General features: G+C 67.9%; 42 protein-coding genes (2 of these 42 running past the window's edge). 29 read left to right on the top strand and 13 right to left on the bottom strand.

What is annotated here, in order from left to right:
* Nucleotides 1–212 carry the final stretch of an MFS transporter gene (locus ABIE00_RS17005; RefSeq protein ID WP_354261894.1) on the top strand. It extends 1,198 nt beyond the left edge of the window, so only the last 212 of its 1,410 coding nucleotides appear in the window; its start codon lies off the left edge, out of view; it ends in the stop codon at nucleotides 210–212.
* A 92-nt stretch (nucleotides 213–304) separates the two neighbouring features.
* Here the strand turns inward: ABIE00_RS17005 and ABIE00_RS17000 are convergent, their stop codons facing one another.
* From ABIE00_RS17000 to ABIE00_RS16985, 4 genes are all read right to left on the bottom strand, one after another.
* Nucleotides 305–2,116, bottom strand: coding sequence for an acetyl/propionyl/methylcrotonyl-CoA carboxylase subunit alpha (locus tag ABIE00_RS17000; protein WP_354261893.1), 1,812 nt, complete (start codon nucleotides 2,114–2,116; stop codon nucleotides 305–307).
* 102 nt (nucleotides 2,117–2,218) lie between these two features.
* Nucleotides 2,219–2,878: a Maf family protein gene (locus ABIE00_RS16995; protein ID WP_354261892.1), complete on the bottom strand. Its 660-nt coding sequence runs from the start codon at nucleotides 2,876–2,878 to the stop codon at nucleotides 2,219–2,221.
* A gap of 111 nt (nucleotides 2,879–2,989) precedes the next feature.
* Nucleotides 2,990–5,545: an MMPL family transporter gene (locus ABIE00_RS16990; protein ID WP_354261891.1), complete on the bottom strand. Its 2,556-nt coding sequence runs from the start codon at nucleotides 5,543–5,545 to the stop codon at nucleotides 2,990–2,992.
* A 1-nt stretch (nucleotide 5,546) separates the two neighbouring features.
* A complete protein-coding gene (locus ABIE00_RS16985; protein ID WP_354263401.1) occupies nucleotides 5,547–6,275 on the bottom strand; it encodes a TetR/AcrR family transcriptional regulator in 729 nt (242 codons plus the stop codon).
* 246 nt (nucleotides 6,276–6,521) lie between these two features.
* Here ABIE00_RS16985 and ABIE00_RS16980 point away from each other — a divergent pair, with 246 nt between their 5' ends.
* Nucleotides 6,522–7,091 carry a hypothetical protein gene (locus ABIE00_RS16980; protein ID WP_354261890.1) on the top strand — a complete coding sequence of 190 codons (570 nt, stop codon included), beginning with the start codon at nucleotides 6,522–6,524 and terminating at the stop codon, nucleotides 7,089–7,091.
* Nucleotides 7,092–7,142: 51 nt separating this feature from the next.
* Here ABIE00_RS16980 and ABIE00_RS16975 read toward each other — a convergent pair whose 3' ends face one another.
* The 5 genes from ABIE00_RS16975 to ABIE00_RS16955 form a co-directional block, all read right to left on the bottom strand.
* Nucleotides 7,143–7,847 carry an alpha/beta fold hydrolase gene (locus ABIE00_RS16975; protein WP_354261889.1) on the bottom strand — a complete coding sequence of 235 codons (705 nt, stop codon included), beginning with the start codon at nucleotides 7,845–7,847 and terminating at the stop codon, nucleotides 7,143–7,145.
* A gap of 119 nt (nucleotides 7,848–7,966) precedes the next feature.
* Entirely contained in the window at nucleotides 7,967–9,367 is a 1,401-nt protein-coding gene (locus ABIE00_RS16970) for a dicarboxylate/amino acid:cation symporter (protein ID WP_354261888.1), read from the bottom strand.
* Nucleotides 9,368–9,616: 249 nt separating this feature from the next.
* Nucleotides 9,617–11,302, bottom strand: coding sequence for a DUF885 domain-containing protein (locus tag ABIE00_RS16965; protein ID WP_354261886.1), 1,686 nt, complete (start codon nucleotides 11,300–11,302; stop codon nucleotides 9,617–9,619).
* 49 nt (nucleotides 11,303–11,351) lie between these two features.
* Complete coding sequence (locus ABIE00_RS16960; protein WP_331573978.1) at nucleotides 11,352–11,579, bottom strand: acyl-CoA carboxylase subunit epsilon; 228 nt, start codon at nucleotides 11,577–11,579, stop codon at nucleotides 11,352–11,354.
* A complete protein-coding gene (locus ABIE00_RS16955) occupies nucleotides 11,576–13,159 on the bottom strand; it encodes an acyl-CoA carboxylase subunit beta (protein ID WP_331573976.1) in 1,584 nt (527 codons plus the stop codon). Before ABIE00_RS16955 ends, ABIE00_RS16960 begins: the two co-directional genes overlap by 4 nt.
* A gap of 231 nt (nucleotides 13,160–13,390) precedes the next feature.
* On the opposite strand from ABIE00_RS16955, the gene ABIE00_RS16950 reads away from it, so the two are divergent.
* From ABIE00_RS16950 to ABIE00_RS16870, 17 genes are all read left to right on the top strand, one after another.
* On the top strand, nucleotides 13,391–14,278 hold the full coding sequence (locus ABIE00_RS16950; RefSeq protein ID WP_354261885.1) for an SDR family oxidoreductase: 888 nt from the start codon (nucleotides 13,391–13,393) through the stop codon (nucleotides 14,276–14,278).
* A 60-nt stretch (nucleotides 14,279–14,338) separates the two neighbouring features.
* The gene (locus ABIE00_RS16945) at nucleotides 14,339–15,355 is read left to right on the top strand and encodes a biotin--[acetyl-CoA-carboxylase] ligase (RefSeq protein WP_354261884.1); all 1,017 of its coding nucleotides are present in this window, start codon (nucleotides 14,339–14,341) and stop codon (nucleotides 15,353–15,355) included.
* The gene (locus ABIE00_RS16940; protein WP_354261883.1) at nucleotides 15,348–15,947 is read left to right on the top strand and encodes a PH domain-containing protein; all 600 of its coding nucleotides are present in this window, start codon (nucleotides 15,348–15,350) and stop codon (nucleotides 15,945–15,947) included. The genes ABIE00_RS16945 and ABIE00_RS16940 overlap by 8 nt, the downstream gene beginning before the upstream one ends.
* Nucleotides 15,937–17,127 carry an adenylate/guanylate cyclase domain-containing protein gene (locus ABIE00_RS16935; protein ID WP_354261882.1) on the top strand — a complete coding sequence of 397 codons (1,191 nt, stop codon included), beginning with the start codon at nucleotides 15,937–15,939 and terminating at the stop codon, nucleotides 17,125–17,127. The genes ABIE00_RS16940 and ABIE00_RS16935 overlap by 11 nt, the downstream gene beginning before the upstream one ends.
* A 280-nt stretch (nucleotides 17,128–17,407) precedes the next feature.
* Complete coding sequence (locus ABIE00_RS16930; RefSeq protein WP_354261881.1) at nucleotides 17,408–23,512, top strand: Ig-like domain-containing protein; 6,105 nt, start codon at nucleotides 17,408–17,410, stop codon at nucleotides 23,510–23,512.
* A gap of 79 nt (nucleotides 23,513–23,591) precedes the next feature.
* Nucleotides 23,592–24,563 carry an AAA family ATPase gene (locus tag ABIE00_RS16925; protein WP_354261880.1) on the top strand — a complete coding sequence of 324 codons (972 nt, stop codon included), beginning with the start codon at nucleotides 23,592–23,594 and terminating at the stop codon, nucleotides 24,561–24,563.
* 82 nt (nucleotides 24,564–24,645) lie between these two features.
* Nucleotides 24,646–25,899, top strand: a complete 1,254-nt coding sequence (locus tag ABIE00_RS16920) for a DUF58 domain-containing protein (RefSeq protein ID WP_502914292.1) — start codon at nucleotides 24,646–24,648, stop codon at nucleotides 25,897–25,899.
* A complete protein-coding gene (locus tag ABIE00_RS16915) occupies nucleotides 25,896–28,337 on the top strand; it encodes a transglutaminase TgpA family protein (RefSeq protein WP_354261879.1) in 2,442 nt (813 codons plus the stop codon). Before ABIE00_RS16920 ends, ABIE00_RS16915 begins: the two co-directional genes overlap by 4 nt.
* An 11-nt stretch (nucleotides 28,338–28,348) precedes the next feature.
* A complete protein-coding gene (locus ABIE00_RS16910; RefSeq protein WP_502914291.1) occupies nucleotides 28,349–29,719 on the top strand; it encodes an RDD family protein in 1,371 nt (456 codons plus the stop codon).
* A complete protein-coding gene (locus tag ABIE00_RS16905; protein ID WP_354261878.1) occupies nucleotides 29,716–30,594 on the top strand; it encodes a PP2C family protein-serine/threonine phosphatase in 879 nt (292 codons plus the stop codon). The genes ABIE00_RS16910 and ABIE00_RS16905 overlap by 4 nt, the downstream gene beginning before the upstream one ends.
* Nucleotides 30,581–32,284 carry a hypothetical protein gene (locus tag ABIE00_RS16900; protein ID WP_354261877.1) on the top strand — a complete coding sequence of 568 codons (1,704 nt, stop codon included), beginning with the start codon at nucleotides 30,581–30,583 and terminating at the stop codon, nucleotides 32,282–32,284. The genes ABIE00_RS16905 and ABIE00_RS16900 overlap by 14 nt, the downstream gene beginning before the upstream one ends.
* Entirely contained in the window at nucleotides 32,281–33,948 is a 1,668-nt protein-coding gene (locus ABIE00_RS16895) for a serine/threonine-protein kinase (protein WP_354261876.1), read from the top strand. The genes ABIE00_RS16900 and ABIE00_RS16895 overlap by 4 nt, the downstream gene beginning before the upstream one ends.
* 79 nt (nucleotides 33,949–34,027) lie before the next feature.
* On the top strand, nucleotides 34,028–34,732 hold the full coding sequence (locus ABIE00_RS16890; protein ID WP_354261875.1) for a hypothetical protein: 705 nt from the start codon (nucleotides 34,028–34,030) through the stop codon (nucleotides 34,730–34,732).
* Nucleotides 34,729–39,201: a type VII secretion EssC family protein gene (locus ABIE00_RS16885; protein WP_354261874.1), complete on the top strand. Its 4,473-nt coding sequence runs from the start codon at nucleotides 34,729–34,731 to the stop codon at nucleotides 39,199–39,201. The genes ABIE00_RS16890 and ABIE00_RS16885 overlap by 4 nt, the downstream gene beginning before the upstream one ends.
* Nucleotides 39,202–39,289: 88 nt before the next feature.
* Nucleotides 39,290–39,931: a hypothetical protein gene (locus tag ABIE00_RS16880; protein WP_354261873.1), complete on the top strand. Its 642-nt coding sequence runs from the start codon at nucleotides 39,290–39,292 to the stop codon at nucleotides 39,929–39,931.
* Nucleotides 39,932–39,998: 67 nt separating this feature from the next.
* On the top strand, nucleotides 39,999–42,353 hold the full coding sequence (gene ligA, locus ABIE00_RS16875; protein WP_354261871.1) for an NAD-dependent DNA ligase LigA: 2,355 nt from the start codon (nucleotides 39,999–40,001) through the stop codon (nucleotides 42,351–42,353).
* Nucleotides 42,350–43,189 carry an inositol monophosphatase family protein gene (locus ABIE00_RS16870; RefSeq protein ID WP_354261870.1) on the top strand — a complete coding sequence of 280 codons (840 nt, stop codon included), beginning with the start codon at nucleotides 42,350–42,352 and terminating at the stop codon, nucleotides 43,187–43,189. Before ligA ends, ABIE00_RS16870 begins: the two co-directional genes overlap by 4 nt.
* A 60-nt stretch (nucleotides 43,190–43,249) precedes the next feature.
* Here the strand turns inward: ABIE00_RS16870 and ABIE00_RS16865 are convergent, their stop codons facing one another.
* Complete coding sequence (locus ABIE00_RS16865) at nucleotides 43,250–43,762, bottom strand: cupin domain-containing protein (protein WP_354261869.1); 513 nt, start codon at nucleotides 43,760–43,762, stop codon at nucleotides 43,250–43,252.
* Nucleotides 43,763–43,960: 198 nt separating this feature from the next.
* Between ABIE00_RS16865 and ABIE00_RS16860 the strand changes: the two genes are divergently transcribed.
* Both ABIE00_RS16860 and ABIE00_RS16855 read left to right on the top strand, forming a co-directional pair.
* A complete protein-coding gene (locus ABIE00_RS16860; protein WP_354261868.1) occupies nucleotides 43,961–44,473 on the top strand; it encodes a GNAT family N-acetyltransferase in 513 nt (170 codons plus the stop codon).
* A 42-nt stretch (nucleotides 44,474–44,515) separates the two neighbouring features.
* Nucleotides 44,516–44,899 carry a RidA family protein gene (locus ABIE00_RS16855; RefSeq protein ID WP_354261867.1) on the top strand — a complete coding sequence of 128 codons (384 nt, stop codon included), beginning with the start codon at nucleotides 44,516–44,518 and terminating at the stop codon, nucleotides 44,897–44,899.
* Between the two features lie 111 nt (nucleotides 44,900–45,010).
* On the opposite strand, the gene ABIE00_RS16850 is transcribed toward ABIE00_RS16855, so the two are convergent.
* Together ABIE00_RS16850 and ABIE00_RS16845 are read right to left on the bottom strand one after the other, a co-directional pair.
* Entirely contained in the window at nucleotides 45,011–45,673 is a 663-nt protein-coding gene (locus tag ABIE00_RS16850; RefSeq protein WP_354261866.1) for a response regulator, read from the bottom strand.
* Nucleotides 45,674–45,735: 62 nt separating this feature from the next.
* Complete coding sequence (locus ABIE00_RS16845) at nucleotides 45,736–47,478, bottom strand: sensor histidine kinase (RefSeq protein ID WP_354261865.1); 1,743 nt, start codon at nucleotides 47,476–47,478, stop codon at nucleotides 45,736–45,738.
* 199 nt (nucleotides 47,479–47,677) lie between these two features.
* Between ABIE00_RS16845 and ABIE00_RS16840 the strand changes: the two genes are divergently transcribed.
* From ABIE00_RS16840 to gatB, 4 genes are all read left to right on the top strand, one after another.
* Entirely contained in the window at nucleotides 47,678–49,171 is a 1,494-nt protein-coding gene (locus tag ABIE00_RS16840) for a CitMHS family transporter (protein ID WP_354261864.1), read from the top strand.
* A 165-nt stretch (nucleotides 49,172–49,336) separates the two neighbouring features.
* Nucleotides 49,337–49,633, top strand: a complete 297-nt coding sequence (gene gatC / locus ABIE00_RS16835) for an Asp-tRNA(Asn)/Glu-tRNA(Gln) amidotransferase subunit GatC (RefSeq protein ID WP_354261863.1) — start codon at nucleotides 49,337–49,339, stop codon at nucleotides 49,631–49,633.
* 3 nt (nucleotides 49,634–49,636) lie between these two features.
* Entirely contained in the window at nucleotides 49,637–51,211 is a 1,575-nt protein-coding gene (gatA, locus tag ABIE00_RS16830; RefSeq protein ID WP_354261862.1) for an Asp-tRNA(Asn)/Glu-tRNA(Gln) amidotransferase subunit GatA, read from the top strand.
* Nucleotides 51,211–52,716 carry an Asp-tRNA(Asn)/Glu-tRNA(Gln) amidotransferase subunit GatB gene (gene gatB, locus ABIE00_RS16825; protein ID WP_502914225.1) on the top strand — a complete coding sequence of 502 codons (1,506 nt, stop codon included), beginning with the start codon at nucleotides 51,211–51,213 and terminating at the stop codon, nucleotides 52,714–52,716. Before gatA ends, gatB begins: the two co-directional genes overlap by 1 nt.
* A gap of 84 nt (nucleotides 52,717–52,800) precedes the next feature.
* Here the strand turns inward: gatB and ABIE00_RS16820 are convergent, their stop codons facing one another.
* Nucleotides 52,801–53,709, bottom strand: coding sequence for a LysR family transcriptional regulator (locus ABIE00_RS16820; RefSeq protein WP_354263396.1), 909 nt, complete (start codon nucleotides 53,707–53,709; stop codon nucleotides 52,801–52,803).
* Nucleotides 53,710–53,842: 133 nt separating this feature from the next.
* Here ABIE00_RS16820 and tdh point away from each other — a divergent pair, with 133 nt between their 5' ends.
* The 4 genes from tdh to hutI form a co-directional block, all read left to right on the top strand.
* A complete protein-coding gene (gene tdh, locus ABIE00_RS16815; protein ID WP_354261861.1) occupies nucleotides 53,843–54,889 on the top strand; it encodes an L-threonine 3-dehydrogenase in 1,047 nt (348 codons plus the stop codon).
* Nucleotides 54,890–54,977: 88 nt separating this feature from the next.
* A complete protein-coding gene (locus ABIE00_RS16810) occupies nucleotides 54,978–56,183 on the top strand; it encodes a glycine C-acetyltransferase (RefSeq protein ID WP_354261860.1) in 1,206 nt (401 codons plus the stop codon).
* A 70-nt stretch (nucleotides 56,184–56,253) separates the two neighbouring features.
* Nucleotides 56,254–57,372: an NAD(P)/FAD-dependent oxidoreductase gene (locus ABIE00_RS16805; RefSeq protein WP_354261859.1), complete on the top strand. Its 1,119-nt coding sequence runs from the start codon at nucleotides 56,254–56,256 to the stop codon at nucleotides 57,370–57,372.
* Between the two features lie 11 nt (nucleotides 57,373–57,383).
* A protein-coding gene (hutI, locus tag ABIE00_RS16800; protein ID WP_354261858.1) for an imidazolonepropionase crosses the window boundary here: on the top strand, nucleotides 57,384–57,671 show its beginning. It continues 924 nt past the right edge of the window; 288 of the gene's 1,212 nt are visible here — the first part of the coding sequence; it begins with the start codon at nucleotides 57,384–57,386; the stop codon falls past the right edge of the window.

Genomic DNA, 57,671 nt, shown 5'->3' with positions numbered 1-57,671 from the left:
TCCGGTACACAGGATCCGCCGTGAGCTACAACGTCTCCAGCATCCTCGGCGCAGCGCTGGCGCCCTTCATCGCCGTGTGGCTGTGGGAAACGGCGAAGGGAAGCCCGGTGCTCGTGGGCGTGTACCTCAGCGGCGCGGCTGTACTGACGCTGGTGGCCCTCTTCCTGAGTAAGGAAACCAAGGACCTGGACTACGAGAACAACGTGGCCTGATTCCTGGCCGGCAAAAATGCCCGGTGTGGATTTTCCGCACCGGGCATTTCTTATGCTGTTTTTCAGTGTCGGCCGCTCAGTATTAAGTCGACTTAGTCTTCGATCGTTGCGATGACGGCGCCCGCAGCCACCGTCTGGCCCGCCGCGGCGGACAGTCCGGTGACAGTGCCGGCACGGTGTGCGGTAAGCGGCTGCTCCATCTTCATCGCCTCAAGCACGACGACGAGATCACCTTCGGCGACGACGTCGCCGTCGGCCACTGCCACCTTGACAATCGTTCCCTGCATGGGGGACGTCAGGGCGTTGCCGCCTGCGGCTGCGGTGGCGCCGGCGGTGCGGCTGCGCTTCTTGGACTTGGCCGGCTTCGCGCCGGCGGCTGCCGGCCCGCTGAAGCCGAGGCTGGCGGGCAGTGCCACCTCCAGGCGCTTGCCGCCCACTTCCACCACCACGGTGCGGCGCTCAGCGGCGTCCTCACCCTCTGGTGCGGCGCCGTTGGGCGTCCAGGCGGCAAGGTCGTTGACGAACTCGGTTTCAATCCAGCGCGTGTGGACGCTGAACGGACCCTCGGCCGGCGCGAACGCCGGGTTGCTGACCACGGCAAGGTCGAAGGGGATGACGGTGGGGATGCCTTCCACCACCATTTCCTCGAGGGCGCGGCGGGCGCGTTGCAGGGCCTGCGGACGGTTCGCGCCGGTGACAATCAGCTTGGACAGCATCGAGTCGAAGTTGCCGCTGATGACGTCGCCCTCTTCGATGCCGGAGTCAATGCGGATGCCGGGGCCGGTGGGGTTCTTCAGGGTGCTCACGGTGCCCGGTGCCGGCATGAAGTTGCGGCCCGGATCCTCACCGGTGATGCGGAACTCGAAGGAGTGGCCGCGGACCTCGGGGTCGCCGTAGCCCAGCTCTTCGCCCCGGGCCAGGCGGAACTGCTCACGGACCAGGTCGATGCCGGTGACTTCCTCGGAGACGCAGTGCTCCACCTGCAGGCGGGTGTTGACCTCGAGGAAGGAGATGGTGCCGTCCTGGCCCACGAGGAACTCGCACGTTCCGGCACCGAGGTAGCCGGCTTCCTTCAGGATGGCCTTGGACGATTCGTAGAGGCGCTCGTTCTGCTCCGCCGTCAGGAACGGGGCCGGGGCTTCCTCCACGAGCTTCTGGTTGCGGCGCTGGAGTGAGCAGTCGCGCGTGGAAACCACAACCACGTTGCCGTGGGCGTCGGCGAGGCACTGGGTTTCGACGTGGCGCGGTGCGTCGAGGAACCGCTCGATGAAGCACTCGCCGCGGCCGAAGGCGGCGGTGGCCTCGCGGACGGCGGAATCGAAGAGCTCGGGGATTTCCTCGCGGGTGCGGGCCACCTTGATGCCGCGGCCGCCGCCGCCGAAGGCGGCCTTGATGGCCACCGGCAGGCCGAACTTGTCCGCGAATTCGAGGATTTCCTCGGCAGATTCAACGGGGTCGGCGGTGCCGGGCACCTGCGGGGCGCCCACCTTCTCGGCGATGTGGCGGGCCTGGACTTTGTCACCGAGGGCGGAGATGGATTCCGGCGAGGGACCGATCCAGGTGATGCCGGCGTCGATGACTTTGGCCGCGAACTGGGCATTCTCGGACAGGAAGCCGTAGCCGGGGTGGATGGCGTCGGCGCCGGACTGGCGGGCCACTTCGATCAGCTTGTCCATCACGAGGTAGGACTCGGCCGCAGTGTTGCCGCCCAGGGCGTACGCTTCGTCGGCGAGCCGGACGTGGAGGGCGTTCCGGTCAGGATCGGCGTAGACGGCGACGGAGGCGATGCCCTCGTCCCGGGCTGCGCGGATGACGCGGACGGCGATTTCACCGCGGTTCGCGATCAGAACCTTGGTGATTTTTGACTGCACTGGACCTGCGGACTGCTCCGGCTTTACTGACAAGGCGTCTCCTTCTTTCCTTCAGGGAGCCTAGCCTGAATTTGAGGATTCCGCTGATATTACTGGCGGAATCCGCGTGTAAGAGGCCCGGCCTTTGTAGGGAAGCTACAACTCACCGGGATTTGCCGAGTCGGGCAGGTCCTGCCAGAACTCGGTGATGCTCACGTTCGCCTGGGCCAGCAGAGAGCGCAGGGTGGATACCGACAATCCGACGACGGCGTGCGGGTCGCCGTCGACTTTCCGGATGAAAGCGCCGCCCAGGCCGTCGATCGTGAAGGAGCCGGCGCAGTGGAGCGGTTCGCCGGTGGCGATGTAGGCGTCGATCTCTGCGAGCTGCATCTCCATGAAATGCACCTCCGCGGAGGCGACGCTGCCCAGTGTGGCCCCGGAGCCGCCGTCTTCGTCGGTGTCCCGGCAGTCCACCAGCCAGTGGCCGGTGTGCAGGATCCCGCTGCTGCCGCTCATCCGCAGCATCCGCTGGCGGGCCACGTCTACGGTGTACGGCTTGCCGTGCGACTCGCCGTCGAACTCAAAAACCGAATCGCAGCCGAGCACCAGGGCCCCTTCGGCTTCCGGAAGCGAGGCGACGGCCTCCGCCTTGGCGCGGGCCAGGAGCAGGGCGGTGTCGTGCGGATCGGTGACGCCGTAGCGTTCCTGCACGGCCTCCTCGTCGACGTCGGACACGAGGACCTCGTGTTCGATGCCGGCCTCAGTCAGGAGCTTGGTGCGGGCGGGGGACTGCGAGGCAAGAATGAGGCGGGTCACGGATCCAGCCTAATTCATCCCAGCGAAGCAACGCGGGGTCACTTACGGCCCAATCGGAGGGCATTTATGGGCGCTAAGTGACCTCGCGTTGCTTTGGCCGGCGGGAACCTCCTACCGGGCGCCCGCCTCCGCGGGCTCGGCATCCGGTTCGGCGTCGGGCTCGGCTGCGGTTGCCGGGGCAGACTTGCTGAGCTTCGCCCCTTCGACGTCGACATCCGGCAGGATGCGGTCCAGCCAGCGCGGCAGCCACCAGGCCTTCCTGCCGAGGAGGTACATGACCGCCGGGACGATCGTCATGCGCACCACGAAGGCGTCAACCAGCACTCCGAACGCCATCGCAAAGCCGAGCGGCCGGACCATATTCAGGTGCGAGAAGATGAAGCCCGCGAAGACGCTGACCATGATGATCGCGGCGGCTGTGACCACCGCGGAAGCGTGGCTGAAGCCGGAGCGGACGGCATGCTTCGCGGACTCGCCGTGCATGAAGGATTCACGCATGCCCGAGGCGATGAACACCTGGTAGTCCATGGCCAGGCCGAATAGCACGCCGATCAGGATGATCGGCAGGAAGCTCAGCACGGCGCCGGGGTTTTCGACGCCGAACACCGCGCCCAGCCAGCCCCACTGGTAGACCGCCACCACCGCGCCGAAGGCGGCCGCCAGCGACAGCAGGAAGCCGCCGGTCGCCAGCAGCGGCACCACGATGGAGCGGAACACCAGCAGCAGCAGGACCAGCGACAGCCCAACCACGATGGCCAGGTACGACGGCAGCGCCTCGCCCAGCTTCGAGGACACGTCGATGTTGCCTGCCGTCTGGCCGGTGAGTCCGATGCTGACCCCGGTGGAGTCCGCGATTTTGGCGCGCTCGGCGCGGATGCCGGACACCACGTTGACGGTGCTCGCGCTTGCCGGCCCCTCCTTCGGGATGACCTGGAACACCGCGGTCCCGCGGTCCTGGCTCAGTGCCACCGGAATGGCGGCGGTGACGTTCTCCGTCTCCCGCAGGATGTCCGCGACGTCCAGCTGCTTGGCCGTTGCTTCGGTCTCGCTGAGGCCATCCGGGAAGTCGCCCACCACGATGATCGGTCCGGTCATGCCTTCGCCGAAGCTGCGCCTGGTGGCGTCATAGGCCTTGAAAGCCTGGGAATCGACAGGTTCGGAGCCGCCGTCGGGCAGGGCGAGCCGCAGCTGGGCGGCGGGCAGGGCCATGCTGCCCAGCACCAGGACCCCGGCCAGCATGGCCAGCACCGGGTGCCGGGTGACGAGGCCGCCCCAGCCGTGGCTATTGCGGTGCTCGTCCTTGGCGCGGTCCTCGGCCGCACTGTTGGGGTCGGCGTTGTGCCTCTGCGCCTTGGCCCATGCCCGCCCGGAGATCAGCCTCGTACCCACCAGGGAGAGGATGGCCGGGGTCAGTGTCAGGGCGACGAGGACGGCGACAGCAACGGTCCCCGCCGCGGAAACGCCCATGACTCCCAGGAAGGGCAGCCCCGGAACCACCAGCGCCGCGAGGGCGATGATGACCGTCAGGCCGGCAAAGAGCACGGCATTGCCGGAGGTCCCGGTGGCACGGGCCACGGACTCCTCGGCGTCCATGCCTGCCAGCAGCTGCCCGCGGTGGCGGTTTACGATGAACAGCGAGTAGTCAATCCCGACGGCGAGGCCCAACATGAGGGCGAGCATCGGCGAAATGGAACTCATATCGATGAGGCTGCTCAGCGCCATGGTGCCGCCGACGCCCACCGCCACGCCGATCACGGCCATCAGCAGCGGCAGCCCGGCGGCGGCGAGGGTGCCGAGCATGATGATCAGGACCAGTGCCGCCACGGCGATGCCGATGATCTCGGCCACGCCGAAGATCTCGGAGACGTCCTCGCTGATCTCCTTGCTGGGCAGTGCGGTAACCCCGGCCGTGGAGACCTCCTGCACGATGTCCTGGACTTCCTGGCGCACCTTGGGGTCCAGCCCGTTGATGGAGGTCCTGAACTGGACCTGGGCAATTGCAGCCTTGCCGTCCTCCGAGACGAAACGCAAACCCTGCGACGCTTCGACCTGGCGCTTGGCCAGTGCCAGCCTCGCGTCACCTGCCTCCAGTGCCTTGGTTCCGGCGTCGAGCTTTGACTGACCGGCGGCCAGCTGGGCTTTCTGCTGGCCCAGCTGGGCCTCGATGGCTGACGCCGGGAGCCCGGCCGCGGTCATCTGCGCCTCGGCCGCGGCCAGCTGTTCCTTGCCGGCGGCCAGTTCGGCGGCGGCCTTGTCCAGCTGGGCCTTGCCCGCGGCTGCCTTGGCTTCGCCGCCGGCCAGATCCTTGGCCGCCTGGTCCAGCTGGGCCTGTGTGGCGAACGGGTCGACGGTTCCCCGGACGTCCGGAAGGGACTCAAGCTTGGTCAGGGCAGCGGACACCGCGTCCCTGCCGGCCTGGCTGAACCGGGCGCCTTTTGCCTGGAAGACCACCCCGGCCGACCCGCCGGATGACGCGGGCAGCTCCTTCTGGAGCCTGTCCGCCATCCGCTGGGTTTCTGTGCCGGGAATCTGGAAGTTGTTGGACAGCGTGCCGTGAAAGGCTGCCGCCGCGCCGCCGACTGCCAGCAGGACCGCCAGCCAGAGGGAAATGACGAGCCAGCGGTGACGGTAGGAAAACTTGCCAAGGCGGTACAGGAGAAGTGCCATGTCAGGACCGTTCTGCGTTGCGGGTGGAGGATTTGGCGGAAGACTTCTTCGGATCCGCCGGCGGCCATGCGAAGCCGGAACCGAGCAGGCCCATCGAATCGATGAGCAGCTGGCGGAGGATGGCCAGCGACTTGGGGGAGAGGTCGGGTCCGCAGCGGCGGAACCAGACGTCCATGGCCGCCTTGCCGCAGGAGACGACCGAGCCGGCGAGGGCCCGGACGTAGAGCTCGTCCTGGTCCGTACCGGGTCCCTGTTCAGTGCCCGCGTCCTGCTCAGTGCCGGGGTCCTGTTCAGTTCCGGGGATCCGCGCGGAACGCTCGCGGGCAGCGGCAACGATCTGCTCGGTGCAGTGGTCCCACGCCTCGAGTTCGGAGCGCGCCATCAGCGGGTTGCCCTGGGTCAGTCCGAACAGTTCGGCCAGGGGGGCCACTGTCATGGGATCTGCCAGAGCAACCAGGGCGGCGCGGGCGGACTCGAGGATGGGTTCGTCAGCGGGACGCCGGCGGAACTGTTCGAGGGCGCTGTCCAGGAAGCCGTGGGTCACCGACGCGATGGCGGCTTCCGTGCTGCTGAAGTAGTTGAAGAAGGTCCGGCGGGAGATGTCGGCCGCCTCGGCAATGTCCTCGACCGTGAAGTTTCCGGGGCCGTGCTGCCGCAGCAGCGCGAGTGTTGAGCCGGTTATTGCCTGTCTGGTGGCGGCCTTATTCAGCTCGCGCCGGGAGACGGGCACCTCGGCGTCACCAGGGACAGGCGCGGGTAGAGGGGTCGGGGAGGAAGTGGAAGTGGGCACTCAGTTACACTACGTGCAACTTTGCACTCTGCGCAACTGGTGGAAGTGGCTCGCGGCTTGGGCGGCAAAATTCACAGCGTCTTCACAGCCGGACAAAAGCAGTTCTTGAGGAGGAGGGTGCATCCTGTTGTCGTAGCCGGCACGGCGGCAAAGATGCCTCAAGGCCGGCGGATCGAGGAGCGGACCATGGAGCGTTCAAAGAAAGTGGCTCTCGGACTGGGCGCGACTGCCTTGGCACTGGGCACCGGATTCGGTGTCACCGGAATGGCAGCCACAACAACAGGGACTCCCGCGCCTACCCCCACATCAAGCAGCCCATCCAGCGGTCCCACCGACGCGCCCCGTTTCGATAGCGGCCGGCACGGGCACGGTCATGGATATGGACGCGGTCACGGGGTCCTCAAGGGGGACGTCGCGGCGCTCGCGGCCAAGCTGGGCGTGGATCAGGCCAAGCTGGAAGACGCCCTGCGGACATTCCGCCAGGCAAACCATCCGAACGGCCCCCGCACCAACGGGGCCAGACCGGACAAGGCAGCCAGGGAGGCGGCGCTGGCAGCCTCGCTGGCCAAGTCACTGGGCATTGATGAAGCCAAGGTCAAGGCCGCGCTCGAGGAACTCCGTACCCAGGCGCAGGCCGACCGTGCGGCAGCACTGAAGGGCCGGCTTGATCGGGCGGTGAAGGACGGCACGCTCACCCAGGCCGAAGCTGATGCCGTTACGAAGGCCGTGGAAAAAGGTGTGATCGGCGGCCGGTAGCATCGCCAGGCTGGACGAACTACCCGCCGGATCCAGCGTGCGGGCGGCCTGTCAGCTTGTCCGGTCGACGGCGGCGAGGATTGCCGCTCCGAGTTCCGCAGGCTTGGTGAATTGGGGCCAGTGCCCGGTGGGCAGGTCCACCAGTTCCACATCGCGGATGCGGGCGAGCTCCTCAACGTAAGGGTGCCCGGCGTCCATCCACTCAGTCAGCAATGAGGACGGGAACTCGCAGGCGATCACCGTGGCAGGGACGTCGTAGCGGCGCACATCGTGAAGGTGCTGCCTGTCGCAGGCCACGGCCTTTGGCTGCGGGATGGACCGTTCACGGAATGCTTCCCTCAGGCCGTCGTCAAGGTCGGTGAGGTCGGCGTCGTCGAACACGTCCCAGGAAGGAAGGGGGATCTCATCTCCGTCGGCCGGCAGTTCATCATTGATGACGCCGCCCTCGCCGAGTGGTCCGCTGTCCACGTAGACCGCCCGGACGACGCGGTCCGGGCGCTCGTCCACGGCGCCGTGGATGATGGCGCCGCCACCGGAATGGCCGACGAGGACCAGCGGGCCCTCAATCCCGTCAATGGCTTCCACCACTGCGTTGATATGGTCGCGGAGCCCGATGCCGGAACGCTTGGCGTCCTTTGCCTCGAGCCCCGGGAGGGTCAGTGCATGGATCTGGTGGCCGGCCTCCACAAGCGCGGGAGTGACGCCGGACCACGATGAACCATCGAGCCAGAAACCGGGAACCAGAATGATGTCCATGCCGGTACCCTACCCTTGCTCCCTGCCGCCCGGGCCCATTTCGGCGGCCGGAGTTGGGCAGCCAGACTTAAACGGGCGTGCCCCGGGGTGTACTCCCGGGGCACGCAATCAAAGAAAAGTCAGGCCTTCGACCCAGCCAGTTCACGCTCGACGGCGGCGGGGGCCTCTTCCTCGCGGAAGGCCTCCCCGGTGCGCGGTGCGTTGTAGAGGGTTTCGTCGAGGATCCCTTGCCGCTTGGCCACGATCGTGGGCACGAGTGCCTGGCCGGCGACGTTCACGGCCGTGCGGCCCATGTCCAGGATGGGGTCGATGGCCAGCAGGAGTCCGACGCCGGCCAGCGGCAGTCCCAGCGTGGAGAGGGTCAGGGTCAGCATGACGACGGCGCCGGTGGTTCCCGCCGTGGCAGCAGAACCGAGGACGGAGACCAGCGCAATCAGCAGGTACTGGCTGAAGCCGAGCTGGATGCCGAAGAACTGGGCCACGAAAATCGCGGCGACGGCCGGGTAGATCGCAGCGCAGCCGTCCATCTTGGTGGTGGCGCCCAGCGGAACGGCGAAGGAGGCGTAGCCCCGCGGAACACCGAGGTTGCGCTCGGTGACGCGCTGGGTCAGCGGCAGCGTGCCGATGGAGGAACGGGAAACGAAGGCCAGCTGGATGGCCGGCCATGCGCCGGAGAAGTACTGCCTGACGGACAGGCCGTGGCTGCGGACCAGGACCGGGTAGACGCCGAACAGCACCAGTGCCAGGCCGATGTAGATGGCGACGGTGAACTTGCCCAGCGAGCCGATGGTGTCCCAGCCGTAGACGGCCACAGCGTTGCCGATCAGGCCCACGGTGCCAAGCGGTGCGATGCGGATGATCCACCACAGGACCTTCTGGATGACAGCCAACGCAGAGGCGTTGAGGGCGAGGAACGGCTCGGCCTGCTTGCCCACCTTGAGGGCGGCAACCCCGACGGCGATCGCGATCACCAGGATCTGCAGGACGTTGAAGCTGACGGAGGTGGTGACGGCACCGGAGTCCGAAACCGTGGAGCTGGCACCAAGGCCGAGGAAGTTCTTGGGGAACAGGCCGATGAGGAACGCCCACCAGTCGCCCTGCTTGCCGTCGTACTCCGCGTCGCCGGAGATTCCGGTGTTGGCGCCCGGCTGCAGGAGCACGCCCAGGCCGATGCCGATCAGCACGGCGACCAGCGACGTGATGGCAAACCACAGCAGCGTGTTCCATGCGAGCCGCGCGGCGTTGGAGACCTCGCGCAGATTGGAAATGGAGCTCACCACGGCGGTGAAGATCAGCGGCACGACGGCGGTCTGCAGCAGCGACACGTAGCTGGAGCCGACGGTCTGCAGTGTGGCACCCAGCCCGTTGGGATTCGTCTTGGTGCTGCCGGTGTACTTGGCCAGCAGGCCAAGGCCCAGCCCGACGATCAGGGCCGCAACGATCTGGACGCCGAAGGAACCTGCCCACCGGGGCAGCTGGAAGCCGGAAGGCCCGGCCGTGGATGAAGTTTGATTGCTCACCACAACAAACTAGGCCGCATAAAATACAGCTTCCAGTGGATATTGAGAAATATTACGCAGTCATATAAGCCAGTGATAGCCCGGATGCCCGGTAAATCGGCGCAGGACCGGTGTTTTATGAAGTTATTCCCGTGGCGTGTGTGGCAAACATCTCGCCCTGACCGGCGGGTTTTTGTCCAGATATCGCGGCTTGGAGGGCCTTTCACACCGCGATATCTGGACAAAAAATCTCGGATTCCGGGGTGCGGGTCAGTCGAGCATGGCGCGCTTGAGGGTGTCGAGGCCTACGGAACCGATGTTGAGCGCCTTCGTGTGGAAGGCCTTGAGGTCGAACTCCGGCCGGGCTTCGAGTTCCGCGCGGATCTGCTCCCACAGCCGCTGGCCCACCTTGTAGGACGGGGCCTGGCCCGGCCAGCCGAGGTAGCGGGCGAACTCGAACTGCAGGTTGCCCTCGCTGATGTCCAGGTTGGCCTTGAGGAAGTCGAAGCCCTTCGCCGGCGTCCAGGTGCCCGTTCCCCAGCGTGCAGGAACGTCGAGTTTCAGGTGGACGCCGATGTCGAATACCACCCGGGCAGCCCGCATGCGCTGCATGTCCAGCATGCCCATGTGGTCGCCCGGATCCTTGAGGTAGCCCAGTTCCTCCATGAGCTTCTCCGCGTACAGGGCCCAGCCCTCGCCGTGCCCCGAGGTCCAGCAGACGTTGCGCCGCCAGCTGTTGAGCAGTTCGCGCCGGTAGACCGCGGTGGCCACCTGCAGGTGGTGGCCGGGCACGCCCTCGTGGAACACGGTGGTGGTCTCGGCCCAGGTGGTGAACGTGTCCTCGCCGGCGGGCACTGACCACCACATGCGACCGGGCCGGCTGAAGTCGTCCGACGGGCCGGTGTAGTAGATGCCGCCCTCGTCGGTGGGCGCGATCCGGCATTCCAGCGTCTTCATGACGTCGGGAATCTCGAAGTGTACGCCTGCAAGGTCGGAGACGGCGCGGTCGGAGAGCTCCTGCATCCACGCCGTCAGGGCATCCGTTCCCTTGAGCCGGCGGGCGGGATCGCTGTTGAGGATCTCCTTGGCCTCCGCGATGGAGGCGCCCGGCTTGATCTGCCCGGCCACGTATTCCTGCGTGGCAATGATGCGCTCGAGTTCCTCAACGCCCCACGCGTAGGTTTCCTCGAGGTCGACGGCGGCGCCAAGGAACACCCTCGAGGCCAGGGCGTAGCGTTCCCGGCCCACGGCGTCCTTCTCCGGTGCGACGGGCAGCAGTTCCTCCCGCAGGAACGCGGCCAGTCCGGTGTAGGCCGCCCGGGCGGCGGCAGCACCGGCGTCGAGCTTCTCCTGCAGTTCCGCCGGCAGCGGGCCGTCCGCTGTCCTGGCGTCGGCGGCGAGCTTGGCGAAGAAGCCGTCCTCCGCGGCGTATTTGGTGGTCTGCTCGATCACAATCGACACCTGGCGCCGGGCCGAGATCTTGCCGTTGTCCTTGGCAGTCCGCAGGGACTCGATGTAGCCACTGATGGCCGCTGGCACGCTGTGCGTGCGGCCGGCGATGTTGGCCCAGTGCTCCTCGGTGTCCGTGGGCATGAGGTCGAAGATCGACCGGATGTTCTGCGCCGGGCAGTCGATGTTGTTCAGCTCGGCGAGATTCCAGCCGGAATCGTGGATCTCCAGCTGGAGGCCAAGGCGTTCGCGCAGGGCATCGAGGGTAACGGCGTCGACGTCGTCAACGGGTTCCAGACCCTCCAGCGCATCCAGGGTCTTCCGTTCCGCCGCAGCGAACCTGCCGAGCCCGGCAGGGGAAAAGTCCTGGAACTCCGTGTCGTGCCCCGGGATGCCGAGCGTGGTGGCCAGGCTTGGATCCAGGGCGAGGAGCGTGTCGGTGTGGGCGTCGGCGACGGCATCGATGGCGGTCCGGGGGCGCGCTTGGGCGGCAGATTCAGTAGTCACCCCACGAGACTAACCGCGGGTTTCCGGTTATGAAAGACTTACTGAATTTTCAGCCCCGGCTCCGCTTCCAGGCGCCCGGGCCCGGCGTCGGCTCCAGCCGCAGCTGCTGCCGGCGCATCCACTGCCGGATGCTTGGCTTCTCCGGGCGGGCCGCCGAGGCGGAACCCAGGGAAAGTACGACGGCGGTAAGCGCCGCCAGCTCCTCGGGCGTCGGTTCGCCCTTGGTGACGGAAAACAGGGTCTCCGCTGGCCCGGCCGCCGGATTCTGGGCGGTCACAGCGGGATGTTCCCGTGCTTCTTGGTGGGCAGGCTCGCACGCTTGTCGCGCAGCGCCCGCAACCCCTTGATGATCTGCAGCCGCGTGTCCGAGGGGGCGATGACGGCGTCAACGTAGCCCAGCTGTGCCGCCTGGTACGGGTTGAGCAGCTCTTCCTCGTACTGCCGGATCACGTCGGCGCGCTTGGCCTCGACGTCGCCCCCGGCCTCGGCGACGGCCGCGAGGTCGCGCCGGTAAAGGATGTTAACGGCGCCCTGCGCGCCCATCACACCGATCTGGGCAGTTGGCCAGGCGAGGTTCAGGTCGGCTCCGAGCTTCTTGGAACCCATCACGATGTAGGCACCGCCGTAGGCCTTCCGGGTAATCACGGTCAGCTTGGGCACGGTGGCTTCGGCATAGGCATACAGGAGCTTGGCGCCGCGGCGGATGATGCCCTGGAACTCCTGGTCCTTGCCCGGCAGGAATCCCGGAACGTCCACGAGGGTGATGATCGGAATGTTGAATGCGTCGCAGTGGCGGACGAAGCGGGCCGCCTTTTCGGAGGCCGAGATGTCCAGCGTGCCGGCGAACTGGAGCGGCTGGTTGGCGACGATCCCCACGGTGTGGCCTTCGACGCGGCCGTAGCCGATGATCACGTTCGGGGCATACAGCGACTGCATCTCCAGGAAGTGGGCGTCATCGACGATCTGTTCGATGACCTTGCGCATGTCGTAGGGCTGGTTGGCGGAGTCCGGGATCAGGGTGTCAAGGGTGAGGTCGTCCTCGTCGAGCTCCAGTTCCTGCTGGTGCTCCTGTACCGGCGCCTCGGAGAGGTTGTTGGAGGGCAGGAAGTCCAGCAGTTCCCGGACGAATTCGATGGCGTCGGCTTCGTCGGAGGCCAGGTAGGTGGAGGTGCCGGTGGTGGCGTTGTGCTGCCGGGCGCCGCCGAGGGTCTCCATGTCCACATCCTCGCCGGTGACGGTCTTGATGACGTCCGGGCCGGTGATGAACATGTGGGAGGTCTTGTCCACCATGACCACGTAGTCGGTCAGTGCGGGGGAGTAGGCAGCGCCGCCGGCGCACGGGCCCATGATGAGGGAGATCTGGGGTACAACACCGGAGGCGTGGACGTTGTTGCGGAAGATGTCCGCGAACATCGCCAGTGAGGCGACACCCTCCTGGATCCTGGCTCCGCCGCCGTCGTTGATGCCCACCACCGGGCAGCCGTTGCGGAGCGCGAATTCCTGGACCTTCACGATCTTTTCGCCGTTGACCTGGCTCAGGGAGCCGCCGTAGACGCTGAAGTCCTGGCTGTAGAGTGCCACGAGCCGGCCGTCCACGGTGCCATAACCCGACACGACGCCGTCACCCAGCGGCTTCTTCTTCTCCATGCCGAAGGCGGTGGAGCGGTGGACCGCCAGGGCGTCGAACTCCACGAAGGAGCCTTCGTCCACGAGCAGGTCGATGCGCTCGCGGGCGGTGTTCTTGCCGCGCGCATGCTGCTTCTCGATGGCTTCAGGGCCGGAAGGCTGCTCAGCACGGGCCTGGCGGTCGCGGAAATCGGCAATCTTTCCCGCCGTCGTGGTCAGATCGTGGCTCATGAAGTGTCTCCGGCTCTGTAGCTGTTGTGCTGTAGCTGTTTCTGCTGTGGCAGCGTGACGGGGGCGCTGGTTGCCGGCTTAAGTAGCATCCGTACAAATCCAAAGCCCTGATGGCTAGTCTAGTGACGCATATTTCCGGGACCGCTGTAGGGTTCCTACAATTTTCGTCCGTGGCGCCGACGGAACTGCCGATGTTACTGGCGGGTAACAAATTGCCGCTAGAGTGTCCTTATGACTTCGAGCAACGACGCTTACCCCGTTCCTGCCACGCCCTACCGGGCCACCGGCAGCCTGCAGGGCAGGACCATCCTGATGTCCGGCGGCAGCCGGGGCATCGGCCTGGCCATCGCCCGGCGGGCAGCGCGCGACGGCGCCAACGTGGTGCTGCTCGCGAAGACCGGAGAGCCGCACGCCAAGCTTGAAGGTACCGTCTACAGCGCTGCCGAAGAACTGGAGGCCGCCGGCGGCAGGGCCCTGCCGCTGGTGGGAGACGTCCGGAACGACGACGACGTCGCGCGTGCTGTGGACGCCGCCGTCGGCCGCTTTGGCGCAATCGACGTGGTCATCAACAACGCCTCCGCAATCGACCTCTCGCCGACGGACGCCGTGGACATGAAGCGCTACGACCTCATGCAGGACATCAACGTCCGCGGCACCTTCCTGTTGTCCAAGCTGGCCCTTCCAGCTCTGCGCAAATCATCCGGCGGCCACATCCTTACGCTCTCGCCGCCGCTCAACCTCGACCCGAAGTGGGCGGGCCGGCACCTGGCGTACACCATTGCCAAGTACGGCATGAGCCTGACCACGCTGGGCCTGGCCGAGGAGCTCAGGGGCGACGGCATTTGCGTCAACTCGCTGTGGCCGCGGACGCTGATCGACACGGCCGCCATCCGGAACATGGCCGGCGGCGAATCGATGGTGCGGGCTGCCCGCGGCCCCGAGATCATGGCCGACGCGGCCCATGCCGTGCTCACCGGGGCTGGGACCAAGGCGGGCCGCCTCGCCACGGGCAACTTCTACACCGACGAGCAGGTCCTGGCGGCCGCCGGCGTCACCGATTTCCGTCCCTACAGCCTGGGGGCCGCGGAAGCTGACCTGGTCCCTGACATCTTCCTGTGAGCCTGCTCCGACCACGGGCTATCCCGGCCGGGCGGCCCGGCGAGTCGCTAGGATTCAACTATGGATGCCGCACGCCCTGACGATAGCCGTGGACCGCAGGAGAACCTGACCGAAGCGAAGGGCGCGCCCGAGCGGCCGGCCCTGGACCGGGAAGCCCTGTCCGACGCCAACTTCCTCGCCGCCACCGGCATCGCGCAGCTGACGGTGGTGGACACGACCGGGTCCACCAATGCCGACCTGCTGCAGGCCGTGACCGCGGATCCCAAGGCGTGGCCCGACCTGGCAGTCCTGACGGCGGAGCACCAGACGGCCGCCCGGGGCCGCCTCGACCGGGCCTGGGAAGCGCCGGCCCGCAGCTCGGTCCTGGTCTCCCTGGTGCTGCGGCCCGTCAATGCTGACGGCCGGCCCCTGTCCACGCAGACCTACTCCTGGCTGTCCCTCCTGGCCGCCGTCGCGCTGCGCGACGCGCTGGATGAGACGGCCCGAATTCCCGCTGACCTGAAGTGGCCGAACGACGTCCTGGTGCGGGGCGGGAAAATCGCCGGCATCCTCGCCCAGCTCGGCCCCATGGGTGACGGCTCGGTGCCGCCCGTCATCCTGGGTACCGGGCTGAACGTCACGCTCACCGAGGACGAACTGCCGGTGCCGACTGCCACGTCCGTCCAGCTGCAGGGTGCCGAAACGGTGGACCGTACCGCGCTGCTGAAGAGCTACCTCTCCCGTTTTTGCACGCTTTACCGCAGCTTCTGCAATGCCGACGGCGATGCTACCGCCGGCCTGGCCGGCGGGCCTTCACTGCACAAGCGCGTCGAAACCGCGATGGTCACCCTGGGCCAGCAGGTCCGTGCCCAGCTTCCCGGCGACCACGAGATCATCGGTCACGCGTCCCGGCTTGATGACTCGGGCTCCCTGCTGGTGGTGGATGCCTCCGCCCACGAGCACGTGGTGACTGCGGGGGACGTCGTCCACCTGCGGCCGTGGTCGCCGCAGGACCCTGGCAAGCACAGCACTGGGACGCACAGCTCTGCAAAAGACAGCTCTGACAAACAGGGGTCCGGCGAAAGCGGTTATGCGTAAGGAACTCCTCCCGGGCGAGCAGGTCATTGTGATGACCCGCCCGCAGCCGAGGGTGCTGTTCATCCCGGCGGTGGTTTTCATTGTGGTGCCCGCTCTTGCTGCGTTTGCCAGCGCATGGATCATCCGCGGCGGCCTGTCCGCGCTGGCCCCCGCCATCACCGGGGAAGCGACGTTTTGGGCGGTGGCCGGCTGCGTGCTTGCCGGTCTGTGGATCCTGGTGGGGTACTGCCTGCCGCGGCTGCTGCGGTGGCAGTCCACCCGGTACTTCCTGACCAGCCAGCGGGTCCTGGCGCGCCACGGCATGCTGCGCCGCCGGGACCGGCAGGTTTTCCTGGTCTCAGTGCGTAATGTCACAATCAGCCAGACGATGCTCCAGCGGATGTTGCGTTCGGGGAATATATCCTTGGATGCCGGGCACCATTTCGGCACCGTGCTGAAGGATGTCCCGGAAGTTGCCACCTTCCACAGGTTCCTGCTGGACGCCCTTGACGAGCTTCCGGACGAGGAACCATTTGGATTGGGTCAGGCGCCGGATGGGTCCGACGCCCGGTTTCCGCGGGATGTGAGAGAAGGTGGAAGAGATGAACGATGAGGATCAGCGCGGCGGCCAGGAGACAGGCACGCAGGAGGCCGGCACGCTTGGGACCGGCGCAGGCCAGCCCGGCGCGCAGGACAACGGCCACCGGGAGGTGACGGACGCCGTCGTCGAAAATCCGGCCACCGGCACAATGTCCGCGGAACGAATCGCAGCCAAAGCCCTCGAAGCGCGGCTTCTGGGTGGCGAACGCAAGCTGCGCCGCCGCGAGGTGGCCGCCGGCGTGGGCCTGTCGCTGCTCTCGGCGCGCAAACTGTGGCGGGCACTGGGCTTCCCCAACTGGGGTGACGATGACGTCGCCTTCACGGAACGGGACCAGGCTGCCCTGTCCACGGCTGTGGGCATGGTCCGGGCCGGAAAGCTTACCGAGGAGGCCGCCATCTCGGTGACGCGCGCCATCGGCCAGATGACCGACCGCATGGTGGTGTGGCAGATCGAGGCCCTGGTTGAGGACATGGTCCACGAACAGGGGCTCACGGACGCCCAGGCCCGCAAACGCCTGGTCCATGAGCTGCCCGCGCTGGTGGACCCGCTCGAGGAGATGCTCGTCTACTCCTGGCGGCGCCAGCTCAACGCCGGTGTGCAGCGGCTCGCCGTCCGGGCCGAAGCCGGCCTGCAGGCAAGTGAGGAAGGCCGCGAGGGCGACGAGGACGACGCGCCGCTTCCCCTGGCGCGCGCCGTGGGCTTCGCCGACCTGGTGTCCTACACGAGCCTGTCCCGCCGGATGAATGAGAAAACCCTGGCCAAGCTGGTGCAGCGGTTCGAGAACAAATGCGCCGAGATCATCTCGGTGGGCGGTGGCCGGCTGGTGAAAACCGTGGGCGACGAAGTCCTCTACATCGCCGAGACACCTGCAGCCGGCGCCGAAATATCCCTCGCCCTGGCAGAGGCCTTCACCCGGGATGAGATCCTGCCCGAGGCACGCGTTGCCATGGTCTGGGGACGCATCCTCTCCCGCCTGGGCGACATCTACGGCCCCACCGTCAACCTTGCCGCGCGCCTCACTACGCTGGCTGATCCGGGGACCGTGCTGGTGGACTCGATGACGGCGTCGGCGCTGGACCAGGACGAGCGCTTCGTGCTCATTCCCCAGGACGTGGAGAACGTCCGGGGATTCGGCGAGATCCAGCCGGTCACCCTCGCGAGGGGACGGGGCAGGGGCCTGGTGGTGGACTAAAGCGGTTGGATTTGCGCTCCCGGCCCAGGTCCGGCCAATCAGGCCGGCGTGGGCAGTCCTCCCCATCGCCCGGACCGGGCTCCGCGGGTAGGCTGGCGGGGTAACGGACGGCCGCAGGGCTGTTCTTGGACAAGCCGCCAGCGCCCATGTAATAGTCGAGACTCGAAAATTGTTCCGGCGTCTCTATGGGGGAGTGGCGGAATGTCACCGGCCCGTGATGAACATCAGGGGCTAGTAAGCCGCGCTCAGGCGGCTGTGATTTCAGGGGAATAATAACGCTGTGTCAACTTTGTTCGGCAAGCTGGGGCTGAGGAAACGCCGCAACAAGATCGTCACCGGTACCGTCTTTTCCGCTGCCGCCGCAGCGCTGGTGGCCGGTGCCGTGATCTACCCGGGGTTCAAGACAACGGAGGTTGACCTTAACGACGGCGGCGTCTGGGTGGTCAGCAAGGCCCGTAACGCCGTCGGCCGGCTCAACTATCCGTCGCGGGTGCTCGACGGTGCCGTGACACCGGCCAGCACCACGTTTGATGTCCTGCAGAATGCCGGCAAGGTGTTCGTCGACGACGAATCCGGCTCCACGCTGAACCAGGTGTCCGCCGCCAACATGCGCTTGGGCGGCGACAAGAAGCTTCCCGGCACAGCGCAGGTGAGCTTCGGCGCCGACGTCATCTCGGTCACCGACCCGTCCGACGGCAAGATGTGGGCGATGTCGCCGTCAACCGTGAACGCGTTCGACGAGGAGTCCAGCGAGCCGGCCGTGAAGGGTTCCCAGGGCCTGGTGTCTGCCGTCGGCCCCGATGACCGCATCTATTCCGCGGACCCGAAGTCGGGACAGGTGACTGTGACCACGGTGGACGCCGCGGGGGCACCGACCCACGCCGAGTCCAGCACGTGGGACGGGCTGAAAGGCGCCGGGGACCTCCAGCTCTCCGTCGTGGGGGACCAGCCTGTGGTCCTGGACTCAGCCGCCGGAAAACTGTTCCTGCCCGGCGGCCGCGAGGTGCCGCTGGCCGACGGTCGGGAGGCGAAGCTCCAACAGTCGGGCCCGGCGTCGGACTACGTGGCTGTGGCCACCAGCAAGGCACTCCTCAAGCAGCCGCTGAACGGCTCCTCCGCCAAGACGGTGGCCTTCGGCGGCCAGGGGGTCCCGGCGGCGCCGGTGCAGCTGGGCGGCTGCGTGCACGCGGCATGGTCCGGGGCCAACAAGTACGTCCGGGACTGCACGAACAACGCAGACAACAAGAACGTGGCCGTGCCCAAGGCCAGTGCGTCGCCCAATTACGTATTCCGCGTTAACCGGGACCTTGTGGTCCTCAACGACGTGAACTCGGGAAACGTGTGGCTGGTGAACCAGAACATGCAGCTGGTCAACAACTGGGACGACGTTGTCCCGCCCAAGAACCAGGCTGACGACCCCAATGAGGAATCCGCCGACGACAACACCATCAACGTCCTGCCGGACCGCACCAAACCGAACCGTCCCCCCGAAACGAAACCCGACGCCGTCGGCGTCCGGCCGGGGCGCACCACGGTCCTGAGCGTCCTCGACAACGACTCCGACCCCGACGGCGATGTGCTGACCGCATCGCTCGGTGCGGAAGGCCCGCAGGCCGGCAGCATCGAGAGCATTTACGGCGGGTCCGCCTTCCAGATCACGGTGCCGGCCGACGCCGCGCCGGGGACGGAGACCTTCGACTACACCGCGGCGGACGGCCGCGGCCTGTCCGCCGGCGGCAAGGTGAGCCTGAACGTCGTCGGACCGGACGAGAACCGGCCCCCGGCCTTCAAGCGCGGCGACCCTACCACGCTCCTCGTGGAGCAGGGCAAGACCGTCAGCCAGAACATCCTCACCGACTGGGCCGATCCCGACGGCGACGACCTCGTCCTGATGTCGGCCACCGCGGACAACGAACAGGACCAGGTCAAGGTCCGCCGCGACGGCCTGCTCACCTACCAGGACTCCGGGGCCTCGGCCGGCAAGAAGAGCGTCACCGTGACCGTCTGGGACGGCCGCGCCACCACCACGGGCAAGGTGGTGGTCAACGTCCAGCCGCCGGGAGCACTCGCTCCCGTGGTTAACGCCGACCACGTCACGGCCGTGGTGGGCCAGGACCTGGTCATCGCACCCTTGAAGAACGACGTCGATCCCAACGGCGGCGCCTTGCGCCTCGCCCAGGTGGAAGCCAGCGGAGCCGCAGAACTGGGCCCGGTCACCGACGGCGGCACCTTCACCTTCCGCAGCCGCACCCCGGGGCCCGTCTACCTGACGTACCTCGCCAGCAACGGGCCGCAAAGCAGCCAGGGCCTCATCCGGGTGGATGTGGAATCCGGCAAGGACACCGGAAATCCCGTCGCCGTCCACGACGTGGCGCTCCTGCCGGTGGGCGGCAGCGTGCTGCTGGATCCGCTGGCCAACGACTCCGACCCGTCCGGCGGCGTCCTGGTCCTGCAGTCCGTCGCGGTGCCGGAGAACGCCACGGCATCGGTCAGCGTGATCGACCACAGCGTCCTGCGGATCACCGACATCGCCGGCACCAAGGACCCCTTCCTGTTCCGCTACACCATGTCCAACGGCACGTCGTCCGCCACGGGAAGCGTCTCGGTGGTGCCCGTTCCCGCCCCCGCCCTCGTGGAGGCGCCACAGCCCAAGCCCGACGAGGTCAACGTCCGCGTCAACGACGTCGTGACCATCCCGGTCCTGGACAACGACACCCACCCGCAGGGCGAGAAGCTGACTGTTGACCCGGTCCTGCCTCAGACCGTTCCGGCGGAGGACGGCAAGAGCTTCGTCTCCGAAAACACGCTTCGGTTCATCGCCGGCAGCCAGCCCAAGACCGTGCGCGCCATCTACAACGCCGTGGACCCGCAGGGCCAGAAGAGCGCCGCCGCCGTCACCATCCACATCCTGCCGCTGGAGGGGGCCGAGAACTCCCGGCCGCAGCCCAAGAACCTGACAGCCCGGGTGGTGGCCGCCGGCACGGTGCGCATCCCCGTGCCGCTGGACGGCATCGACCCCGACGGCGACTCCGTCCAGCTGACCGGCATCGACAGCACGCCCGGCATGGGCACCGCGACGGCGGGCAGCAACTTCATCGACTTCGTCGCGGCCGGAAACGGCGCAGGAACCGACACCTTCCGCTACAAGGTGGTGGACCGCCAGGGCGCCGTGAACACCGGCACCGTCACAGTGGGCATCGCACCCCGCGGCGACACCAACCAGAAACCCACCCCCGTGGACGACCAGGTCAAGGTCCGGCCCGGACGGCAGATCGCCGTCGACGCAGCAGGCAACGACACCGACCCGGACGGCGACCTGATCCGGATCCTCACCGACGGCATCGAAGCCGATGCCGCACTGAAGGCCACGGTCAGCAAGCAAAGCGGCCGCATCCTGCTCCAGGCACCGGCCACCGAGGGCACCGTCAACGTCCGCTACACGGTGGCCGACGACCGCGGAGCCTCCGCGCAGGCGGCCATCCGGATGATGGTGGACAGCAACGTTCCGCTGCAGGCACCGATCGCCCGGGATGACCGGGTGACCTCCGCGCAGACACTCGGCAAGACCGCCGTCGACGTCCCCGTCCTCAAGAACGACGAGGACCCTGACGGCGTCGGCGAGAACCTGAAAGTCAGCAGCACCGCGGAGACCGCGCGCCCGGGGCCGGACGGCAACATGATCATCGAGCTGACCGAGCAGCCGCAGCTGGTGCCCTACACCGTTGAGGACGTGGACGGCCAGAAGTCGACGGCGATCATCTGGGTACCGGGCCTCGGCCAGCAGGTTCCCACCCTTGCCAAGGACGAGGTCCTCGAAGTGGTCGCGGGCCAGTCCGTGACTGCCGACCTTGCCGAGTGGGTCAAGGTGCGGGACGGCCGCACGCCCCGGCTGACCCAGACCGACCGGATCAAACTCATCGGTGCGGACGGCAGCAACCCGGTGGCCGGCAGCGGCACCGCCGTCCGGTACACGGCGGACAGGGACTATGTGGGGCCCGGGTCCATCACCTTCGAAGTGACGGACGGTACCGGCCCTGACGACGCCGCCGGACTCAAGTCCACTTTGAGCATCCGCACAAAGGTGCTTCCCGACCCCAACCGGAACAACCCGCCCGTGCTGCTCGGCGCCTCGGTGGATGTTCCGCTGGGCGACTCCGCCTCGGCAGACCTCGCGAAGCTGACGACGGACCCGGACGGGGACGACGCCGCGAACATGAAGTACGAGATCGCCGGCGCGGTACCCCAGGGCTTCAACGTGGCCATCGACGGCGCCTCACTCAAGGTCTCCGCCAAGGATGGCGCGCGGACAGGCGACGGAGGCGCCGTGCAGGTGAAGGCCAAAGACCCGCGCGGCCTTGAATCGACTGCCACGTTCCGGCTCGCGGTGACGGCAACCAACCGGGCCAAGCCTGTCGCCAACGACGACGTGGAAGAAAACGCCGCGGCCGGCAAGCCGGTGACGGTCAAGGTGCTGGCGAACGATGCCAACCCGTTCCCGGACACCGCGCTGAAGATCATCGGCGTCGCCACCGAAACAGGCCAGGGCACTGCCGCCATCAGCGGCGACTCGGTGACGGTCACGCCGTCGGCCGGGTTCTCCGGCACCCTGATCGTGTCCTACACGGTGGGGGACAAGACCGAGGACTCGTCCCGGTACGCCACCGCCCGCATCCGGCTCACGGTGAAGGACAAGCCGCTGGCGCCCACCACGCCGCAGGCACAAAGCGTCGGTGACCGGACTGCGCTGCTGAACTGGACGGCTCCCGCTGACCGGGGGTCGCCGATCACGACGTACACGGTGTACGGCGAAGGCGGCTACAAGCAGGACTGCCCGGCCAACTCGTGCACCCTGAACAACCTGGTCAACAACACGAAATACCACTTCCAGGTGACCGCGACGAACGAATTCGGCGAGTCCGGCCGTTCACCGGCTTCGGCCGAGGTCCGGCCCGACGTCAAACCCGAGATGCCGCTCGCTCCGTCGCTGAAGTTCGGCGACAAGCAGCTCGCCGTCGCCTGGAAGGCGCCGGCCAGCAAGGGGTCGCCGGTCAAGTCGTACGATCTGGAAATCTCGCCGGCCCCCAGCGGCCAGAACCCGCAAATCCAGAACCTGACATCCACCAGCTACGTCTGGAAGGGGCTCACCAACGGCGTGGCCTACAAGGTGCGCGTCCTCGCCCGGAACGATGCCAAGGACCCGTCGGAATGGAGCACCTACTCCGCGGCCGAGGTGCCGGCTGGCGTCCCGGTAGCGCCTGCAGCACCCAGGGTTGCAGGTGCCCAGCCGGTGGACAACCAAAGCCAGCTGCAGGTGAGCTGGGCGGCGCCGAACAACAATGGAGACGCCGTTTCCTCATACACACTCACCACACTGCGCGCAGGGACAGTGCTCAAGAGCCAGCAAGTAGCGTCGGGGACCTCCCTGAACGTTACTGTGCCCAACTCCGAGACGGACTACACGTTCACCGTCTCGGCCACTAACAAGGCCGGGACGTCCGGAACCAGTGCACAGTCCGCTCCCATCCGGGCTGCCGGCAAGCCTGGTACGGTAAACGGCGGGAGCGTATGGCCGGCGGGAAGCACGGGGCAGCTGAAGGTCGCCTTTACTCCACTGACCCAGGCCCAGCGGAACGGGTCGGAAGCATCAGAGATTCGCTACCGCTGGTCCACGGCGTACGGATCGGGCCCCATCACGGCCCCCGGCGGTACCATCTACGGGCAGCCGAACGGGAAGAAGGTCACGGTAAACATCATTGCCTACTCCACCAAGAACAACATTTCAGGTGATGGCAAGATAATCGGCTCCGGTGTTCCCTACGGTCAGCCCGCTTCTCCGTCGGTTTCCGGTGAAAATTCTGTCAAGGGAGACACTCAGGTTCACTGGACCTGGAACAGGCCGAATGATAATGGACGGGTCATCAACAGGTACGAGGTCAACTTTGATGGCACTGGATTCAGGTCCGTGGGTCTTGACCGGCAATACAGCCGCAATGCCGGAGGCTGGAACCAAAGGCACACACTTCAGGTCCGTGCGTGCAACGGAACCGACGGCGACAAGGACTGCGGTCAGCCGGGTTCTGCAGTCGCCACCTCCGGTGCTGATCCGACTCCACCATTGACTGAGGTCAGGGTCAAGCAGTCCGACAACAACAGCTGCCCGGGCAAGCCCGGTGTCCCCGACCGGTACAACGCCGCGACGCGCAGCTGCGGCGGCAGCGACGCCAACTGGGTGTCCTACTCCGACGGCTGGATTCCCACCACCTGCTGGTCCGAAATTTACAACAACGGAACCCGCTGGTATCTGATGGACGGCGGGCCGCACAAGGGCTGGTACGTCAAGGGCACCACGGTGGACATCCGCGGGCCGGGCGTGGGCCAGTGCTGAAAATTGACTGCGGTGAGGTTGCCGAGCCGCGCCCTGCTGAGGACGAACATGCCTGGAATAACACAGAAGAGGAACAACCATGACAATGACTAGCGAGCAGGCCGACTGGTTTGCAGGGACGTTCGAGAAGCTCGTCGCCAATGTGGGCCAGGCCGTCCTGGGCAAAGCCCACGTCATCCGCCTGACCTTCACCGCGATGCTCGCCGAAGGCCATGTCCTCTTCGAAGACGCCCCCGGCACCGGCAAGACCTCCCTGGCCCGGGCCCTCGCAGCCACGGTCCAGGGCTCCAACAGCCGAATCCAGTTCACCCCTGACCTGCTGCCCTCGGACGTCACCGGCGTGACCATCTACGACCAGAAGACCCAGCGGTTCGAATTCCACAAGGGACCGATCTTCAGCAACATCGTCCTTGCCGACGAGATCAACCGGGCCTCGCCCAAGACGCAGTCCGCGCTGCTGGAAGTCATGGAGGAGTCCCGCGTCACCGTGGACGGCACCACCTACGAAGCCGGCCGCCCGTTCATGGTGCTGGCCACCCAGAACCCGATCGAGCAGGCCGGCACCTACCGGCTGCCCGAGGCGCAGCTGGACCGCTTCCTGATCAAGACCTCCATCGGGTACCCGGACCACGCCTCCACCGTCCAGCTCCTGGGCGGCACCAACCTCAAGGACCGCTCCCGGGACCTGCAGCCGGTCATCACCACGCAGGCCGTGGCCGACATGGCGGACCTGGCCGCCACGACGCACGTCGACACCGCGGTGCTGGAGTACATCTCCCGGCTTTGCGAGGAGACCCGCAACGCTCCCGAGACCCGCCTGGGTGTGTCGGTGCGCGGCGCCCTCGCCATGGTCCGGGCGGCGAAGGTCTGGGCCGCGAGCCAGGGACGCAACTTCGTCCTGCCGGACGACATCAAGGACCTCGCGGCCGTCGTCTGGACCCACCGTTTTGTCATGGACCCCGAGGCCGAGTTCTCCGGGGCCACGGCCGAAGCCGTCCTGGGGCGTGTCCTGGCCGATGTCGCGGCGCCGCAGCAGCGCGCCGCCGTCTAGGGTGCGGCCGTCCAAAGTGCAGCGGTTTAAGGCGCGGCTGCCTAAGGTGCAACTGCCCAGTGTGCAGCTGCCTACGGTCCGGATGCCGAAGCTACGGGTGTGGTCGGACGCCGGCAGCACCGCGCGCCTGGCGCTTGGTCCGGCCTGGCGGATGGCCGACGGCGTGTGGGGCCGCCGTGTTCGCCCTGTCCTGGCCGTGGTCAGCGTTCTTGGCTGGTCCGTGCTGGCCGCCGCGGTTCTTCTGTGGGCGGCCGGAAACGCCTTCGGCTGGCAGGAGGCCAAAGCGGCAGCCATTGCGGCGCTGGTGCTCTTCGTCATCGCCGTCGGGTTCATCCTGGGCCGGTCCTCCTACGGCGTGGTGCTCGACCTGGCCCGGACCAGGGTGGCTGTGGGGGACAGCGCCGTCGGAAGCATCGCCGTGTCCAACACGTCGGCCCGGCCGCTCCTGCCCGCTGACCTTGAACTGCCCGTCGGGGCGGCGACGGCCGTCTTCCACCTTCCGCGGATGAAGCCGCAGCAGGTGCACGAGGATCTCTTCACCATCCCCACGGCCCGCAGGGCGGTCATCGTTGTGGGTCCGGTGCGCTCCGTCCGGGCCGATCCGCTGCACCTGCTCCGCCGGCAGGTGCTCTGGACCGAACCGGAGGACCTCTACGTCCACCCCCGCACGGTGGCGCTGGCCGGTTCCGCGGCCGGGTTCATCCGCGACCTTGAGGGCATGCCCACCACCGAGCTGTCCAGCGCGGACGTGTCCTTCCACGCGCTGCGCGACTACGTCCCGGGGGACGACCGGCGGCACATCCACTGGAAAACCACCGCCCGGACCAACAAACTCATGGTCCGCCAGTTCGAGGAAACCCGCCGCGCCCACCTGGCCATTTCGCTGTCCACCAATACGGACGAGTACGCGTCCGAAGAGGAATTCGAGCTGGCCATATCGGCAGCCGCGTCGATCGGCCGGCAGGCCATCCGTGAACAGCGCGAACTGGATGTCCTGACCCAGTCCGGCCCCCTGCGCTGCGAGACCGGCCGGAACATGCTGGACGACATGACCCGGATCGTCGGCACCCCGCTGCGGAAGACCGCCGTCGACCTCGCCCGCACGCTTGCCGACACAGTTCCAAACGCCTCGGTGGTCTTCTTCGTGGTGGGCAGCCAAGTGACGCCCACCCAGCTCCGCTCGGCCGCCGCGTCGGTGCCGCCCGGAGTGCGGAGCCTTGCCGTGCTCGTGGACCTTGGCTCCGCCCCCGCCCGCGCCAACATCGGCGACCTGACCGTGCTCACGGTCGGTGACCTCGCCGACCTTCCCTCCGTCCTGCGAAAGGCTGCAGCATGAGTGAGGCCACGGGTCTCCGCCCCCGCCGTCCAGACCGGAAAGACCGTTCGGACAGGGCCCGCCGTTCAGGCCGGCCTGGTGCCGGCTCCGCCTTCGCCGACGGCCGGCCTTTGTGGCATTTCGTGCTCGATGGCGGTGCCCTCACCGCGCTGCTCGGGCTCGGTGTCCTGGGGTTCAGCCTCAGCTTCGGCGGCGACCCCCATTACCTGGTTGCCGGCGTTGGCGGGATCATCCTGGGACTGGCCATCGCTGCCGGAAACGCACACTTCAGGCTGGGGCTCCTGATCACCATGGCTTTGGCCTTCGGCGCCTACCTGCTGCTGGGGACGGCCCTGGCAGTGCCCGACGCCGCCGTCGCCGGGTTCCTCCCCAGCCTCGAATCGCTGCGGACGCTGTTGCTCGGCGTCGTCTTTTCGTGGAAGGACATGCTCACCGTTGGAGTGCCCGTGGGCACCGCCGGCGGCGTGCTGATCGTCCCCTTCCTGAGCGCACTCGTCACGGCAGTTGCCGCCGGCGTGCTGACCTGGCGGATCCGGAGCCCCTACTGGCCGCTGCTGCCGGTCCTGGTTCTGTTCGTCACAGGCATCGCCTTTAGCACCAACGCCGGGTTCCTGACCGTGGAAAGGGGCATCGCGCTGACGGTGGCGGGCATCGCCTGGGCCACCTTCCGGCGTGACGTCCTGCGCCGGCGCGACACCCACAAGGTGTCGGTGAACCGTCCCCAGCACGACGCCGGCACGGCGGGGAAGGCGCGCATGCGCCGCCTGGCGGCCGGCGCCGCCGTCCTGGCGGCGGCGGTGGGAATCACCGCGGCGGTATCACCGCTCCTCGCCGCCGGTGACGAGCGGCGCGTCCTCCGCAACGTCGTCGTACCGCCCTTCGACCCCAAGGCCTACGTCACGCCGCTGGCGAGCTTCCGCAACTTCGTCAAGGACAAAAAGGACGACGCCCTGTTCACCGTCAAGGGGCTGCCCAAGGACGCGCGGGTCCGGCTCGGCGCGCTCGATTCCTTCAACGGCACCAACTACACGATGGACCCCAACGGCTCCGGCAGCTTCAGCAAGGTGGGCGATGCGAAATCGATCAACACGCTGGCCGGCTCCACCGATGCAGTGCCGACGGACGACTACAGCCTGGACATCACCATTGACGACTACCAGGGCTACTTCGTCCCGGGCGGCCGGAGGACCACCGGACTCAGCTTCGGCCCGGGCTCGTCCGCCGCTGCCTCGGGGCTGTACTTCAACTCCGGAACCGACACTGCCGTGACCACCAAGGGCCTGTCCCGGGGTGATACCTACACCGTCCAGGTCTCGGATCCGGTGAAGCTCGAGCACGGGCAACTGACTCAGTACGACTTTGCCAAGGTCAGCCTGCCCGACCCCACCGACGTGCCGCCCGTGGTGGGCGCCCAGGCCAATGACCTGGCCGCGGATGCCCCGACGGCCGTGGACCAGGTCCGGCAGATCGAGGCGTATTTCCAGAAGAAAGGCGCGTTCAGCAACGGGCTCATCGCCGACGGACAGCTCCCCAGCGTCTCCGGGCACGGCGCGGCGCGCATCCGTGACCTGCTGACCGCCAAGCAGATGCTGGGCGACGATGAGCAGTATGCCGTGGCGATGTCCCTGATGCTGCGGCACCTGGGCATCCCGTCGCGCGTGGTCATGGGCTTCTACCCGGACCCGAAGAGCCCGGAGAACGGCGCCGGGGAGATCAGGATCCTCGGCAAGGACGTGCACGCCTGGGTGGAGGTGGCGTTCGACCGGATGGGCTGGGTGGCCTTCGACCCCACGCCGCCCAAGGACAACATTCCCATCCCGCCCGATCCGGAAAACAGGTCCAAGCCCAAGCCCCAGGTCCTGCAGCCGCCGCCACCGCCGCAGGAACCGGCCGACCTGCCGCCGGACTCCTCTCCCGACGCGCTCGACGCCGACGAGAAGAAGAACAACCCCTGGCTGCTCTGGGGTCCCATCCTGACGGCCATCGGCATCGCCATGGTTCCCGTCGGCGTTCTCGCCCTGCCGCTGCTGCTCATCGCCCTGCTCAAGTCCCGGCGCCGGAAGGCGCGGTTCACCGGCGGCGATCCCGCCCGGCGCGTCGGCGGCGGCTGGAACGAGGTCCTCAGCCTGGCAACGGACATGGGTGCCGCCGTGGACCCCGGTGCGACCAGGCGCGAAACGGCGGCGGTAGTCGCCGAAGCATTCCCCGCCACCGGCACCACCACAACCCTGCTGGCGCACCGGGCCGACGCCTCCATCTTCGGGGCGGGCCAGCCCAGTGAGGATGAGGTGCTGGAGTACTGGGACGTCGTGGACGGCTCGCTCAAGGAGATGACCGGAACGCTTGGATTCTGGCGGAGGCAGCAGGCGCGGTTCTCGCCGCGGTCGCTGCTGGCTGAGGCCCGGACTGCCTTGGCCGCACGGGGGTTCCGGCGGTGAGCGGTGCATTTGTGACCGGGGACAGGCCTTTAGCCGGCGAGGGGACGGGGCCATGCCTGCGCTGCGGGCAGCCGGTCCGCACCGGGGCAAGCTTCTGCCGTGCGTGCGGCACCCCGCTGCCCAACAGGGGAGCCCTGCCCGGCCGCGCCGTCATGGCCGGCCGCGGCGGGAGGCAAGCCGTTCCGATTCCCGGTAGCATCCCGGTAGGGCTGGGGGAAGGAACGGACATGTCAGGCACTCTCGCGCTGGTTCCGGCGGCGCCGGGCAAGCGCCTCGGCGCAGCCGTCCTCGACTGGCTTTTGCCGGTGGCCATCCTGACGGTTCTGCTGTCCTTCGGGTTCGCCGGCATCACCAGCAAGCGGAGCGCCGGCCTCATCATCTACGACACAAGCCTGCTGACCATTCTCGGCAGCATCGGGGCCGGACTGACCCTTGTGTACGCGTTCGCCGTCGCAAGTGTCGAGGGCCGCTCAGGCAACACCATCGGCAACCAGCTGATGGGCATCCGCAGCGCCGACAAGGACGGCTACGGGCCGGGCCTCGGAGCTGTGTTCCTGCGGGGCATCGTGACCGGCGCCGGCATCCTGCTGGCCGTCCTCGCCGCAGTACTGGTCGCGGTCTTCAAATGGTTCGACTCCGCCCCGCTGATCCTGGGACCCCTGCTGCTGCTCGGCGCGGCCTGGGCCGTCGTCGTGGCGGTCTCCAGCGCCTGGGACCCTAACGGCAGGCTCCGCGGATGGCACGACCGGGCCGCCAAAACCCTGGTCTTCGACGTCGCCAACGGCCGCAACCCGGTAGCTACCGGCGGCATCGAAGGCCCTTACAGCTTCGCGCCCCTGGACTTGCCCCCGGTGCAGCAGGTGGCCTCCCCGGTTGCTTCCCGGGCCCCCGTTGCCCCGACCACCGTCGCTTCCCAAGCCCCGGTCGACCCGGCACCGCCTGCCCGCAACACCTCACCTACCTCCGCCGTTCACCCGGATCTCCCTGTTCACCCGGACGACGCCATGGACCGCACCCAGGTGCGCGCCGGGGTCCGCCAGGACGCGCCCGAGGCGGTGCTGAGGATAACGTTCGACGACGGCCGCGACTTCCGCCTGGAACGCACCGTCCTCATCGGGCGCAACCCCGCCCCTGCCGCCGGGGAATCGCAGGCGCAGCTGCTGCCCGTCCCGGACCCGGGCAGGACCATTTCCAAGACGCACCTTCACCTGCTCACGGACGGCACCGGTGTCTGGGTCACCGACCGCCACTCGACCAACGGCAGCGCCGTCACCACACCCGACGGCATGCGCACGGCGCTGCAGCCGGGCGTGCCCGCATTTGTCAGCCCCGGAACCACAGTTCATTTCGGGGACCGCACCTTCAACGTAGGACACGCATGAATTCACAGCAGGCGGCCGGAACTCCTGAGGCCGGCGGCGAGCCCGGCCTCAGGCTGAGCTACGGCTACGGAACGGACAGGGGCCTTCGCCGCGAGCTCAATGAGGACTCGTACATTGCCTCGGATCCCGTGTTCGCCGTGGCAGACGGCATGGGCGGCCACGAGGCCGGCGAGGTAGCCAGCGGCTTGTGCGTCCGGGCGTTGGCCCAGCTGCCGCAACTGGCCAGGGGGGAGCGGACAGCCACCGCGGGAGTGGTGCAGCAGTACCTGGACAGCGCCGACGAATCGATCCGCTCCGCCACCGGCTCGCGGGCCGGCACCACCCTCAGCGGCGTGGTGGTGGTGGAACAGATGGGTGTTCCCTACTGGCTGGTCATGAACATCGGGGATTCCCGGACGTACCGGTTGAGCCAGGGCCGCCTCGCCCAGGTCAGCGTGGACCATTCCGAGGTTCAGGAGCTCGTCGAGAGTGGCGAGATCACCGCCGAGGAGGCCGCGGTCCATCCCCGCCGGCATGTCGTAACACGGGCGCTGGGCGCAGGCGACGAGACCGAGGCCGACTACTGGCTCCTGCCGATTGAGGAAGGCGACCGGGTGATGGTCTGTTCGGACGGCCTCAACGGGGAACTGACCGACGCGCAGATGATGGAAATCCTCAGCACGGTGGAGGACCCGCAGGAGGCAGTGGATGCCCTGATCCAGGCGGCGCTGCGCCGCGGCGGCCGGGACAACATCACGGTGATCGTCATCGATGCCAGGAACGTGCTCAACGATGCCGGTGTGGCCACGACGGCGCCCCGGACTGCCGCCGACGCGGAAGACGAGGACACGCTGCCGCGCGCCGGAAGCGAGGACGCTGTCAATGGCCGCAGCTAGCTATGTCCCCGGCGGATGGCTGGGCCTCATCCGGCAGGGAACTGCGGTGATCCTGGACCCAGAAACTCCGGCCCCGCTGGTCAGCACTGTGTGGGATTTGCTGGCGAAAGGCCCGGACACTGCCGAGGTGCTGCACGCCGTGACGGGTGGGTTCGGTACGCCGCTGTCCGCCAGCCCGTGTTTCGGGATCATCGGGTTCAGCGACTCGCTGCGGGTCTTCCTGCGCGGCGACATCGACCTGACAGTCCAGCTCCCGTCGGGTCCTGTAAAGCTCGACGGCCGGAACGTCACCACCTGGACCGAGCGGTGGCTGGACGCACCCGAGTCGTTCCGCGTGGACGTTCCGGCAGCCGCGGGAGCACATCCTGAATTGCCCTCGGCCGCGTTGCACACCGCCGAGTTGCCGGTGACTGAAGGTGCAGTACTTCTGCAGTCCCTGCGCGTGGGCGTCGTCGAATCCGGCGGTGGCCCGTCGGAGCAGCGGGAAATTGCGGCACTGTCTACTGCGGCCGCAACGCCTTTTGAAGCGTCGGCGGAGACGATCGTGGCGCCCCGTGAAGACATGTCCGTGGCAGTTGAGCCGGAGCAGGAAGCGTCGGCCGAGACAGTTGCCGGACTGCAGGAAACCGTCACCGGATACACGGAGTCAGGCCCTGCCGCCGCCGGGACACCGCCCGAGGACAGCCCGGCCGCCGAACTCACCGGCTCGTACGACCACCTCTGGGACAAAACCGTGGTGCGCAGCATCGAGGATGCCGCCGTGCGGACGGATGAGGAGGACGACGGCGGTGCTCCGGTGGGCGCGGAGACGGCAGTTCCGGAAACGGGGACCAGGGAAGCAGCTGCCCAGGGGCCCAGATCAGCCCCTGCCCCGTCAACTCCTGCAGTGTCCGGTCCTGCCCCGTCAACTCCTGCAGTGTCCGGCCTGATCGACTCAGTGCCGTGGGCGAGGGGCGGTGACCGTCCCCCGGCACCCGAGGGGCCGCCCACGTCCCCGGCGACTGATGCGCCGCCATCGTTCGCAACGCCCGACGTCCCGCCGTCGTTCGCGGCAGCCCGGGTCCCGTCGTCGTTCAGCGCCGTACCCGGGCCGGGCGAGGCTGCTGAAGGGGACCACGACGGTCAGACCATCCTCAAGAGCGATCTCCCGGTTGCCGGGGCCCAGCAGGCCGGGCAGGGGCAGCATCCGGGGCAGGGACAGGAACCCGGCCAGGCTGCCGCGGCCGGCACCGGCCCCCTGGTGCTGGCGCGCGTGTGCCCCGGCGGCCACGCCAACCCTCCCACCAGCGGGCAGTGCTTCACCTGCGGGGCGCAACTGCCGGACGTCGCCATCCAGGTGCCGCGCCCCCGGCTGGGCCGGCTGCGGCTGTCCACGGGGGAGCTGATCGACCTCGAACAGTCCCTGGTGATCGGGCGTCAGCCGTCCGTGTCCCGGGTCCAGGGCGGGATCATGCCGCGGCTGGTCCAGGTGGCAAGCCCCGGGGGCGACATTTCGCGGTCGCACGTGGAGGTCCGGCTCGAGGGCTGGCATGTGATGCTGTGCGACCTGAAAGCCACCAACGGCACGGTACTGGTCCGCGAGGGGCAGCCGCCGCGGCGCCTTGCCCAGAATGAGATGGCCATTGTTCTGGACGGTGACATCGCAGAACTCGGCGATGACGTGTCCTTGCGCTTTGAGGAGATCCTGTGAGTTCCAAGCGGCCGGCGGCACCGCCGCCCCGCATCCCCGGTTTCAACTATGTGAGCCTGCTCGGATCGGGCGGCTTCTCTGACGTCTACCTCTACGAGCAGGACCGGCCGCGCCGCAAGGTGGCCGTGAAGGTGCTGCTGTCCGGACTCAAGACGGAGGGCGCGCGCCGCCGCTTCGAGTCCGAGGCCAACCTGATGGCCCAGCTGTCCTCACACCCCTTCATCGTCACCATCTTTGAAGCCGAGGTGACCGAGGACGGCCATTCCTACCTCGCCATGGAGTACTGCTCGCGGCCCAGCCTGGATGTCCGGTACCGCCGGCAGCGTTTCAGCGTGGACGAGGTCCTGGCCGTCGGCATCCAGGTGGCCTCCGCCGTCGAAACGGCGCACCGGGCAGGCATCGCCCACCGGGACATCAAGCCCGCCAACATCCTGGTCACCGACTACAACCGCCCCGCGCTTACCGACTTCGGCATCTCGGGCACGCTGGCCGGCGACGTCGACGAGGACGCCGGGATGTCCATCCCCTGGTCGCCGCCGGAGCAGTTCAGGGACGGAAATGTCGACGGCGTGCTGGTGGACGTGTGGGCCCTCGGCGCCACGCTCTACACACTGCTCGCCGGACGGTCGCCGTTCGTGCTGCCGGGCGCCGACAACTCCCAGCGCGAGCTCATCTCGCGGATCACCAACATGCCAGTGCCCCGGCTGGGCCGTGCCGACGTGCCGGAATCCCTTGAACTGGCCCTGGCGACGGCGATGGCCAAGCAACCCGCCTCACGCTACTCGTCGGCCCACGCCTTTGCCCTGGCACTGCAGCGGATCCAGGCCGAGCTCAACCTGTCCGTCACGCCGTTCGAGGTGCTCGAGGAACGCCAGCCGGACGACGTGCACCTGGACGAGGGCGTGGAGGAGACGCGCGTCCGCAACGTCGCCTCCATCGACCCGGACCGGACCGGAAGCGCCCCCACCTTTCCGGCCCGCACCAAGCCGTTGGACGGGGCTGGTGCTCCTCAGCCGGCGAGGCCCGTGCCCCCTGTGCCAATGCCCGCTGTACCCGCGCCTCAGCCGGCCAACGGGCTGGTACCGGGCATCCCGCCGACGGCCGCCCCGGCAGCACGTGAGCCTGCACCGTTCGGTCCGCCCGCGGAGGACGACTGGGCCGACGCCACGGTCCTGCGCGGCAACCAGCCGAAGGCTGCGGAGGATGATGCACCCGGCCAGCAGCCGGACCACGCGGCGGATCACGGGAAGCGCAACCTGTGGCTCGCCATCTCCGGCGGAACGCTCTTGGTGCTGGCGGTCATCGTGGGCATTGTGGTGGCATCGGCCGCGCCGCAACCGGAGGCCCGCCCCACTGAAACGGTCAGCAAGCCGCCCGCCGACGCCGTCGATGACGGGTCCGTGCCCGACGTCGACAAGCTGGCCGGCAGCGCGGGCGCGGCAGGGAAGGTCCGCTTCAGCTGGACCAATCCGCAGCCGAAGCCCGGAGACACCTACAAGTGGCGGATCAAGACGGTCAAGGGCGGCGGAAGCTACCTGTCGACGTCGGCCACCCGGGTGGACGTCACGGCGAATCCGGCGGAGCCCACGTGTGTCCAGGTGATCATCGTCCGCAGGGACGGATCCGCGTCACCGGCCGGCGAGGACTCCATCGCGTGTCTCTAGGACGCCTTTAACACCCTGCGGTGCCAGAAGCATTAACAGCCGCCCAGCATCATCAGACCCGACGACAAGACAGGAAAACATGGGAGACCTGGCCATAGATTTCTGCGGCGAGTGGTACGAGCCCACCGATGAGGACATCTTCAGCATCGGCCGCGAGGGCGACCTCGAAGTGGATGACAACCCGTACCTGCACCGGCGCTTCCTGCAGATTGCCCGGTACGACGGCATCTGGTGGCTCAGCAACGTAGGCAGCCGGCTTTCCGCCACGGTGGCCGACGGATCCGGCGGCATGCAGGCCTGGCTCTCGCCCGGCGCCCGGCTGCCGCTCGTCTTCAGCCACACCAGCGTCATCTTCACGGCCGGACCCACCACCTACGAATTCGCCGTCCACCTGAAAACGCCGTCGTTCCGGCAGGAGACCAGCAGCGAAATCAGCGGCGGCGACACCACCATCGGCCCGGTGGTTTTCACGGACTCCCAAAAGGCCCTCATCGTGGCGCTCGCCGAACCCATGCTCCGGCGGGAGGGCACCGGATTCAGCGCCATACCGTCGTCCGCGGAGGCGGCCCGGGCCCTGGGCTGGGCCCTCACCCGGTTCAACCGGAAGCTGGACAACGTGTGCGACAAGCTGGACCGTGCCGGAGTGGCGGGACTGCGGGGCGGCGGCGGCAAACTGGCCACCAACCGCCGGGCCCGCCTCGTGGAGCACGCGGTCACCTCGCACCTGGTTACGGCCGAGGATCTGAACCTGCTGGAAAAGATGCGCGGGGACGTTGAAGCATGAGGATCCGACTGACCCTGCGCCGGGACCCCGCCGAGGCCAAGGACCTGGCCGTTACGGTGGACGGCCGTGCCACCGTCGCGGACATCGCCACCGAGCTCTGGACCGCTGACCCCGCGCGGCGCCACGAGCCCGCTCCGCCGAACCTTTCCCTCCGGATCGACGAGGCATTCGTGGCCGGCGGCATGCGCGGCATCGTCCTGGACCGGGCCGACAACCTCCTCGAGTCCGGGCTGCGGCCCGGGTCCGTCGTTTCGCTCACCCGGGTCAGCAGCCAGTTCGGTAACCCGAACGACGCCGGCCCCGCCGCGGACCGCGGCCCGGCCGCGGCGACGCTGCGCATAGTCTCCGGGCCCGACGTCGGCCGGGAGTTTTCGCTGCCATCCGGCACCAGCTACATCGGGCGGGACCGGAACGTGGACGTCCGGCTCACCGACCCCCTGACGTCGAAGCGGCATGCACGCATCACGGTGGGGGAGAGCATCGAGATCGTCGACACGAACTCCGCCAACGGCCTCCAGATGGACGGGCTGCCCGTCACCCGAGCCACGCTGAATTCCTCCGACACCGTCACGCTCGGTGACACCGGGCTGACCGTGGTGCCGTTGGCGCGCAGCGGTGCGGCAGCCCCGACGTCGCCCCTGGTTGACTTCAACCGTTCCCCGCGGGTGGTGCCCCGGTTCGCCCCCGGCAAGCGGGTGCCCCCGGCCGGACCCAAGCGGCAGGACCACCACCCTTTCCCCTACATCATGCTGATCGCTCCGCTGATGATGGGCGCGGTGCTGTTCGCGGTGACCCAGAGCCTGCTGTCCATGTTGTTCATGCTGATGATGCCGCTGTTCATCGTGGGCCACTACGTGGACCAGAAACTGCAAAACAAGCGCGAACGCAAGGAGCAGCTAAAGCAGTTCCGGGAGGCCATGGCAGCCTTCCGGCAGGACACCACCGAGCTGCAGCGCGTGGAACGGGCCGTCCGGCTCCAGGAAGCGCCGTCCGTCAGTGACACCGTTGACTCCATCTACAAGCTCGGCCCGCTGCTCTGGACCCACCGGCCCGAGCACTCCGGGTTCCTGGCCCTCCGGTTCGGGCTCGGCACGGTGCCGTCCCGGATTCCGTTCGAGGAGCCGAACACCGCCGAAACCGAGACGGAGTACCGGCGCGAGATCGAGGACTGCCTGGACCAGTTCCGGCAGATCGAGGGTGTGCCGGTCGTTTCCCAGCTGCGCTCTGCCGGCTCGTTCGGCCTCGCCGGGCCGCGCGGACTCGTCGATGACGTGGCACGCGGAGTGGTGCTCCAGCTCGTGGGCCTGCATTCCCCCGCGGAAGTGGCCGTGGCCGCCATCACCTCGGCCCGGTCCCGGGAACGCTGGAACTGGCTTCAGTGGCTGCCGCATGTCGGTTCGAGCCACAGCCCGCTCGGCGGCGACCACCTTGCTGCCGGCTCGGCAGGCGGCACCAGCCTGCTGGCCCGGATCGAGGATCTCGTGGAACTGCGGGAAACTGCTGTTCGCTCGCAGGGCCCCGCGCAGGGCCCCGCGCACCGGCCGGGCATCCTCGAAGAAACCGCTGACGTTCCGCCGCCGGTGCTGCCCTCGGTGCTGGTGATCGTCGAGGACGACGCGCCGGTGGACCGCGGCCGGCTGACCCGGCTCGTGGAGCGCGGACCGGATACCGGCGTCCACGTGCTGTGGGTGGCTGCCGGTGTCGAATCCCTTCCGGCCGCCTGCCGTGACTTCATGGCGGTGGACGGCGAGCACGGCACCACCACCGGCCAGGTCCGGCTGGGACGCCATACTTACCCGGTGAGCTGCGAGAGCCTCGACGCCGAACTTGCAGGCCAGCTGGCCCGCATGCTCTCGCCGGTTGTCGACGCCGGAAAGCCGGTGGAGGACGACTCGAACCTGCCGCGGGCCGTGTCCTATGCGGCGCTGGTGGGCAAGGACTTCCTCGACAACCCGCAGGCCGTGGCCGAACGCTGGCAGGAGAACAACTCCGTCCGCTCCACCGCCGTCGCCAACCGCAAGGACAATGGCTCGCTCCGGGCCCTCGTGGGATCCAAGGGGGTGGAGCCGCTGCACCTGGACCTCAAGAACGAGGGACCGCACGCGCTGGTGGGCGGCACCACCGGCGCGGGCAAGTCCGAGTTCCTGCAGTCCTGGGTCATGGGCATGGCCACCGCCTACAGCCCGGACCGCGTCAGCTTCCTGTTCGTGGACTACAAGGGCGGCGCCGCATTTGCCGACTGCGTCCGCCTGCCGCACACCGTGGGCCTGGTCACCGACCTCTCGCCGCACCTGGTGCGCCGCGCCCTCACGTCCCTGCGGGCCGAGCTCCATTACCGGGAACACCTGCTCAACAGGAAGAAGGCCAAGGACCTGCTCGCACTTCAGCGGGAGGCCGACCCGGAGGCCCCGCCCTACTTGGTGATCGTGGTGGACGAATTCGCCGCCCTGGCCACCGAAGTGCCGGAGTTCGTGGACGGCGTGGTGGACGTCGCCGCCCGCGGCCGGTCCCTGGGCCTGCACCTCATCCTCGCCACCCAGCGGCCGGCCGGCGTTATCAAGGAAAGCCTGCGCGCCAACACCAACCTCCGGGTGGCGCTGCGCATGGCTGACGAGGACGACGCCACGGATATCCTTGGCGTTCCGGACGCCGCGTACTTCGACCCCTCCATCCCGGGCCGCGGGGCGGCGAAAACCGGTCCGGGCCGCATCCAGGGTTTCCAGACCGGCTACGCCGGCGGCTGGACCACGGAACGCCCCCAGCGTCCGCAGATCGACATCGTGGAGATGGCCTTCGGATCCGGTCCCGCCTGGGAAACACCGGCGCCGGAGACCGCCGTGCAGGACGAACCCGCAGGACCCAACGACATCGCCAGGATGACCGCCAACGTCATCGCCGCCGCGGACCTGCTGGCCATCGAGCCGCCGCGGAAGCCGTGGCTGAACGAACTTGCCACGACCTACGATTTCTCGCTGCTGCCCAACCCGCGCACCGATGCGCGGCTCCTGCTCGGCGTTGCGGACGATCCCGCCCGGCAGGACCAGCCCACCGTCTTCTACGAACCGGACAAAGACGGCAACATGGCCATCTACGGCACGGGCGGCTCGGGCAAGTCCGCGGCCCTGCGGGGGATTGCCATCGCGGCCGCCGTCACGCCCCGCGGCGGCCCCGTCCACGTCTACGGGATCGACTGCGGCTCCGCCGGGCTCAAAATGCTCGAGGAGCTCCCGCACGTGGGCGGGATCATCGACGGCGACGACGTGGAGCGCGTGGGCAGGCTCCTGCGCTGGCTCAGCGATCTCGCCGAGGACCGGGCACGGCGCTTCGCCGAGGTCAGGGCCTCCACCATCGGCGAGTACCGCGAGCTCGCCGGGCTGCCGGATGAAAAACGCATCTTTGTGCTGGTCGACGGCATGTCGGCCTTCCGCGAGGGTTACGAGTACAGCAAGCTTTCCGGCCTCTGGGACCTTTTCCTGCAGCTGGCCACGGACGGCCGTCCCCTGGGCATCCACCTCGTTGTCACCGGTGACCGGCCCAACTCCGTCCCGGCGTCGTTGCTTGCCTCCATCCAGCGGCGGCTGGTGCTGCGGCTGTCCGCGGAGGACGACTACCTCACCATGGACGTGCCGAAGGACGTCCTGGGCCAGGCCTCGCCGCCCGGCCGTGGACTGCTGGGCGGCCACGAGGTGCAGCTGGCCGTCCTGGGCGGGAACTCCAACCTGGCCCTGCAGGCGCGCGAAGTGCACAAACTCAGCGAGGCCATGCTTCGTCAGGGCGTGGAACGGGCTCCCCGGATCGAGCGGCTGCCCGAGCAGATCGACCTGGACATCCTGCCCGCCGGGCTCCCGGACCTTCCCGTCATCGGTGTGGACGACGAAACACTGCAGCCTGCAACGCTCATGGCCAGGGGCCCGCTGCTGCTCGCCGGTCCGCCCGGCGCCGGCCGCACCGTGGCCCTGGTGACCATGGCCTACGCGCTGCGCCGGTCCAACCCCGGCGCCGAACTGGTGTACCTTGCCGCCAGGAAGTCCGCCGTGGCCTCCCTGCCAGTCTGGGACCGTTCGCTGGTGGGCGCAGACGACGTCGAAGAGGCCGTGGAGGCGCTCACGGACCACGCCTCGGCCAACCCGGGCAAGGTGGCCCTTTTCATCGAGGGACTCACGGAGTTCACGGACACCCTGGCCGAATCCGGCATCGAAAGGCTGGTGGCGGCGGCCATCAAGGCGGACCAGTGGGTGGTGGGGGAATCCGAAACATCCACCTGGTCATCGGCATGGTCGCTGGCGCAGCCGTTCAAGTCGGGCAGGCGGGGACTGCTGATTAATCCGGGTGATATCGACGGCGACAGCCTCCTCAATACCTCGCTCGGACGGGTCGGCACGGACTTCATTCCGGGACGCGGTTTCATCGTGGGCAGGGGCAAGGTGCGCAAGCTCCAGATCGCGATGCCGCCGGAAAACCGGCAGTAGCCGATTTGGCGCGCCGCGCCGGACTGTAGGAAGATACCCGGGACAAAACTGGGCGCGGGGTATCCTGCGCGGCTGCAAAGGTACTTCCATGATCCGAATCACCCGTCTGCGGGGCGCGCTGCTGCCCGGTATCGCCGCGGCCATGCTGGCTTTCAGCGTTGCGGCCGGCGCCGCCGGAGCGGCGCAGGCGGCCTGCCTGCCCGAGCAACCGTGCACTGAATCACCGGTACCGGTTGCCCCGCCGTCGTCCGGTTCCCCGGCTCCGACGACGACGACGGCGGCCCCGGCCCCCGCCCCGGCGCCGGCTCCGCCGCCGGCACGGAAGGCACCTGCGCCGGCCCCCGCTCCTGTACAGCCCGTGGCGCCTGCGGCGCCGCGCGTTGCCCCTGCACCCGCGCCGGCCGTCCCCGCTCCCGCGATGACGCCTTTAGCCCCGCAGGCCCCCGATGCCGGGACCGCCGTGGTGGTGGCGACACCCGCCGCGGTTCCGGTCCCCTCTGCCTCCGCCACCCCCGGCCCGTCGTACTCCACCCCCGCGGCCGAATCCACCTGGACCAAGCCGATCCCCACCCCGGTCCAGGCCAGCCAGGCTGCCGCCGTCATAGTCGCCGACAAGGGCTCCGGCATCGGCATCTTCGGCCTGTTCGCCATCATGGGCGGCGTCCTCCTGGTGGGTCTGGGCGGACTGGCCTTCGCCCTGTGGAGCCGGAACCGCCCCGGCCACTGGTAGGACTCTTGCCGGCAGGGGAGGCCTGCCGCCTCGGCAAAATGTCCGTGCCGTAAGGCAAGATAGGTCTGTGAGCACACCATCAGGCCCCACAGATAACGCAGTTACGGTAACCAGCGCAGCCACCGGAACTGACCAGCTTGAGCCGGAAGCCATTCCCTCTGAGTCGGTTCGGGATGAGTACGAGAACCTGGCGGACCTCGTCCGGAAGTATCGCTTCGCGTACTACCAGGAGGACGAACCCCTCGTCTCCGACGCCGAGTTTGACACTCTCTTTCGCCGGCTGGAGGAACTCGAGGCGCTGCACCCGGAGCTCGTCTCGAATGATTCGCCCACGCAGGAGGTTGGCGGCGAAGTGTCCGCGGCGTTTGCCGCCGTCGAACACCTCCAGCGGATGTACAGCCTGGAGGACGTGTTCTCCATCGACGAACTGCAGGCCTGGATCGCCAAGGCCGAGGCAGGGGTCGCCAAGTCCGGCAATCCGGATGCCGCCTGGCTCACCGAACTGAAAATCGACGGCCTCGCCGTGAACCTGCTCTACCGGGACGGCAGGCTGGTCCGGGCCGCAACCCGCGGTGACGGCACCACCGGCGAGGACATCACGCACAATGTGCTCACCATCAAGGAAATCCCGCAGCAGCTCAGCGGCAGCGGTTTTCCCGCCGAGATGGAAATCCGCGGTGAGGTGTTCATCCCGTCCAAGGCGTTCGCCGAATTCAACGAGGCGCTGATTGAGGCGGGCAAGGCGCCGCTGGCCAACCCGCGCAATGCCGCGGCCGGCTCGCTCCGGCAGAAGGACCCGGCAGAAACCGCCAAGCGCCCGCTGCAGATGTTCGTCCACGGAATCGGCGCCCGAGAGGGCCTGCAGGCAGCCAGCCAGTCGGAGACCTACCGGCTCCTGGCGGAGTGGGGACTGCCGGTCAGCCCGTACTTCGAGGTTCTCGGCAGCCCCGCCGAGGTGCTGGCATTCATCGAGAAATACGGGGACAAGCGGCACAGCCTGCTTCACGAGATTGACGGCATCGTGGTGAAGATCGACGACTTCGCCACCCAGCGCGCCCTGGGCTACACCACCCGCGTTCCGCGCTGGGCCGTCGCGTACAAGTACCCGCCCGAGGAAGTGCACACGAAGCTGCTGGACATCGCGGTCAACGTCGGCCGCACCGGCCGGGTCACGCCGTTCGGGATCATGGAGCCGGTTAAGGTCGCGGGCTCCACCGTGGGCATGGCCACCCTGCACAACCAGGACGTGGTCAAGGCCAAGGGCGTCAAGATCGGCGACATCGTGGTGCTCCGGAAAGCCGGGGACGTCATTCCGGAGATCGTCGGCCCGGTGCTGGCGCTCCGGGACCAGCAGGACCCGCCCGTGCGGGATTTTGTGATGCCCACGGAATGCCCGTCCTGCGGCACGCCGCTTGCACCCGGGAAGGAAGGGGACGTGGACATCCGCTGCCCCAACGCCAAGTCCTGCCCCTCGCAGCTGCGTGAGCGCGTGTTCCATGTGGCCAGCCGCGGAGCGCTCGACATTGAGGCCCTCGGCTGGGAGGCCGCGATCGCGCTGACCCAGCCGACGGAACCCGAGGTTCCACCGCTGGTCAGCGAGGCGGCCCTGTTCGACCTGAAGCCGGAAGACCTGGAACCGGTGAAGATCCGGCGTGAGAAGCGGTCCAAGGGCGTTCCCACCGGCGAGTTCGAGCTGGTGCCCTACTTCTACAGCAAGGGCACGGCCAAGACGCCCTCGAAGCCGACAGCCACCACCGAAAAGCTCTTCACCGAACTCGAAAAAGCCAAGACCCAGCCGCTGTGGCGCGTCCTGGTGGCGCTGTCCATCCGGCATGTCGGTCCCAGGGCGTCGCGCGCCCTGGCCAACCACTTCGGCACCATGGACGCCATCCGGCAGGCTTCCGAGGAGGAGCTTGCGGGCGTGGACGGGGTCGGCCCCACCATTGCCGCGGCCCTCAAGGAATGGTTTGCCGAGGACTGGCACGTCGAGATCATCGACCGTTGGGCGGCCGCAGGGGTCCGGATGAAGGACGAGCGGGACGAGTCCACACCGCGCACCCTCGAGGGCCTGACCGTGGTGGTCACCGGAACCCTGGAAGGCTTCAGCCGCGACGAGGCCAAGGAAGCCATCCTGGTCCGCGGCGGCAAGGCGGCAGGATCGGTGTCGAAGAAGACCAGCTACCTGGTGGCCGGTGACAACGCCGGCACCAAGCGGGACAAGGCCGAGCAGCTGGGTGTGCCCATCCTGGACGAAGACGGTTTCCGGGAACTGCTGGTCAACGGGCCTGCCGTGACCGACGACCTGGGCGTGGCTGATGAGGCTGGCGCTGACGGGGTTGCGGCTGCCGCCGGGGAACCTGAAGAGAAAACTGACGATCCCGAGGCAACCGCCGTTTCGGGCAACGGGGAGGACTCCGAGTGACACTGGATACTGCAAGCCGCCTGGACGTGACCGGGCTCCTCAACGTGGCCAGGGCCGCCGCGGCGGCCGGGGCCGGAGTGCTCGCCGAACGCAGCAACGGCGCCCTGGACTCGGGGACGGTGGCCAACAAGGGCGAATCCGGCGACTGGGTCACCGCCTTCGACGTTGCCGCCGAGGAAGCCGTCCGCACCGCCATCCGCAGTGCGCGCCCGGATGACGTGATCACCGGCGAGGAACACGGGACAACGAGCCCCGAAAACCCCACAGGGCTGCGGTGGTCCATCGATCCGCTGGACGGCACCACCAACTTCATCCGCAATATCGTCTACTACGCCACCTCCGTGGCTGTTGCCGATTCCGACGGCGTGTGGCTGGCCGGCGTCGTACATGCCCCCGCGCTGGGGCGCGTGTACTACGCTTCCCGGGGCCAGGGCGCCTGGCTGGAGCAGGACGGAAAGCGGGTGCAGCTCACCGGTCCGGTTCCCGGCCGCACCGGCCAGCTCCTGTCCACCGGCTTCAGCTATGACCCGGAGGTGCGCGCGGAGCAGTTCGCGGCCCTTGGAGGCTTTGTGGACGGCTTCGCCGATGTCCGCCGGCTCGGCTCGGCTGCCCTGGACCTGTGCATGGTTGCCGACGGGACGGTCGACGCCTTCGGCGAACGTGGCCTGAACGAGCACGACTTCGCCGCGGGTGCGCTGGTGGCCGAGGAAGCCGGGTGCTGGGTGCGGCGCCCGCGGCTCACCAGCCCGCTCGAGGGAGGGCCCTCGGCCGAGGAACGGCTGTCGGCCTGGACCTGCGCGGGCACGCTCGAGATGTCCGGCAGGTTCCCGCTCTAGGTCACATGCGCCGCTGCCCGGGCCCGATTGCGGCCCGGGCGGTTCACACGGCCCGGCGGTTCACATCAGCGGCGGGGTCAGGTTGTAGCGCGCAATAATGTCCGGCAGCCAGGGCGCCTCTGCGAAGCGCAGGCCGAAGTGGGCTGCGAGTTTCTCGATCGCCTCGGGGTCCGGCAGACCGGCCTCGACGTGGTCCGCGAGGCCCCAGAAGAAGTGCTCAAAACCGGCCGGGCTGATCACCTCGATCATGCGGGCAGGCACCTTGCCCGCATTCCACATGGCGTGAAGTTCGTTCCGTGGCTTGGTGATGTACCCGCCTGCGCCCAGGACCGCCTCGCGGCCCCCGGACCGGAACCCTATTTCGCCCTCAATGACGATCGAGTACTCGTCTTCGCGGGTGTGGATGTGCGGCGGCACCAGCGCGCCCACCGGGAACGGATGCTCCACGATGGACAGCTGCTGGCTGGTGTCCTCGCCGAAGAGCTTGAACACGACGCCGATGCCGCCGAGCTGTGCTTCCCTGCCTTGTCCGGGCTGCACGACGGTAAGCCGCGGAGCCCCTTCCTCATTCACGGGTCTTCCCTTCATTCCAATGCACTGCGAAATGCTGTTTGTACATGTGGTGCAGGCATTATGGTCCCGGCGGGCCTTCGGGTCTACACCGAATTCAAAGCGAGCGCTCCGTATTTGTGTCAGCACGGACCTGATAGTTCAGTCACGGAAACAGCTGTTTCGCGCGGCGCATCCGCGGGCCGGCACTACCATTGACGGGTGCAGCCGCAGATCACCGTCCGTCCCGCCGTCCCCGCCGACTTTGCGGCCATCGCCCGCATCACCCGGGACGCCTATCTGGCGGCCGGCTACTTCGAGACCCCGGACCATCCGTACATGAAGCAGATCCAGGACGTGGCCACCCGGGCGAAACGGGCCACCATCTGGGTGGCGGAGCGCGCGGGCACGATTGTTGGCTCGGTGACGCTGGCGCTGGCCGGTGAGAAGTACGCCGATATCGCGCTCGACGACGAGCTGGAGTTCCGCATGTTGGTAGTGGACCCTGCCGTGCAGCGCAGCGGTGCCGGTCTCGCCATGGTCGAAGCGATCATTGCGCACGCCAGATCGCTGGATGGGATCCGTGCCGTGGCACTGACCACCGGCGGAGACTGGGAGAGCGCCCACGGGCTGTACCGAAAGACAGGCTTCCGGCGCGTGCCCGAGCGCGACTGGTATGTGCCCGGCACCGACATAAAGCTGCTGGTTTTCAGGCTGGAGGTCCGGCCCGCCTAGAGTGGAGCCGACTTAAAACCCCCTAGTGAAAGGCGCAGCAGCATGCGCAAGACGTTCGGCACCGGCTCGATTTGGGAACAGAAGCTCGGCTACTCCCGCGCGGTTCAGGTGGACAACACCCTCTACATCTCGGCCACGTCTGCCAGCGGCGAGAACGGCATCGTCGGCAACGACTTCTACGAGCAGACCCGGTTCATCCTGAAGAAGCTCGAGATTGTCCTGGCCGACGCCGGCTTCGCGCTCGCAGACGTCGTGCAGTCCAAGCTGTACCTGACGGACATCAGCAAATGGGAGGACGCCGGCCGTGCACACGGCGAGGTCTTCGGCGAGATCCGCCCCACGCTGTCGCTGGTCCACGTGCTGCCGTTCCTGGATCCGGAAATGCTCGTGGAGATCGAGCTGGTCGCACAGAAGAGCGCCAACTAGCAGAGCGCGAACGTACAGTTGAGGCCCCCTAATCCGATGGTTAGGGGGCCTCAGCTGTACGTTCGCGGTGGGCGACGGGGCTTAAGTGTGCGTTCGCGCGTCAGACGGGGGCTAAGAAGCAGGGAGGCCGTAGCGGTGTTCGGGCCGGCCGGTGGTGCCGTAACGGAGCTGGATCTCGACGGCGCCGTCGTCCGCCAGCGAGGACAGGTACCGCTGGGCGGTGGCACGGGATACGCCAACCCGGCCCGCAACATCGGCCGCTGAGTACTGTTCACCGGGGATCAGCGACTCCAGCACCGCCGCCTCCGTCGCCGAACGAGGCTTGGCCGATGGCGAGACGTCACCAGGAATCAGCGCCCGCTTCGCCCGCTCCACGGTTTCCTGGTCCAGGGCGCCGGGCTGGCCAAGGATCCGCCGGTACCGTGCGTAGGAGCGTAGCTGCTGGGACAGCGACTCCGCCGTGAATGGCTTGAGCAGGTACCCGAGGGCACCGCGCCGGAACGCTGTCCGCAGCGACGCCGCATCGGATGCCGCACTGAGAATCATGGTGTCGACGTCCAGCTGGTGCAGGAGGTCCAGGCCCGAGGCGTCCGGCAGGTACACGTCCAGCAGCACCAGGTCCGGGCGCAGGCTGTGGATGGACTGCAGTGCCAGGGACGCCGAACCCGCCGGCGGCAATGCCAGGAACCCCGCCACTGAGTCCACATAGGCGGCGTGGAGCTTGGCGACGTGGAAGTCGTCATCCACGATCAGCACCCTGAAATCCTCAGACATCCTCGTCCTTCCGTCCGGTCTCCATCAGGCTTGTCCGGCATTCATCAGTCGTTGCGCGCCCATCACTCTTTCCGTGCCGTGGCGGCCGCGGTGGTGGTGCCGGGCAAAGTAGCCATAAACACGGCGCCCGGGCCACCGACGTTGCCCGGCTCCAGCACCGTGACGTCGCCGCCGCGCCGCCGCGCCAATTGCCGTGCGAGAGCCAGGCCCAGCCCCTGGCCGCCACCGGCCCGGACCGCCCCCCGCACACCATTGCCGGCCGCCGTCGTGAACCCCTCCGCGAACACGGCCTCCGGATCGCCGCCGTCCGGCAGTCCGTCGCCGGAATCGGCGACGACGACGTGCAGGGTGGTGCCGCCGCCGTCGCCCTCGCTATCCAGCAGCTCAAGTTCAACCCAGCGCTCGGCGGCCGTACCGGCCACCGCCGCATTGACCGCATTGTCGATCAGGTTTCCCAGCACCGTGGTAACGTCCTGCGGCTCCGTCACCTGGCCGCGCACCAGGGTTTCGGGCCCGATCCGCAACGATACCCCGCGCTCGTCCGCCTCCACGCCCTTGGCTCCGATGAACGCCTGCAGATACGGGTCCTGCAGCAGTTCGGCCTGGTCCACAGGAAACTTCAGCGGGCCGGTGGCGGCGAGCCGCTCAAGGTAGGCGCGCGCCTGCTGGTGCTGGCCGATGCTCATGAACCCGGCGATCGTATGCAGCTGGTTGGCGAACTCGTGCCGCTGGGCACGCAGGGCGGTGGACATGGTTCCGACCGCGTCGAGCTGCCGGGTGAGGTGCTGAAGCTCCGTGCGGTCACGCAGCATGACCACCCAGCCCAAGTCTTCGCGGCGATGCAGCGCCTTACGGGCGCTGGCCACGAGAACCTGTTCGCCGGCCACCAGTTCCACCGCCTCGCCCTCCCGGGCATCGGGCAGGGTCAGGGCCTTGAGCCGGGCCGGCACCGGTGCGTCCTGCCACAGCCGGCCGGCGAGGTCGGGCTGGCCAAGGAGGCGCTGTGCGCCGGCGTTGAACACGCTGATCCGGCCGTCGGCGGAGATGCCCACCACGCCCTCGTCCACCCCCTCCAGGACGGCCACCTGATCGTGAACCAAGGCGCCGATCTCCTCGGGTTCGAGGCCGAGCGTGAGCCGCTGCAGCCGGCGCCGCAGCAGGAACGACGCCAGGACCCCGGCGGCCAGCGAGCCGGCCGCGGTGAGCACGATCGGCACGATGTCCCGGGCCAGGCTCTGCCCGATGGACTCGGTTGAGTAGCCAACGCTCACTTCACCCACCACGGTCCGGGAGCCGGAGCCGGTACCCGAACCGGAGGTGGCGCCCGGCGCAAACACCGGGACCTTCGCCCCGGCCGACGGACCCAGCGTGCCGGTGTTGCGTGTCGTCACTTCGCGGCCAGCAAGCGCCTCGGACGGGTCAGTGCTGACCCGCTCACCCAGCCGGTCAGCGTCGGGATGGGCCAGCCGCAGCCCTGTCTCGTCGGTGATCACAACGAACAGGGCACCGGTGCGGGTGCGGGCGCCCTCGGCCACCGCCATGAGCGGCCCGGCCTTCAACTCAGCGGGCGGGGGAGTGCCCGCCTGCCGGCTGATGGCTTGCACATTGGTGCGCACCGAAGGGTCAGAGGCCACGGTCCGGGCGAGGGTCAGCGCCTGGTTTTCCGCCTCGCGGCCCAGCCGTTCAAAGGTCAGCCACGCATGTACCGCGCCGCTGAGGAGCACAACGAGCAGAACCACGCCCAGCTGCAGGAGCAATGTCTGGGTGGAGAACCTGAGCGGAAGCCTGCCGGCGGGGCTCATCATGGCACTCCTCTGTGGGTCGAACGGGCTGCAGGCTGCCGTTCCATGCCGGCAGCAGGGCGTTTGAGCAAAATGCGCAAAATGCTCCCAATAAGCAGTATGCCAATCAATTGAGCCAAAGGCACTGCCGTGATCGGGGCCACTCTAATCTCTGTAGTACGCATCACACCGGGGTGGTGCCGTTCACTAAAAGGAGCCGGCTGTGCTGGTATTACTTGGATTCGCCATGATCGCGGTTTTCATGGTGCTGATCATGACGAAGAAGTTGACGCCAGTGCTGGCGCTGATCATCGTCCCCACCGTTTTCGGTCTTTTTGCAGGCGCCGGCCTCGGCATCGGCGACATGGTCATGGACTCAATGAAGTCCATGACCTCCACCGCGGCGCTGCTGATGTTCGCCATCATCTACTTCGGCCTGATGATCGACGTCGGGCTGTTCGACCCGCTGGTCCGGTTCATTCTGCGCAAGCTCGGCAATGACCCCGCCAAGGTGGTCCTGGGCACCGCGCTGCTGGCCGCTGCCGTATCGCTCGACGGCGACGGTTCCACCACCTTCATCCTCACCACCGCTGCCATGCTGCCGATCTACCTCCGCCTGAAGATGAGCCCGGTGGTCCTCACCTGCGTGGCCGGCCTGGCCAACGGCACCATGAACATCGTTCCCTGGGGCGGCCCCACCGCCCGCGCCGCCAGCGCCCTGAAGATCGACGTCAACGAAGTCTTCGTCCCCATGATTCCGTCGCTGGTCGCCGGTCTCGCCGTCGTCCTTGTCTTTGCCTGGATCCTGGGCCTGCAGGAACGCAACCGCCTCCGCGCCACGCAGCCGGAGATCTGGGGAACGCCGGACACTGCTGAAGGGTTCGACGGCGGTACTCCCGCCGGGGGCGGCCGCACCGGCAGCGGCGGTTCGGGCCGTTCTGGTCGTGGGTCTGCACCTGTCCCCGCAACGGGAGGCCCCGCCATCGGCGGTTCCCCTGAAGGTTCATCCGTCGCCGTCCTGGAGCGGACCGAGATCCTGGTCGACAGCAGCGACACCGCCATGGCCGACACCGCCCTGGACCCCAACCGCAAGACCCTGCGCCCCAAGCTGCAGTGGTTCAACCTGGCCCTCACCGTCGCCGTCATGGGCATGCTCGTCGCCGACCTCGTGCCCCTGCCGTACGTCTTCATGGTCGGTTCCGCCATCGCCCTGCTGGTGAATTTCCCGCACGTCAAGGACCAGGCCGCACAGGTCGTGGCCCACGCGCCGTCGATCGTCGCGGTGGTCAGCATGGTTATGGCCGCCGCAGTCCTCACCGGCGTCCTGAAGGGCACCGGCATGGTTGAGGCCATGTCCGCCTGGCTGGTGCAGATCATCCCGTCAAGCATGGGCCCGCTCATGGCAGTCATCACCGGCGTCCTCAGCATCCCCATGACGTTCTTCATGAGCAACGACGCCTTCTACTTCGGAGTGCTGCCCGTCCTGAGCGAGACGGCGGCCCACTACGGCATCAGCGCCGCCGAGATGGCCCGTGCCTCCATCACCGGCCAGCCGTTCCACATGCAGAGCCCGCTGGTTCCCGCCATCCTCCTCCTGGTCTCCCTGGCCAAGGTAGACCTGGGCGACCACCACAAAAAGGTCCTCTGGCGGAGCGCGGTAGTGGCCCTCGTCATGCTCGGAGTGGGAATGCTCACAGGAGCAATCGGCATCCACTAGCCCGGACCAACCAATGACGGAAGCAGAGTGTGGAACATTTCCGCACTCTGCTTCGTCTTGCCCGGCCGAAAGTCCGCTTGGCCGGAAGGTGAGTAGCAGGAAAGTCGCAGGGCAACGTGACAGTAGACTAGTTCGGAAACCCATTCCGAACTTGCAGGGAGATCCATGGCTGCGATCAACCGTGACGACGTCGCGCACCTAGCGCGGCTCGCGCACATTGAGATGAGTGCTGAAGAGCTGGACAGGATGGCCGGCGAACTTGCCGTCATCGTAGAGGCGGTTAAGTCCGTGAGCGAGGCCGCAGGTGACGACGTTCCGGCTACCTCGCACCCGATTCCGCTGAGCAACGTGTTCCGCGAGGACGAGGTGGGCCACACCTTCACCGCGGAGCAGGCACTCTCCGGCGCTCCGGACTCGGACGCAGACCGCTTCAAGGTCCCGGCAATCCTGGATGAGGACTAGAACATGACTGAAACCAACAGCACGGAACTCATCCGTCTTTCCGCGGCCCAGCTGGCCGCGAAGCTCGCCGCCGGTGAGGTCACCGCCGTCGAGGTCACCCAGGCGCACCTGGACCGCATCGCCGCCGTCGACGGGGGAGAACGCGGCGTCAACGCGTTCCTGCACGTCAACACCGAGGAAGCACTCGCCGTCGCCGCCGAGGTGGACGCCATCCGCGCCGCCGGAGGGCAGGCTGCCGAGGAGCTGCACGAGCTCGCCGGCGTCCCGATCGCCGTCAAGGACCTCATCGTCACCATCGGCCAGCCCACCACGGCCGGCTCCAAGATCCTCGAAGGCTGGCACAGCCCGTACGACGCCACGGTCGTCAAGAAGCTGCGCGCCGCCAAGATGCCGATCCTAGGCAAGACCAACCTGGACGAGTTCGCCATGGGCTCCTCCACCGAGCACTCGGCCTTCGGCCCCACCCGCAACCCGTGGGACCTGGACCGCATCCCCGGCGGTTCCGGCGGCGGGTCCGCTGCTGCCGTCGCAGCCTTCGAAGCGCCGCTGGCGCTCGGCACGGACACCGGCGGATCCATCCGCCAGCCCGGCGCCGTCACCGGCACCGTGGGCGTCAAGCCCACCTACGGCGGCGTGTCCCGCTACGGTGCCATCGCCATGGCGTCCTCGCTGGACCAGATCGGCCCGGTTTCGCGCACCGTCCTGGACTCGGCGCTGCTGCAGCAGGTCATCGGCGGCCATGACCCGCACGACTCCACCTCCCTGCCGGACCCGCTGGGCGACCTCGTGGCCGCGGCGCGCCTCGGCAACGTGGACGGCATGAAGATCGGCATCATCAAGGAACTCCACGGCGAGGGCTACCAGGCCGGCGTCGAGAACCGCTTCAATGAATCGCTGGAGCTGCTCAAGGAGGCCGGCGCGGAGATCGTTGAGGTGTCCTGCCCCAACTTCCAGTACGCCCTGGGCGCCTACTACCTGATCATGCCGTCCGAGGCCTCCTCCAACCTGGCCAAGTTCGACGGCGTCCGGTACGGCCTGCGCGTGCTCCCCGAGGATCCGCCCTTGACCATCGAGCGCGTCATGGGCGCCACCCGCGCCGCCGGCTTCGGCGACGAGGTCAAGCGCCGCATCATCCTGGGCACGTACGCGCTGTCCGCCGGGTACTACGACGCCTACTACGGCTCCGCCCAGAAGGTGCGCACGCTCATCCAGCGCGACTTCGAGGCCGCCTTCGCCAAGGCTGACGTCCTGATTTCCCCCACCGCGCCCACCACAGCGTTCAAGCTGGGTGAGAAGCTGGATGACCCGCTGGCGATGTACCTCAACGACGTCGCCACCATCCCCGCCAACATGGCCGGCGTCCCCGGCCTGTCCCTGCCCGGCGGCCTGGCCGACGAGGATGGACTGCCTGTCGGCATCCAGCTGCTGGCACCGGCACGCGAGGACGCCCGCCTCTACCGGGTGGGCGCTGTCCTGGAATCCCTGCTGGAAGCGAAGTGGGGCGGTCCGCTGCTGGACAAGGCACCCGAACTCGCTGCTTCAACTGCCGCTGCCTCGAGCCACGGAGGTTCACACTGATGTCTGACGCAACCCTGAGCTTCGAAGAGGCCATGGAGAAATACGACCCCGTCCTGGGGTTCGAGGTCCACGTCGAGCTCAACACCAAGACCAAGATGTTCTCCTCCGCGCCCAACGTGTTCGGCGATGAGCCCAACACCAACGTCAACGAGGTGGACCTGGGCATGCCCGGCGTCCTGCCGGTGGTGAACAAGACCGCGGTGGAGTCCTCCATCAAGATCGGCCTGGCGCTGAACTGCAAGATCGCCGAATCCTGCCGCTTCGCCCGGAAGAACTACTTCTACCCGGACACCCCGAAGAACTTCCAGACGTCCCAGTACGACGAGCCGATCGCGTATGACGGCTACCTGGACATCGAACTCGAGGACGGCACCGTCTTCCGGGTCGAGATTGAGCGTGCGCACATGGAGGAGGACGCCGGGAAGCTGACCCACCTGGGCGGCTCGGCCGGACGCATCCAGGGCGCGGAATACTCGCTGGTGGACTACAACCGCGCCGGCGTTCCACTCGTGGAGATCGTCACCAAGCCGATCGAGGGTGCCGGGTCCCGCGCCCCCGAACTCGCCAAGGCCTACGTCGCCGCCGTGCGGGAAATCGTCAAGAACCTCGGCGTCTCGGACGCCAAGATGGAGCGCGGAAACGTGCGCTGCGACGCCAACGTCTCGCTGCGCCCGCACGGCCGTGAACGCTTCGGCATCCGCTCCGAGACGAAGAACGTGAACTCGCTGCGCGCCGTCGAGCACGCCGTCCGCTACGAGATCCAGCGGCACGCCGCCGTCCTGGACTCCGGCGAGCCGGTGATCCAGGAAACCCGCCACTGGCACGAGGACACGCGCACGACGACGTCGGGCCGGGCAAAGTCCGACGCCGACGATTACCGCTACTTCCCGGAGCCGGACCTGGTTCCCGTGGTTCCCTCCCGGGAATGGGTGGAGGAGCTCCGCGCCACCCTGCCCGAGCCGCCGGCCGAGCGCCGCAAGCGGCTCAAGCAGGACTGGGGCTACTCGGACCTGGAGTTCCGCGACGTCGTCAACGCCGGCGTGCTGGACGAGATCGAGGAAACCATCGCCGCCGGCGCCACGGCATCCGTGGCCCGCAAATGGTGGATGGGCGAGATCGTGGGCCGCGCCAAGAACGCCGACGTCGACCCCGGCCAGCTGGGCATCGAGCCTGCCACGATCGTGGAGCTGAGCCGCATGGTGGACGCGGGCAAGATCAACAACAAGATGGCCTCCCAGGTGCTGGACGGCGTGCTCGCCGGCGAAGGCACCCCGGCCGAGGTCGTCGAGAAGCGCGGCCTCGCCGTGGTCTCCGACGACGGCCCGCTCCTGGAAGCAATCGACGCAGCCCTGGCCGCGCAGCCCGACGTCGCGGACAAGATCCGCGGCGGCAAGGTGCAGGCGATTGGTGCCATCGTCGGCGGCGTCATGAAGGCCACCCGCGGCCAGGCCGACGCCAACCGCGTGCGCGAGCTGATCCTGGAGAAGCTCGGCGTCACCGTCTAGCCGCCTCTGACCCGATTCGAAACTGGGTCGCAGTTAATGTCGTTTTGAGGGCTCATAACGACATTAACTGCGACCCAGTTGGGTTTAACCGTGGCTGAGCCGGGCCATGATGTCCTGCAGCGCCTCGCACACCACCCGGACCGACGCGCGCTTGAGGTTTTCCGGGCGGGCCAGGATATCGATCCGCCGCCGGGTGCTGATCCCGTGCAGCGGCCGCAGCACGATGTCCGGGTTCAGCACCGGCCGCGCTGTGTGCCGCGGCAGCAGGCCGATCACGCTTCCGGACGCCACCAGCGCAGCCACCGTCGAGTAGTCATTGATCCGGTGCACGATGTTCAGCTCCCGGCTGGACACCGCGGCGACGGCGGACAGCACGTCCGCGGGGGAGTAGCCGGCGCGGCTGGTCACCCAGGGTTCGCCGACGACGTCGGACGCCGTCAGCGCCGCCTGCCCCGCCAGCCGGTGGCCAGCCGGCAGCGCCACATCCAGCGGCTCATGCGCCAGCGGAATCACCGCCACCCTTTCCTCCGGCCACTTGGGGCTGTGGTCCATCCGGTGCGCCAGCACCAGGTCGTACCGTGCCGTCAGCGCCGGGAAATCCTGCTGCGCCACGTCCTCGTCGGAGAGCAGCACCTTCGGCTTGTCCGGCCCGTCCAGCAGCCGGGCCAGCGGCGCAAACAGCGCCTGCCCCGCGCTGTGGAAACCGCTCACGGTCACCGGCGCCACGGTGGAGCTGTGGTACGCGCCGATCGCCATCCGCGCATCGGCCATGGCGCTGACGACGGCGGCACCCGCGTCGGCGAGCACCTGGCCTGCCTCCGTAAGGACCAGGTTCCTGCCCTCCTTGCGCGTCAGCGGCACCTCGACGCTTTTCTGCAGCTGGGCGAGCTGCTGGGACACGGCCGACGGCGTGACGAGCAGGGTATCGGCCACTGCCTTGACGCTTCCCAGCGCGCCAAGCTCGCGCAGCATTTCGAGCTGGTGGATCTCCATGGCGTTCATCCTATTCCTTAGCAATTCCTTAATCGTCGATTGAGAAAATTCCCCTTGTGCTAATTGGTCTCGAGTGGCTCTAATGAAGGGAGATTTCCCCGCATGCCACCGCATGCCGAACGTTAGGAAGCCAATGAAGGCCCTTTACAAGTCCGGCGCACACGCCGGGTTTGAACTGACCGACCGCCCGGAACCGGAGGCCGGACCCGGCGAGGTCAAGATCCGCGTGCTGACCACCGGCATCTGCGGAACCGACCTGCACATCCAGTCCTGGGACGCCTGGGCGCAGGGCATCATCGAGGCCCCGCTGATCGCCGGCCACGAGTTCTACGGCGAGGTGGTGGCCACCGGCGAGGACGTGCGCTACGTCAAAGTGGGCGACCGCGTATCCGGCGAAGGCCACATCGTCTGCGGGATCTGCCGCAACTGCCGCGCCGGCCGCCGCCAGATGTGCATCCACACGGTCAGCGTGGGCGTGCAGCGGGACGGGGCATTCGCCGAATACGTGGTCATCCCGGAGACGAACGTCTGGGTTCACCAGGACCCGTCCGTCACGCCCGAGCTCGGCGCCATCTTCGACCCCTTCGGCAACGCCGTGCACACCGCCCTGAGTTTCCCGCTGGTGGGCGAGGACGTGCTGATCACCGGCGCCGGACCGATCGGCCTCATGGCCATCGCCGTGGCCCGCCATGCCGGTGCCCGCAAGATCGCCATCACGGACGTGTCCGCACCGCGGCTCGAGCTCGCCCGGCAGCTCGGCGTGGACCTTGCCATCGACGTCTCCAAGACGCGGGTCCGGGAGGCGCAACGGGAGCTGGGCATGCGAGAGGGCTTCGACATCGGACTGGAAATGTCCGGACATCCCACGGCGCTGCCGGAGATGATCGACAACATGAACCACGGGGGACGCATCGCCATGCTGGGCCTTCCCAGCCAGTCCATCGACATCGACTGGGGGAAGGTGGTCACGCACATGCTGACGCTGAAGGGCATCTACGGCCGCGAGATGTTCGAGACCTGGTACGCCATGAGCGCCATGCTGTCCTCCAACCCGTCGGTGCACGCCAGCATCTCCGCCGTGGTCACCGACGTGCTGCCGGCCACCCAATGGGAAAAGGGCTTCGAGATCGCGAAGGCTGGCGTCGGCGGCAAAGTGGTGCTCGACTGGTCGGAAGTCTGACCCGCACCCCACCCGAAGATCCGGCCCCAAAATCCGGACCTGGTCCGTCCACAGTTTCTGACAGTTTCCCAGCCGAGGAGAACCCGCCATGTACTCAGCCATCAAAGACCAGCTCGCCGCCGAGCTGGACGACATCCGCGCCGCAGGCCTCTACAAGACCGAACGCCACATTGACTCCGCCCAGGCCAGCCACATCACGGCCGGGCAGATCGGTGAGTCCGGCTCGCCCGTCCTGAACTTCTGCGCCAACAACTATCTGGGCCTGGCCGACCACCCAGAAATCATCGCGGCGGCCAAGGCGGCCATGGACGAGCGCGGCTTCGGGATGGCCAGTGTCCGGTTCATCTGCGGCACCCAGGACCTCCACCTCGAACTCGAAGCGCGGGTCTCAAAGTTCCTCGGCACGGAGGACACCATCCTGTTCTCCAGTTGCTTCGACGCCAACGGCGGAGTGTTCGAATCGCTCTTCGGCCCAGAGGACGCCATCATTTCCGACGCCCTGAACCACGCCTCGATCATCGACGGCATCCGGCTCTGCAAGGCGCAGCGGTTCCGCTACGCCAACCAGGACATGGCCGACCTGGAGGCCAAGCTGGTGGAGGCGAAGGGTGCCCGGCGGAAGATCATCGTCACGGACGGCGTCTTCTCCATGGACGGCTACCTTGCACCGCTGGAGGCCATCTGCGACCTCGCAGAGAAGCACGACGCCCTGGTGATGGTGGACGACTCCCACGCGGTCGGGTTCATGGGTGCCACGGGAGCCGGGACCCCCGAGCACGCCGGCGTAGCCCACCGCGTGGACATCTTCACCGGCACCTTCGGGAAGGCCCTGGGCGGCGCCTCAGGCGGCTACGTGTCCGGCCGCGGCGAAGTCGTTGCCATGCTCCGGCAGAAGGCCCGCCCCTACCTCTTCTCCAACTCCCTTGCGCCGGCCATTGTTGCAGCCACCATCAAGGCACTGGAGCTTGTGCAGACCTCCGGGGAGCTGCGGGCCAGCCTGTTCCGGAACGCGGAACTGTTCCGCCGCCGGATGACGGAGGAAGGCTTCGAACTGCTCGACGGCGAGCACGCCATTGTGCCTGTCATGTTCGGCGACGCGGTGCTGGCGGCGAAGGTTGCCGACCAGATGCTGCAGCACGGGGTGTACGTCACCGCCTTCAGTTTCCCCGTGGTGCCGCGCGGTGCCGCCCGCATCCGGGTCCAGCTGTCCGCAGCGCACAGCGCCGACGACGTCGAAACCTGCGTCCAGGCGTTCGTCAAGAGCCGGGACGCGGTGGCTGCGCAGGCGCGGTAACTGCTTAGGTCCGGTGATTGAGCACGCCTGGTGACTGCGCAGGTTCCGGGCATCTGTAAAGATGGAGCCCATGGCATCAACCTATGACGTAGTCATTGTGGGCGGCGGGATCGCCGGGCTGTCCCTGGCATCCGCGCTGGCCGGCAAATGCACCGTTGCCCTCGTGGAGGCGGAGCAGCAGCTGGCGTACCACACGTCCTCCCGCTCGGCCCGGCAGCTGATACCCAGCTACGGCCCGCCGGTGGTGCAGGAACTTACCGTCCGCACCCTTGAGCTGATTGCAGCGGACGACGCCGGCCGGCCCCGGCCCGTGCTGTCACCGCGCAGCTTTCTGCTCATCGGGGACGACGAAACGGTGCGGGCCGAGGCCAGCGGCGAGATGCGCCTGATCAGCCATGATCAAGCGCTTGGGCTGTGCCCGGCTTTGAAGCCCGAGTCCTTCTCAGCCGCCGGCCTGGACACCGGGTCCTTCGGGTGCGACGCCCCGGTGCTGCTGGAAAGGCACCGGGCACGTGCCGAGGCTGCCGGCGTGGACATCATCACCGGCGCCCGCGTCCACTCGGCCCAGCGGCTGGGATCAGGCTGGGAAATCGGCGCCGGCCAGGAAGGCTTCTCGGCCGGCGTTCTGGTCAACGCCGCCGGCGCCTGGGCCGACGAGCTGGCGGTGCTGAGCGGCGTCGAGAAAATCGGCCTGCAGCCGTACCGGCGCACGGCGGCGATTGTCGGCGTCGACCATCCGCTGCCGGAAGGCAGCCCCATGGTGGCCGCCGCCGACGACTCCTTCTACTTCCGCCGGGAAGGGGGCGACGTGCTGATCTCGCCGTCGGAACATGTGGCCAGCCCGGCGGAGGACGCACGTCCGCGTCCCGGGGACGTGGAGCGGCTCATCTCCCGGCTGAACACGCTGACGACGCTGGGCATCGGACCCGTCCGGACAGCCTGGACCGGCCTGCGCACCGAGGCGGCCGACGGCGTCCCGGTCGTAGGCTTCGACGCCGAGGCCCGCGGCTTCTACTGGCTCGCCGGCCAGGGCGGCTACGGGTTCCAGACGTCGTCCGGCATCGCTGAAGTGGCCGCGGCCCAGATCCTGGCGGGGCCTGATGGCGGTTCCGGGCAAGGCTCCGGCACCGGTCCGGTATCCCGGACGGCGGATGCGCTGGCTGCGACGCGCTGGTCCATCCGGCGCTGAAGAATGGATCCATGAGCACTCTGATCACCAACATTGCCGAACTGATGACCCAGGACGCGGAGCACCGTGTCCTCAAGGACGCTGCACTGGTGATCGAGGGCGAACGGATCTCCTGGATCGGCCAGGCATCGGATGCCCCGGCCGCCGACGACGCCATGGACGCGGGCGGCCGGGCCGTGCTGCCCGGCTGGGTGGACTCCCACACGCACCTGATCTTCGCCGGGGACCGGACCGCCGAATTCGAGGCGCGCATGGCGGGGGAGGAGTACAGCGCCGGCGGCATCGCCGTCACCACCGAA

Origin of the sequence: Arthrobacter sp. OAP107 (assembly GCF_040546765.1) — a bacterium.
In the GTDB taxonomy this organism is placed as follows: Bacteria; Actinomycetota; Actinomycetes; order Actinomycetales; family Micrococcaceae; genus Arthrobacter.
Note: the sequence above shows the minus strand (reverse complement) of the source record. Positions and strands in the feature narration are given on the sequence as shown.

Excerpts from the sequence above, each read along its gene's own strand:
- ABIE00_RS16900 (WP_354261877.1), top strand. The coding sequence starts at position 30,581 with ATGGCCGCAGCTAGCTATGTCCCCGGCGGATGGCTGGGCCTCATCCGG.
- ABIE00_RS16990 (WP_354261891.1), bottom strand. The coding sequence starts at position 5,545 with ATGGCACTTCTCCTGTACCGCCTTGGCAAGTTTTCCTACCGTCACCGC.
- ABIE00_RS16890 (WP_354261875.1), top strand. The coding sequence starts at position 34,028 with ATGGGAGACCTGGCCATAGATTTCTGCGGCGAGTGGTACGAGCCCACC.
- ABIE00_RS16810 (WP_354261860.1), top strand. The coding sequence starts at position 54,978 with ATGTACTCAGCCATCAAAGACCAGCTCGCCGCCGAGCTGGACGACATC.
- ABIE00_RS16950 (WP_354261885.1), top strand. The coding sequence starts at position 13,391 with ATGACTTCGAGCAACGACGCTTACCCCGTTCCTGCCACGCCCTACCGG.
- ABIE00_RS16955 (WP_331573976.1), bottom strand. The coding sequence starts at position 13,159 with ATGAGCCACGATCTGACCACGACGGCGGGAAAGATTGCCGATTTCCGC.
- ABIE00_RS16935 (WP_354261882.1), top strand. The coding sequence starts at position 15,937 with ATGAACGATGAGGATCAGCGCGGCGGCCAGGAGACAGGCACGCAGGAG.
- gatC (WP_354261863.1), top strand. The coding sequence starts at position 49,337 with ATGGCTGCGATCAACCGTGACGACGTCGCGCACCTAGCGCGGCTCGCG.
- tdh (WP_354261861.1), top strand. The coding sequence starts at position 53,843 with ATGAAGGCCCTTTACAAGTCCGGCGCACACGCCGGGTTTGAACTGACC.
- ABIE00_RS16980 (WP_354261890.1), top strand. The coding sequence starts at position 6,522 with ATGGAGCGTTCAAAGAAAGTGGCTCTCGGACTGGGCGCGACTGCCTTG.
- ABIE00_RS16805 (WP_354261859.1), top strand. The coding sequence starts at position 56,254 with ATGGCATCAACCTATGACGTAGTCATTGTGGGCGGCGGGATCGCCGGG.
- gatA (WP_354261862.1), top strand. The coding sequence starts at position 49,637 with ATGACTGAAACCAACAGCACGGAACTCATCCGTCTTTCCGCGGCCCAG.
- ABIE00_RS16885 (WP_354261874.1), top strand. The coding sequence starts at position 34,729 with ATGAGGATCCGACTGACCCTGCGCCGGGACCCCGCCGAGGCCAAGGAC.
- ABIE00_RS16920 (WP_502914292.1), top strand. The coding sequence starts at position 24,646 with ATGCCGAAGCTACGGGTGTGGTCGGACGCCGGCAGCACCGCGCGCCTG.
- ABIE00_RS16940 (WP_354261883.1), top strand. The coding sequence starts at position 15,348 with ATGCGTAAGGAACTCCTCCCGGGCGAGCAGGTCATTGTGATGACCCGC.
- ABIE00_RS16945 (WP_354261884.1), top strand. The coding sequence starts at position 14,339 with ATGGATGCCGCACGCCCTGACGATAGCCGTGGACCGCAGGAGAACCTG.
- ABIE00_RS16975 (WP_354261889.1), bottom strand. The coding sequence starts at position 7,847 with ATGGACATCATTCTGGTTCCCGGTTTCTGGCTCGATGGTTCATCGTGG.
- ABIE00_RS16850 (WP_354261866.1), bottom strand. The coding sequence starts at position 45,673 with ATGTCTGAGGATTTCAGGGTGCTGATCGTGGATGACGACTTCCACGTC.
- ABIE00_RS16820 (WP_354263396.1), bottom strand. The coding sequence starts at position 53,709 with ATGGAGATCCACCAGCTCGAAATGCTGCGCGAGCTTGGCGCGCTGGGA.
- ABIE00_RS16925 (WP_354261880.1), top strand. The coding sequence starts at position 23,592 with ATGACAATGACTAGCGAGCAGGCCGACTGGTTTGCAGGGACGTTCGAG.
- ABIE00_RS16915 (WP_354261879.1), top strand. The coding sequence starts at position 25,896 with ATGAGTGAGGCCACGGGTCTCCGCCCCCGCCGTCCAGACCGGAAAGAC.
- ABIE00_RS16855 (WP_354261867.1), top strand. The coding sequence starts at position 44,516 with ATGCGCAAGACGTTCGGCACCGGCTCGATTTGGGAACAGAAGCTCGGC.
- gatB (WP_502914225.1), top strand. The coding sequence starts at position 51,211 with ATGTCTGACGCAACCCTGAGCTTCGAAGAGGCCATGGAGAAATACGAC.
- ABIE00_RS16905 (WP_354261878.1), top strand. The coding sequence starts at position 29,716 with ATGAATTCACAGCAGGCGGCCGGAACTCCTGAGGCCGGCGGCGAGCCC.
- ABIE00_RS16880 (WP_354261873.1), top strand. The coding sequence starts at position 39,290 with ATGATCCGAATCACCCGTCTGCGGGGCGCGCTGCTGCCCGGTATCGCC.
- ABIE00_RS16845 (WP_354261865.1), bottom strand. The coding sequence starts at position 47,478 with ATGATGAGCCCCGCCGGCAGGCTTCCGCTCAGGTTCTCCACCCAGACA.